Origin of the sequence: Bacteroides sp. PHL 2737, assembly GCF_004115325.2 — a bacterium.
GTDB classification, from domain to species: Bacteria; Bacteroidota; Bacteroidia; order Bacteroidales; family Bacteroidaceae; genus Bacteroides; species Bacteroides hominis.
The window spans coordinates 2,479,874-2,537,544 of record NZ_CP040630.1 but is presented as its reverse complement, the minus strand read 5'-3'; the positions used below and the strand labels follow the sequence as shown (position 1 = coordinate 2,537,544).

The window sequence follows — 57,671 nt, the reverse complement described above, 5'->3', positions numbered from 1 at the left end:
CGCGCTTACGCATATTTTGATATGCTTCAAAAGTGGAGAGATTTACCAATCTTGAAAGAAGCTATGCCGGATGATGAAACAATCCTGGTAGAGGCCAACAAACGTAGCCCACGCAATGAAGTGGCCCGTTTCATTCTTGCAGATTTAGACAGTGCACTAATTTATATGAGCGACAATTTTGATGACCGTCGCAATCGCCTGTCTCCGGATGTAGCTCTTTTATTAAAATCGCGTGTAGGATTGTTTGAGGGCTCATGGTTGCACTATTTTAAAGGAACTGCCTTTGTACCGAACGGTGAAGGTTGGCCCGGTAAAGATAAAGAGTATAATGCCAACTACGAATATCCTTCGGGTAATATCGATAATGAAATAACCTACTTCTTTACAGTTGCAGCAAAAAGTGCAGAAACTGTTGCTGATAAGTACAAAGGACAATTAACTCAAAATACAGGAATGGTGCCTCAATCGGAAACGGATCCTGACAATCCTTATTTCAGCATGTTTGGCAATATCGACATGTCCGGATACCCTGACGTTTTGCTTTGGCGTGAATACAGCAAAGGACTGAGTATTGTGAATAACATCGAGGTTTCGGTTCAACATGGCAACTATGGTACCGGTTTAACCCGCAGTATGGTAGAAGGCTTTGTCATGAAGGACGGCAAGCCTGTTTATGCATCCCATGATGATTTTTCTTATGATGACAAAACCTTGGCATCAGTCAGAGAAAATACAGATCCCCGTTTACACATATTCCTGAAAGAACCGAACCAGAAAAATTTATTTAAGAATATGGATGCTGAAGAGGAAATGGGAATGGAGTATGAACCCTATCCGGTCATATTATCGACAAACGAAGAAAAAGGCTATAGTACAGGATATGCAATTCGCAAAGGTGGTACATTCGATAAAAAGCTGTGTGGTAACGGAACCGGCTATACCGGATCAATAGTATTTCGTGCAACAGAAGCTTTTTTGAACTATATGGAAGCTGAGTATCAGTTGACGAAGAATATAGCTTCAGGAAAGATATTGGAGTATTGGAAAACCGTTCGTACAGCAGCCGGCTTCAATGGAACCGCTATTGACCCTCAAGTGACTATCGCATCCACCAATATGGAAAAAGAGAAGTTAGATTGGGGCGCATACTCTGCCGGATCATTATTGACTGACCCTGTTTTGTATAACATGCGTCGGGAGCGTCGCAGTGAATTAATGGCTGAAGGATTACGCTGGATGGATCTAATACGGTGGAGAGCATTGGAGCAGATGATGGTGGAACCGTATCATGTGGAGGGAATCCATCTTTGGAACACTCCGATGGAACAATGGTATGATGCCGGTCAGTTGGTTGCTGACGGTAGTTCATCGGCAAATGTATCAAACGCCAGTTTAAGTGAGTATCTCCGGCCTTATCAGAAAAATATGGGATCCGGGAACTTATATAAGGATGGTTATATCTGGCATATGGCCCATTATTTACAACCATTGCCAATTAAACAATTCCTGTTGACAGCTTCTGACCATACATCCGTCCATTTATCTCCGCTGTACCAAAATCCATATTGGCCCACAACACCGGCAATGCCTGCAGAAAAATAAAAGGATAGTGATCAGTCTGACTGACTTTTCCTGAAATCAAGCTCCATCCCAAGCGTATAGATTATACTTTGGATGGGGCTTTTTTATAATAACAAAACCGGAACATATTTTCAAGAACAGAAATAACGATAAGTTATGGGGTATAAATTTTTTAATTGCTTGCGTCCCGATTTAAAGTGCTTACTTTGTGGTGTACTAATAAAAACACTATAAATAAATTCATTTATGTTAAGCGAAAAAAGAAACAGTATGCTTCACGGGGTCTTGTTAATAGCCCTGTTTTCATGTGCAGCCTTTTACATAGGCGACATGGAGTTCATAAAAAGACTCTCTTTCAGTCCGATGATCGTAGGTATTATTTTAGGTATGCTATATGCCAATAGCCTCAGAAACAATCTTCCGGAAACATGGGTACCGGGTATTCAGTTCTGCTCAAAACGTATCTTACGGATAGGCATTATTCTTTATGGTTTTAAATTGACTTTTCAGGATGTGCTGGCAGTGGGGCTACCTGCCATATTTATCGATGCCATTGTAGTAGCTACAACTATTCTCGGAGGTATCTTAATTGGACGTATGCTTAAGATGGACCGTGGGGTCGCACTACTGACTTCCATTGGTAGCGGCATTTGTGGTGCAGCCGCTATTTTAGGAGCTGAATCGACCATCCAGACCAAGCCATACAAAACTGCGGTAGCTGTGTCCACCGTAGTTATTTTTGGTACTCTGTCAATGTTTATCTATCCTATATTATATAGAAACGGAACTTTTATGTTGTCGCCCAACGAAATGGGAATCTTTACCGGTGTTACGTTACACGAAGTTGCACATACGGTAGGTGCGGGAAATGCGATGGGAAAAGAAATTTCCGATGTTGCCATTATCGTGAAAATGATCCGCGTAATGATGCTGGTTCCGGTACTGTTGATCACCAGTTTCATGGTATCCAGGGCAGCAGTGAAAACAGGCGGACAAGGCGGCCGCATGAAAGACATATCCATTCCATGGTTTGCCATCGGTTTTCTAGCAGTTATCGGTTTTAATTCTTTTGATTTACTGCCACAAGGGTTGATCACTTTCATCAATAATCTGGATACTTTTTTGCTTACCATGGCGATGACTGCATTGGGAGCCGAAACCAGCATTGACAAATTCAAAAAAGCTGGTGCCAAACCATTTATACTTGCTTCCCTGTTGTATCTATGGCTAATTGCCGGGGGATATTTTCTGGTTAAATTCCTTGCACCTGTTTTGATGTAAAAAGTACCTTCCCGGATTCCGAAATGCCTTCGAAACTTTTTCGGTTGAGTTTTTGCAACTTTGTTGCACCTGCAATCCGCTACCTTTGCATCATAAACCTAATAATAAACATGATTATGGGACAATGCAAATGTGAAACGAATGCAAATATGCGGGTCAGAAATTGCCAGGAAGCAAATGGCTTCATAGGCGAATATTGGAAAGTAATGCTTTCATTGGTGATGTTGGTAGCAGGCGGTATAATGAATCAACTGGATATTGCTTTTTTCAAGGAAAATACAGTTTCTTTGGTTTGGTATGTATTGGCCTATCTGCCTGTCGGCTTACCTGTGATAAAGGAAGCATGGGAAAGTATTCTCCAGAAAGATTACTTCAGTGAGTTTACGTTGATGTCAGTCGCAACATTAGGCGCTTTTTATATCGGGGAATATCCGGAAGGAGTTGCTGTCATGCTGTTCTATTCAGTTGGTGAATTATTTCAGGATCGAGCAATAGACAAGGCTAAACGTAATATCAGTGCCTTGTTGGATGTCAGACCCGAAAAGGCAATGGTAGTGAGAGGGAACGAGATCGTTACAGTCAATCCGAAGTCAGTCTTTATAAACGAAATTATCGAAATAAAAGCCGGTGAACGTGTACCGTTGGATGGAATTATGCTTAACGAAATAGCAGCATTCAACACAGCGGCCCTTACCGGAGAGAGTGTTCCACGAGATATTCGCAAGGGTGAGGAGGTACTTGCCGGTATGATTGTTACAGACAAAGTGATCCGGATGAAGGTGACAAAGCCTTTTGATAAAAGCGCATTGGCTCGTATTCTGGAACTTGTAGAGGACGCTTCTGAACGTAAAGCACCGGCCGAATTGTTTATTAGAAAATTCGCCCGTATATATACCCCTATTGTTATCGGCCTTGCCTTTTTGATTGTGCTGATCCCATATATCTATTCATTCATAAACCCGTTATTCGGATTTGTTTTTAATGATTGGCTGTATAAGGCATTGGTTTTTCTGGTGATTTCATGTCCGTGTGCATTGGTTATCAGTATTCCATTAGGATATTTCGGAGGAATCGGAGCAGCCTCCCGTTTAGGTATTTTGTTCAAAGGTGGAAATTATCTGGATGCCATAACCCGTGTCAATACAGTCGTATTTGATAAAACAGGTACTCTGACTAAAGGAGTTTTTGAAGTGGAATCCTGTGAAGTTATTCCAGGCGTTTCAAAAGAAGAACTGATATGTATAATAGCTTCCGTTGAGAAAAATAGTACTCATCCGATAGCCAAAGCTATTGTTAGTTATGCCGAAAAGAAAAAGATTGGCCTTACTGCTGCTGAGAATATAGAAGAGGTTGCAGGTTATGGGTTAATGACTGAGGTTGACGGAGAAAAAGTGTTGGTCGGTAACGCCAGATTGTTGTCGAAATATTCCATTGAGTTTCCGGCGTATATTCTTTCGATAACGGAAACAACAGTCGTATGTGCTGTCGGAAATAAATATATAGGTTACATTACATTGTCCGATGTGTTAAAGGACGATGCAGCAGATACTGTCAGATCACTTAAAGAGTTAAATATTAAGAATATTCAGATCTTGTCAGGTGATAAACAGAGTATTGTTAGCATTTTTGCAAACAAACTGGGACTTACCCGGGCGTATGGTGATCTGCTACCGGAAGGAAAGGTAGAGCATATGGAAAAGCTGAAGGAAAACAAAGATAACCGGATTGCTTTTGTCGGTGACGGAATGAATGATGCTCCGGTACTTGCCTTAAGTGATGTAGGTATTGCGATGGGAGGGTTAGGAAGTGATGCCGCTATTGAAACCGCAGACGTGGTTATCCAGACAGATCAACCTTCGAAAGTGGCGACTGCCATAAAGGTCGGACGTTGTACGCGCCGCATCATCTGGCAGAATGTATCGCTGGCATTTGGAGTAAAATTGCTGGTAATGGTATTGGGAGCAAGTGGTATTGCGACTTTATGGGAAGCAGTTTTCGCAGACGTAGGTGTGACATTGATCGCCATAGTGAATGCTATTCGTATACAGAAAATGATTAAATGAGAATGGAAAATTTGTGTTTGAAGATATTAGAACAGAGAGGAATAAAACCTACTGCCATAAGGATGCTGGTTTTAAAAGCTATGATAGATGCGGAACAAGCTGTTTCACTTCTTGATTTGGAGAACAAACTGGATACTGTGGATAAGTCGAGCATATTCCGAACGATTACCCTGTTTGTTTCCCAACATCTGGCACATAGCGTAGATGATGGTACAGGATCTTTAAAATATGCGGTTTGTGACAGTGAATGTACTTGTGCCGTGAAAGATTTGCATACGCACTTTTACTGTGAATATTGCCATAAGACTTTCTGCCTTGAAAACATTCATGTCCCCGTAGTAGATTTGCCTGAAGGATTTGCCGTACGAAGCATAAATTATGTATTAAAAGGATGTTGCGCGGAATGTGCGGCAGAGCTGAAAAAAGGCCATTAAAAATAAAAGAGGGTGTCCGAAAAGGGTACCCTCTAACTTTTTTCTTTTTTTGTGATTTATCCAACAACTTATAAAAATGCCCCTCATGAAACTCAATTTTCTCCCTTTATCAGTCTTATAATCCTTTCCATCCCTCCCTTTCTTAGCCTTTTTCTGCTTGCAGATCATTTTTCCGATGTTAAATGCAATAGCCAATATTCCAAAGTCCATGACAATCTTCTCCAAGCCTTTATGCCTGAACCTCTTGTACTCTTTATTCCATTTTATTTGCCCGAAGACCGCTTCCACCTCCACCGGTCTTTTGCTCCTATGTTCAAGCCCTTTTGATGAAGTGAGTTTCTCACGTGCCAGTTGCTTGTACCGCCTTAATTTATGATTCACCTTGATCTCCCTGTTTCCTCTCCCTTTGTGACATTTATTTTGTAGGGGACATCCCTGACAGTTCTTAGCACGGTAAACACTTATTTCACTTTCATATCCATTATCATTGACAGCCTTTATCGTGTAGGCAAATTTCATATACTGTCCCATCGGACATACAAAGTAATCTTCCGGTTCGTTATAATACAAATTATCTTGTTTGGAGATGTCACATTTCCATTTTTTTGTTTGTTCCATATGAAAATAATTATATTTCACATAAGCGCTTATACCGAAGCGTTCCATAAACTCATAATTTTCCTCACTTCCATATCCGGCATCCGCACAAACCTCTTTCATGAACCGGCAGTATCTCATCCGGCCATACAATAGAAATGAAATCAACGTCAACGTATCACCCGGATTGTGATAGAAAGCATAGTTTGTTATGAACTGGTTTTCCGTGGATATCTGTAGATTATATCCCGGTTTAAGCTGACCGTTCCTCATGTGGTCTTCTTTCATGCGCATAAAAGTCGCATCAGGATCTGTTTTGGAATAGCTGTTTCTTTCCCCCATTATTTCCAAGTGTTTCTCATATTCCTGCAGCTTAGGTAAGTACTCCTCATTAAGCTTTTTAATCTGACGAAGTTCACGTTTATTGCGGTTCTCCAGATTAATGGCATCTATTTTTTCTTTCAGAGCATGGCTGTCAATAGGAAGAGTTGATTCTCCAGGAGCGGTGTTGTCACCGAGAATACCCTCATCAATTTGAGAAAGTATACATTGAATCTTATTTTCCAGACGATCCTTATACTTTTCCACACTTTTGCGCCAGACGAAAGTATAACGGTTGGCTGCCGACTCCATCTTGGTCCCGTCGATATATTGTTTTTCCAGGCTGATATATCCCAACTCAACAAGCATGAGCACAATCTGAGTGAACAAACTGTGGATACAACTCTTCAAACGCTTGCTGCGGAAATCATTGATGGTACGGAAGTCGGGAGTGGACTTGCCCGAAAGCCACATGTAAAGGATGTTCTCCTGAAGTAGACGTGCTATCTTACGACAAGAGTACACATTGTTCAGGTAGGCGAAGAACAACACTTTCAAAAGCATGCGGGGATAATAAGCAGGACAACCACCACCCTTATAAGTAGATAACAACGGACTGATGTCAAGCTTATCAACAATCTGGTTGACAAGCCGGACCGGAGCATCCGAAGAAATATTTTCATCAAGACGGCAAGGAAATAAGGAATCCATACCTTGAGAATACTCCTTAAATTGTATATTTGCACTATCGATTAACATGCTCTAAGATAAACATTTTAGAGCAAATTAAAAAGTCCGAGCTTGGGAAAGTTCGGACTTTTACATAAAAAAAGAGGGTACCCTTTTCGGACACCCTCCTTCTTAAAAAAGGTAGTATAATTGTTATTACTTAATCAATTCCACAACTACTGCACGGTTCCAGTCATCATTTTCAAATTTAGTGCTGGTACCTTTGAATTCTGTAGTGATACGATCTTTAGCAATTCCGTACTTATTGACAAATACCTCTGTCACTGCATTGGCACGTCTTTCAGAAACAATTCTGTTAGCTTGTTCCGAACCACGTTTGTCGGCGTAACCAGTCAGACGAACACGGATTTCAGGATTTGCTTTTAAGAATTCAGCAATATTGAAGATACTTACTTCCTGTGAGAGTTCAATTTTACTGCTGTTGAACGGGAAAGTGATAGTACTTGGGAGAGCCTTGATTTCTGAATTATCGATTACGGTTTCTTCTTTGATAACCTCCGGCTTACGTGCTTTCAACTCAGCAATTTCGGCTTGTTGTGCAGCATTTTCTTTTTTCAAAGAAGTATAGTTTGCCTCTAAGTCAGAATAGTTGCTCTTAATTGCATTGTACTGACGTGAAGAGTAACCTTTCTTGAAACCGGTTTTTCCGAAACGGAAAGTAACGCCGGCTGTCAGCCCACTGATTCCATCGTTCGGGAAACCGCCGCGAACTACCATATCGTCGTCTAAAATAGCTCCCTGGTATTCAACATTGATATCGAAACGCTTTGAAATACGGTAGCGTGCCTGAATACCTGCATTGATTGTAAATGACTGGTCACCTTTGCGGATGAATGCTCCACCGATACCTGCAAAAGGAACGATGTCAAAACGACGATTTTCTTTATAAGGAGCGAAGAAATTGATCAGTCCAAACATAAAGTCTGCATGAACGGCACCATATTGATAATGTAACATTGAATTAGCTCCAGATGTAAATCCATGCAATGAGCCACCTGTACCCTGCAAACGAACTCCCCAATAAGGGTTGAACCATTTACCTACCGAAAGAGTCGGCATAAAAGTTATAGTGTTTCTGAATTTTGCATCTTTAGAGTTTTCAGCGAAGAGAGACTGCGCACCAAAGTTTAAAGACATATACCAATTATTCCAAAATCCATTACCTTCGAAAGTTGTTTTGTACCCCGGAAGGCGTTCTGCATCATTGTTTTGAGCGAAAACGCTTGTGCTCATCAATGCTGCTAATGCAAACATAATAATACTTTTCTTCATTTTTTCTAAATTTTAAATTGGTTTGGTTAAACATTAATAGTTAATTATTCGCCAATAATTGTTTTATCGATCCGATTCATGTAAATCGGTTTTGCAAAAACAGCCGCAAAAATATAATTTATTTTTGTAGCTTGCAAATTTCCGCAAGCCTATTTCTGGGAAGTAAATTTTGAATTAAATGCAAACCTTTGTAAAATAGGTATTTATAATTGGAATAGAAAAAGAGCGTTTAGATCGCTTTGCAGAGCTATTCACATAAAATTGTTTCTCAGCAGATTATAATAATTAAATAGGTATAATACCAATATGAAGCTCTACAAACAAAATGAATGGTTTGTTAATTCCTTATGTTCCGATTTTCATCTTTCATAACTTCTCTTATCAATCTCCACTTGAAGAACGATGCACTTACAATGTTTATATTTTAAAACTCACATTTTCTTAAGGTATTATGATTTGTCCTTTCTTCCATAAACTTTTTCTATTTCTATTAAGTTATTATAATCAAAAGATCATTGATATGAATCAGATAAGAATTAAACGTGTATATGAAGATCCTTCGGAACAGGATGGCTATCGTGTACTGATTGACCGGCTTTGGCCTCGTGGAATGAAAAAAGAATATTTAAAGTATGATTATTGGGCGAAGGAACTGACTCCCTCTTCCGATTTGAGAAAATGGTTTCACGGAGATATCCCAGGACATTGGGAAGAATTTGCGGCAATGTACCGGAAAGAGCTTGAAACCTCCGATAAAGTAGCTGATTTTTTAGTCCGGATACATCCTTATAAAACAGTCACTCTTTTATATGCTTCTAAGGAACCGGTTTATAATCATGCCCGTATTTTACAGGCGTTTCTGGAGGATCGCCTGAAAAACTGATTTCTTATAGAAACCTATGCCAACACGAATCTTTTTTGTACTTTTGCGCCATCTTTTTAAAAACAACATCAAAAAAGAATCATATGGGAGGTTTTTTCGGAACAGTCTCGAAAACGAGCTGTGTGACCGATTTATTCTACGGCACAGACTATAACTCACACCTGGGAACAAAACGGGGAGGACTGGCGACATATAGTGAAGAACAAGGATTTATCCGTTCGATCCACAATTTACAAAGTTCATATTTCCGGACTAAGTTTGAGGAGGAACTTGATAAATTTAAAGGAAATGCCGGTATAGGCATTATCAGTGATACAGACGCACAACCCATTATTATCAATTCACATCTTGGCAGATTCGCCATTGTTACAGTCGCAAAGATCACCAACCTCAAAGAACTTGAAGAGGAACTACTCTCACAAAACATGCATTTTGCCGAACTTAGTTCGGGTAACACCAATCAGACTGAACTTATTGCTTTATTGATTATTCAAGGAAGAAACTTCGTTGAAGGGATTGAAAACGTATATAACCATATCAAGGGATCGTGTTCCATGCTTCTGTTAACAGAAGATGGAGTGATTGCCGCACGTGACAAATGGGGACGTACTCCTATAATTATCGGTAAAAAAGAGGGGGCTTATGCTGCTACCAGTGAATCCAACAGTTTTCCGAATCTTGATTTTGAAATAGAACGTTATTTGGGTCCCGGTGAGATTGTCCGTATGCACGCGGACCGTTTAGAACAACTCCGTAAGCCCAACGATAAAATGCAGATTTGTTCATTCCTTTGGGTATATTACGGCTTTCCCAATTCATGCTATGAAGGCCGTAATGTAGAGGAAGTGCGTTTCACGAGCGGAATGAAAATGGGAGAACAGGATAATTTTGACGCCGATTGCGTTTGTGGAATCCCGGATTCGGGTATTGGACAGGCGTTAGGTTATGCAGAAGGGAAAGGGATTCCTTATCATAGAGCCATTACTAAATATACTCCCACCTGGCCTCGTAGTTTTACTCCGAGTAAGCAGGAATTACGTTCTCTGGTGGCAAAGATGAAATTAATACCTAACCGTGCAATGCTTCAGGACAAGCGTATCATCTTTTGTGACGACTCCATTGTACGCGGTACGCAGTTGCGCGATAATGTGAAAATACTTTTTGATTATGGTGCAAAAGAAGTACATATGCGTATTGGATGTCCACCGCTGATTTATGGCTGTCCCTTTATTGGGTTTACTGCTTCAAAATCAGATATGGAACTGATCACCAGACAAATAATAAAAGACTTGGAAGGAGATGAAAACAAAAACCTGGATAAATATGCTACTACCGGTTCACCGGAATATGAAAAAATGGTAAGTATTATTGCTGAGCGTTTTGGACTTTCTTCCCTCAAATTCAATACGATTGAAACACTAATTGAAGCTATCGGACTGCCAAAATGTAAGGTCTGCACCCATTGTTTCGATGGCTCCAGCTGTTTCTAAGTAGCTATTAGTGATTAAATATAGAATAATGTATTAAAAAAGAGCCGTGAATTGCTTGGCAATTCACGGCTCTTTTTTTACCTTTACAGGCGTGAAAAATAATAGATTAGCAAATTATTAATTCTTAATGATATGAATTTAGTAGAACGTTTTTTAAAGTATGTAAGCTTTGACACACAGTCGGACGAACTGACAAGACTTACTCCCAGTACTCCGGGACAGATGGTATTTGCCGAATATCTAAAGTCCGAATTAGAGTCTTTGGGGTTAGAAGATATAACATTGGATGAAAACGGTTATCTTTTTGCAACATTGCCGGCCAATACAGACAAGGAATTACCTGTTATCGGTTTCATAGCACATATGGATACGAGTCCCGACATGAGTGGAAAAAATGTAACTCCACGCATTGTAGAAAAATATGATGGTTCGGATATTGTACTCTGTACCGAAGAAAACATTGTGCTTTCATCGGCTCAATTTCCCGAATTGCTTGATCACAAAGGAGAAGATCTGATTGTCACCAATGGTAAAACCTTATTAGGAGCAGACGACAAAGCAGGTATTGCCGAGATTGTATCAGCCGTTGTCTATCTGCAAGAACATCCCGAAATTAAACATGGCAAAATCCGGATCGGTTTCAATCCGGATGAAGAAATAGGTGAAGGTGCCCATAAGTTTGATGTTCAGAAATTCGGATGTGAATGGGCTTATACGATGGATGGAGGAGAAGTCGGGGAATTGGAGTTTGAAAACTTTAATGCCGCTGCTGCCAAAATCATTTTTAAGGGACGTAATGTACATCCGGGATATGCGAAACATAAAATGATTAACTCTATCCGCATAGCCAATCAATTCATCACCATGCTTCCCCGGCATGAAACTCCGGAACATACTTCCGGATACGAAGGATTCTATCATCTTATCGGTATCCAGGGGGATGTAGAGCAGAGTACTGTATCCTATATCATTCGTGACCATGATCGCAATAAATTTGAAGATCGCAAGAAAGAAATAGAGCATCTGGTAAACAAGATCAACGCAGAGTTTGGTAAAGGTACCGCCACTCTTGAGTTGCGTGACCAATACTATAATATGCGAGAAAAGATTGAGCCTGTGATGCATATTATCGATACTGCTTTTGCCGCAATGGAGGCTGTAGGCGTGAAGCCGAATGTGAAACCAATTCGTGGAGGAACGGATGGAGCCCAATTGTCATTCAAAGGTTTACCCTGTCCTAACATCTTTGCAGGTGGGCTGAACTTCCATGGCCGCTATGAATTTGTTCCGATCCAGAACATGGAAAAGGCAATGAAAGTCATTGTGAAGATTGCTGAACTTGTAGCTTCTAAATAATCATTATTTATATAATTCTTAAATTCTCATTTCATGAAAACCACTCCATTTACCGAGAAACATATCGCACTTGGTGCTAAGATGCACGAGTTTGCAGGATATAACATGCCTATTGAATACACCGGTATCATTGACGAACACCTTACTGTCTGTAATAGTGTCGGTGTTTTCGATGTCTCCCACATGGGTGAATTTTGGGTGAAAGGGCCTCATGCATTGGCTTTTTTGCAGAAAGTGACCTCAAATAACGTGGCAGCTTTGGTGCCGGGCAAAATTCAATATACCTGTTTTCCGAATGAAGACGGCGGTATTGTTGATGACCTGCTGGTCTATCAATATGAACCGGAAAAGTATTTATTGGTTGTCAACGCTTCAAACATAGAGAAAGACTGGAATTGGTGCGTCTCTCACAATACAGAAGGAGCCGAACTGGAAAATTCTTCTGATAATATGGCGCAACTCGCCGTACAAGGTCCGAAAGCTATTCAAGCTCTGCAAAAGTTGACAGACATCAACCTTTCCGATATTCCTTATTATACATTTAAGGTTGGTGAGTTTGCCGGTGAGAAAAATGTGATTATTTCTAACACGGGATATACCGGAGCCGGTGGATTTGAACTTTATTTCTATCCTGATGCTGCCATAAAGATCTGGAATGCCGTTTTCGAAGCAGGAGCCGAGTTTGGCATTAAGCCGATAGGACTTGGCGCACGTGACACACTTCGACTTGAAATGGGATTTTGCCTGTATGGCAATGATCTGGATGACACTACCTCTCCTATTGAAGCTGGACTTGGTTGGATTACTAAATTCGTGGATGGCAAGAACTTTACAAATCGCCCAATGCTTGAAAAACAGAAGGCTGAGGGCACAGTCCGCAAACTGGTAGGTTTTGAAATGATCGACCGTGGTATTCCCCGACATGGTTACGAACTGGTAACAGCTGAAGGTGATAAGATCGGGATTGTGACTTCAGGCACAATGTCTCCAACCCGTAAAATCGGTATTGGCATGGGATATGTAAAGCCTGAATATAGCAAGGTCAGTACGGAGATATGCATCGATATGCGTGGCCGTAAGCTGAAAGCTGTGGTAGTAAAACCGCCTTTCCGTAAATAAACATTGAGAAAATAATAAGTTGAAATCCCTCTCTGCCTCAAAGGACAGAGGGGGATTTTTATGTAAGTACAGAGGGTACACTATCATGAAACCGACCCCGCTGAATCAGATCAAGCGGATCACCCGCCACGACACTTTATAAAAGCTCATCCAAATGATCCTTCCGTACATCCACCAATGATAAAATCACTGCAAAACAGCTGCCTTTCCCCTTCTCTGAATGCACTTCTATACGCCCTGACAATCGCTCGATAATAACTTTAGAAATAGCAAGTCCGAGACCGCTTCCCTGTTCAAATTCGTCTGTTTTATAAAAACGGTCAAAAATCATCATAAGTTCCTTTTCATCGATTCCCTTACCGGTATCTTTTACATATATACAAACTTCATGATGTTCTTCGTCCACTTTGCATCCCAATGTTATATGACCATTTTGAGTAAACTTATTTGCATTATTCAAAAAGTTGGAGATAACCTGAGTAAAACGGAAACGATCAATATGCACAAGTAAAGGAACCGGATTACCCAATTCAAGATGAAACTGCAAGGAAGGCTGAATTAACGGCTGATACGTCAGATAAATCTCTTTCATAATCTCTGTCATATCCCATTCCTTTATTTCGAAATCCAGACTTCCGGAGTCCAGACGGGATATTTCCAGCACATCATTAATAAGCTTCAAAAGCAATTCATTATTATGATTGATGATATCAAGCATACTTGCCTTTTCATCCGGATCTATCTCTTCGGAACCTTCGCCTATCAACACATTCGTAAATCCGACAATTGCATTGAGCGGGGTACGAATTTCATGACTCATATTATTAAGGAAAGATTGTTTCAATTCAGCTTTCTCAGCCATTTGTTTAGCCAGAATCAACTGATGCTCACGTTCTACCGCCTCCTGAATATTCTGCATGATACCTGCCAGCATCATCTCGCCTTCTACATCTTTCAGACTCCGGCAGCGCAATTCGTACCATTGATATTCTTCCGTTTCATCAAAACAAAAACGTGCCCGTTGTATTTGCATGCCCGGAGATTTGTAAAGTGCTCCGTAAAAAGAACTCAATAACTGAGAATCATCGGGATGTACATACTCTAAAAAGGTGCTTCTCTTAACCCTTCTTTTTCCCATACCTGTCAGACGCGTATAATTATCATCAAACTCAATGTCATCTCCCTGCATATTCCATAATGAAATCTGCCCTCCGTCGGCAGAAAGAGTCAACCGTTTGTGTGCTTCTTCCAATATTTGTAAGTTCTTACGTTCTATCAGAGAACGTCGGCGCGTACGCAACAGGCTGATTGATATGAAAATGAATGCAAGAATAAATAGCACACCCAATAAATAAACCTCCTTTCGGTAATGGTCATAGAACGGATAATTAATAATACGCACATCCTTTGCCACATTTCCAATATCATAACCATTATAGGACGAAAAGACACTCCAATCCAGCACATACTCTTTCTCCAGATCCCTTATCTTAGGCATACCTATTTTCTCTTTATTCATCAGCTGGACGGATAAACCGGTAACAGCTTGTGCAGAGATCTCTTCAGTAGCCATATAACCACCTACAATTTTACTCCCATCTCCAAATCCCTCGCGTACACAACTGAAAGAAGGTATATTCAGAGCATTTACTATCGGAAGCGATACCAGATCAAATTTATCAAGTAAGAATGCCTTCCTCTCTTGCTCAGATTTCGAATTTTCCATCATAACAAGCAAAGAAGCACCTTTTATGTACCGGAAAGGGCAGAGGCTCACAGTCAGTTCCTCCTTTTCTGATTTATGATTTGCGACAGCAGGCATCAGACTGTAATACTCTATCATTTCTCTCATTTCCTTGTATTCATACTCCATAGAAAACGCTGACTTATGCCCCCAAATCTGCACATTCTTTCTGTCGATAACCCGATTCAGCAAGTCAAAAGATTTATGCCCAAGAGCAGTTAAATCAATATTATAAACAATCTCCATATTTACATGGGGTTGCAAAGACTTTATAAAATCCATATTGCGTTTAAAGTCCGGAGCATCTCTCAACACATATACCTTTCTGGATTCATACTCTTTTATAAGATTTTCATCAGGGAAATGCACGTTGCAGGCTACCACAGGAATAGAATAGAGAAGGCGATGACGGGTCGATAACAAAGAAAAAGCAGCTTGGTCCCCTACCGCTAAAATAAGATCTATCGGCTTAGTTTTCAGAATTTCAAGATAATTACCTATATGTTCCATTTCGACTTTCTGGTCGAAACGGTCACAATCAAGGTAAAATTCATCAAACACAGGCTCTATACCCTGCGCTTTAAACTCTTGTTTTACAAGTTCTTCAAAGCGTCCATGCCCGATTTTATCTTTTGAACAAGAATAAATAAGAGAAATGTTTTTTTTAATCCGATGATTTGTGACATACCACTGTTTGGAATTATACCCACATAAGAAGACCCCCAATAAAAGAATGAAGGCAAAAATGTATTTGCATTTAGGGTCTGTGAGTCTCATAGCTTATTTTCTACCGGTCAAAATAATATAATTTCCATCAATACGGCAATGTCTGATTATAAAATGGTAGCATTATTATACCTTTTTATTCACTCAGGTGTTCTGGAAATAAAAAGTATAAATAGTAAAAAGCCTACAAGTTGTGAACTTGTAGGCTTTTTATCCACTTACCATCCGATAAGTTTGCGGAGAGACAGGGTTTTGAACCTATAACTCTAACCGCTTATATTTCAGCTACTTTGCTTTCAAAATTTCAAATAGGTAATAAAACAGTAACGATTTTCAACCGTTAAGCCTGTCCAACTTTGACCGCTGTTTGTCTGCCTAACTTTCGGGTTCAAAGATACAGCTTTCTTTTGAATTTTGCAAATGCCTGATAATAAATATTTCCGGATTAGTGCAAGGTGCAAGCTATATATAGATATACTTGCACCTTGCACTAATTTTGACTTGTAAAATCAACATCCAACACAAAATGAGTATATTTGCATAACAAATTAAGTATATGGGACATGGGACAGTTTAATGAATACATGGAACGATATAATTTTTCTTTTTTCATAAAAGCGTTTAGGGAAAAAGGAAAATTAAAAAAGTATAGAAAAGGCGATTTTTTTCTTCGTCAGGGTGATAGGCATACTTATATCGGTTGGATTTTGAATGGAGCTTTTCGTTATACATGCATTGATACTGACGGAAAAGAACATGTAGTTGCATATAATTTCAAAAATGAACCATTGGGAAACTATTCTGTATTCCAAAAGAAAGAAATAGTTCTCCTCAATATGCAAGCTGTAACCAATAGTGAGGTTTATTTATTATCATATTCAGAAGTAAATGAATATTATAATTCAAGCATTGAAGCACAGTTACAAGGACGGATTTTAGCGGAAGAATTACTTTATGTAGCATGGAACAATATTATTTCAGCATATAATGATACGCCCGAAGAAAGATACAGAAAATTACTGAAAAGATGCCCTGATTTACTCAATATGATAACATTGAAGGAATTAGCATCTTTTATTATGGTAACACCTGAAACACTTAGCCGTATTCGCAAGAAAATATTGTTAGATAAGTCTTGATTTCAATCAAGACTTATCTTTTGCTTTCCATGTAATTTTGCTTCATATTTTTATTAGACAAGTTAATATGGAGCATATAAAAGACATTCAAATTTCAGTAGCACATAAGTGCATTCGATGCGGTAGATGTATAGCTGTCTGTCCTTCTGATGTATTTGGGAAAGATAATGAAACGGGGCTTATTGAAGTAAAACAAAAGCAAAGATGTATTTCTTGCGGACAATGCGTTGCTATTTGTCCAACAAGTTCTATTCATCACTCCTATTTTCAACAAAAAGATATTCATCCATATAAAATAGAGGATTGTCCAAATTCAGAACAGTTCCTTTTATTATGTAAAAAAAGACGTTCAAATAGGGCGTTTTCATCAAATCCTATTCCTCTTGATGTTTTAAAAAAAATAATAGAAGCTGGATATTATGCTCCAACAGCGCATAATTCTCAAAATGTGAAGTTTACGCTAATTACATCGCAAACTGTATTACAACAACTTGTTGATTTTACAATTAAAAAATATAAAGGAATAGTAGAAAGACTTACACATCCAGCTATTATGCGTTTCATACGACTTCTAAAATCAAATTACATATCATACATACCTATGATGCAAAGAGTTATACAAGAATATGAAAATGGTAATGATTTGATATTAAGGAATGCAACTGCCGTAATATTAATACACGCAGATGAAAATGATTATTTTAGTTCAACCAATGCTAATTTAGCCTATCAGAATGCTTCTTTAATGGCAGAAACATTACATATAAGCCAATTCTATATGGGATTTCTCTGTTCTGCTATCAATTTGGATAAACGTAGAAAATTCACAAAAAAATTAGGAATACAAGATAAAATATATGCTGCAATGGCATTAGGAATACCGAAATTTGAATTTTCACATTACATTAATAAAAAAAACTGTGAATTTGATGCTTTATAAAAATGGTATATCCTATTAATGATAACTAACTTAAACCAAATATTATACGATATAGATTTAGAGATTGACGACATCGACCTCTACGGTTACGATATTATCGAAACTTCTCTTTCAATGGTACATCGTTTACAAAATGTACTAAACGATTTAAGAAATAAACTACAAACTTATGTATTTCCCTCAAAAGAGGAAGAAATATCATTTTTCAAAAATCAGAAGCCTGAACTTTTAGGACGTTTGTTGTATTTCTACAAGATATACCGTATTGAAACGCAATGCCCAACAGGAAGCAATGAGGTTATAAAGCTGTATATCAACCGGGAATTAGATAGTTTGACTTATTTCTTTAATAGGAACTTAGATTTTTACCAATACTACCGTTCAAATTCTACCATATATGATGAACATTATTTCTTGCGTGGAAAAATAGATATTCGTTTATGCACTGATAGCGCACAGTTTGATAAAGACCCCAATTTTTCAACTGGGTATGATTACAAAGTTGCTAAAATAATTAGCAATGAAATGTTGCGTATCTATCTCAATAAAAAATTACAAAAACTTGAAAGTGATAGTTATATAAAAGAACATCATGCAATCAGAACAAAAACACCTATAAACTTTACAGGGAAGAAAGCTGCCCTGATAGAAATAGGCTACGCATTGGCTTCTTCAGGCGATATAAATCATGGGAACATCGAAATCAAGGAGTTTATGAATTACCTTAGTTTCGTATTCAATATAGACTTAGGCGGTTACTATGATGCGTACATTGCTATGAAAGAGCGTAAAGACCGGACTTCCTATTTGAACAAGCTAATTGACAGCCTGACAAAAAGGATGAATGAGGATGATATAAGATAAATATTTATTAATCAGAAAAATAAAATACCGTGTTCATACCGACACGGTATTTTTTATTTTTATCAAAATCGACCAAGAAAAAAGCCTTTTTCCTCGCAAAATCTAATAAAATTTGTCCGAAAACAGCAAAAAAAATTTCTACCATGACGGTATGAACTATGACTTTTAATTCTTACCATATCCCGAATTTTGCGGCAAATCAATAAGTTAGCAATATGGAAATAATAACATTCGAATCCAACGCCTATAAGGAACTGGATAAAAAGATTACCGCCATTGCCGATTACATTTTCAATCATGTAGAAACGGCAAAGCAAAGTGAAGAAGATATGTGGGTAGATAGCTACGAGGTCTGCACGTTCCTGAAAATAAGCGAAAAGACCCTGCAACGCCTGCGGGTATCGGGGACTATCGCCTATTCCAACATCAGGGGACGCTACTTCTACAAGGTCAGCGAGATACGCCGGATGCTGGAAGAACGCCTGATTAGGAGCAACAAGGAAAATATCGACAACCTGATAACCAATCACCAACTGTATGCTAAAGAAAGAGGAAATCTTAGAAAGAACAAATAACGGGTTGTCCGTATTCAAACACTATCTGCCCGGCAACTGGCGCATAGGCAGAAACTTTCTTAACCCGCTGTACGAGGACAGCAAGGCTTCCTGCAACATCTATTTCGACCGCCGGGGCGGTATCTACAAGATGAAAGACTTCGGCAATGACAGTTACAGCGGCGACTGTTTCTTCCTCGTGGGGCAGTTAAAGGGGCTGGACTGTAACCGGGCGGCTGACTTCGTGGAGATATTGGAAATCATCGACCGAGATTTGGGCTTGGGGTTGGCTTCCGGCACTCCGGTTTCCATTCCCCCGACAACAGTCCGCCGGGCAGTGCCGGACAAATCCGAAGAAACACCCGAAAAGCCCGTCAAGCCCTACCAGTTCCGGGAACAGAAGTTTTCTTCTTCTGAAATGGAATATTGGTGGCAGTACGGCATCACCCCCGAAGTGCTGGAGCGTTACAAGGTCTGCTCGCTCCGGGAATACAACAGCGAAACGGCAGAGGGCAAACCGTACACCTACACTTCATCGGTGGCAGAACCCATGTACGGTTACAAGGGCAAACAGCACATCAAGCTGTACCGCCCGTTCTCCACGCCCCGCTTCCTCTACGGCGGCAGCTTCGGCGAGAACTACTGTTTCGGGCTGGAACAACTGCCAGCCAAAGGCGACACGCTATTCATCACGGGCGGCGAAAAAGACGTGCTTTCGCTGGCAGCGCACGGTTTTCACGCTATCTGCTTCAACAGTGAAACGGTGACTATACCGCCCACGCTGGTCTATCGGCTGACGTTCCGCTTCAAGCACATCGTCCTGCTCTTTGACATGGACAAGACGGGCAGGGAAAGTTCATGCAAGCAGGAAAAACTATTGGAAGAATTTGGCGTGAAACGCCTGCTGCTCCCGCTTCCGGGAACGAAAGAGGAAAAGGACATATCCGACTACTTTAAAGCCGGGAACACCCGTGAAGATTTCCTGAAACTGTTTATCGAATTTTTAGACAACCTGTATAGCGACACTTTGATTATGCTAAAATCGTGCGAGATAGATTTCAACAACCCGCCCGCCAAAGCGCAAGAGATTATTTCGGCGGGTGACGTTCCGTTAGGGACACAAGGCAACCTGTTCGGCATCACCGGGGGCGAGGGAACGGGCAAGAGCAATTATGTAGCCGCAATCGTGGCGGGCTGCATCTGCCCAGCTGGTGCGGACATAGATACGCTGGGCGTACAGATAACCGCCAACGGCAGACACAAGGCGGTATTGCTCTATGACACCGAACAGTCGGAAGTACAACTATTCAAGAATGTAAACAACCTGCTGACACGTGCCAAACAGCCGGACAAACCCGATGAACTGAAAGCGTTTTGTCTTACTGGCATGTCACGCAAAGAACGCCTGAACGCCATTGTACAGAGCATGGATAAGTTCTACTACCAGTACGGCGGCATCCAGTTGGTCGTCATTGACGGCATCGCCGACCTCGTTAAGAGTGCCAACGATGAAGCGGAAAGCGTGGCGGTGATAGATGAACTTTATCGGCTGGCAGGCATCTACAACACGTGTATTCTGTGCGTGCTGCACTTCGTCCCCAACGGATTGAAACTGCGGGGACATTTGGGCAGCGAGTTGCAGCGCAAGGCGGCTACTATCCTTTCGATAGAGAAAGACGAAGAACCTACCCAGTCGGTGGTGAAAGCCCTGAAAGTAAGGGACGGAAGCCCGCTGGACGTGCCGCTGATGCTCTTTGCTTGGGACAAAAAAGCCGGAATGCACACGTGCCGGGGCGAAAAGCCACGTAAAGAAAAGGAAAAACGCAAGGAAAGGGAACTGGTCTGTGTTGCCCGTGATGTTTTCGGACGGCAGAAACGCATCACCTACATAGACCTGTGCGAACAGCTACAACAGATTTTGGATATTAAGGAACGTACCGCAAAGAACTATATCCGATTCATGCGTGAACGGGATATAATCATTAAAGATACTGCCAACCAAAGTTATTTTGTTATCGGTTCAATATAACCGATATTTTTCATAGTCCAATTTAGTCGTGTCCTGCCCTGTTGTGATAACACGGCAGGATTTTTTATTGTATGCCATGATTTCTCAATGATTTTCACTACTTTTGCAAAAGTAACATAAGAGAATAACGGCGATTGAACAGCTTCGGCTGTGATTTCGTCTTTATATATAACATACATAAGCGTTCCGCCGAACGTCCCAAAGCGAAAACTGGCACTTTTCAAAATGAGGGGATATTCAGCGCAGGATATGCTATGCTTTGTCATAGCGTGGTCTTGCCTGTTTCCTCATTTGGGTATGCCAGTACCTCGCTTTGAAGCAGTGTAAGAGCCACGCTTCTTTTTTGGGTACTGGTGGACAGTTAAACACGAATATTAAACTGTTAAATACCTGATAGTATGAAACAAATTAAAGCACATATCGCCGTATCTCTTGACGGGTATACAGCCACGTTGGACAAGGAACTGGACTGGCTACCCGATGCAGTGAAAACAATCGTTGGCAAGCATTACCGGAAAGCGGATTACCTGCTCATGGGAGCAAACACCTACAACTACATCTTTGAACATTGGGGCGGGTGGCCGTACAAAGACAAACGGTCTTTTGTAGTGTCCCACCACGATACCAATATCACGCCGGACTGCGGAGTGGAGTTCCTGACGGATGAACCGTTACGCAAGGTCTATGAACTGAAACAGGACAACGATATGCTGGTGGTGGGCGGCGGCACGCTGCTTACCTCGCTGGTTAAAGCTGGACTGCTGGACAGCCTGACTATATACATTATCCCTGTGATGGTGGGCAAGGGCATCGGCTTTATCGGGGAAACGCTCGGCTCGCTGTGGAAGCTTTCGGAAAGCAGGGTGCTGGATAACGGGGTGGTCTGTTCGACCTACCTGTTTGGCGGGAACATATAAAAAATGCGCCCGGTTTCCCTCCGGGCGCAACCACTAAAATTCCAATTATCATAAGCCTGTAAACTTATCACAATGAAATTCCAGCGGCAAAGATAGGCTATTTCTTCGGTTTCGCTTTCTTTTCGGGGAATGAAAAACCGACATTGAACTGCCCGTCCAGCACCAGCGAGGCATCGAAAGCCTTGCCGTTCTTGCCCTTGAAGCCCTTGATTATCCCGGTCTTGCGTTTCGCCACCAGCTCGACAATCTGCTTGTCGGAAAGCTGCCTGTCGCACTTGTTGCGGAATATGGTAAGCGTGCAGTCCACGTTGGAACACTTCGCCACTTTCGGGTAGAACAGGATGCGCCCGCTGCCGCATTTCGGGCAGGGGCAGGTTTCACCAGTAGCGACAGATAGCTGCACCGATAGCAGTTCTGCGGTGATTTGCGTTGCGTACACCTCAATGCCCTTTCGGAACGTGTCGGCATCCATGCTGCCCGCTTCTATCTTGGCAAGGGCGGTTTCCCACATGCCCGTCATTTCGACATCGGCAATCTTCTTGTCCCTGACAATCCTGTAAACGGCAAGCCCCTTGTCGGTGGGTACAAGGTTCTTCTTCTCACGCACAATGTACTGGCGGGCGAACAGCGTTTCGATAATCGCCGCACGGGTGGCGGGCGTGCCTATCCCGGCATCTTTCAGGCTGGCTTTCAGTTCGGCATCTTCCAGTTCCCTGCCTGCGTTCTCCATTGCCGCCAACAGGCTGCTTTCCGTGTGCAGCGGTTTCGGCTTGGTCTGCTTTTCGAGCAGATCCACGCCGGAGAGTGGCAAACATTCTCCCTCTTGGAGTGGCGGTAGGCTACCGGCTTCTTCATCCCCGCCCGTTTCCGGCTCGCCGAACACGGCACGCCACCCGGCTTCTTTCATCACAGACCCTTTCACCGTGAAGTCGGTATCTCCCCCTGACAGCAAGGCGGTGGTAACGTCTTTCACGCACTTGCCCGAAAAGGCTTCCAGCATACGCCCGGCTACCAGCTCGTAAACCGCCCGCTCGTCTTTGGAAAGTTCACCGGGCAGGTTCTCGGTAATGATTAAGGCGTGGTGGTCGGTCACTTTGCTATCGTTCACGCTGCGGCGGTTCAGGGATATACCGTCCAGCCCGGCGGCATACCCGGCAAAGCGGGAGTATTGCCCCAGCAGGGCGACACGTTCCGGCATTTCATCGAAAACGTCCTCCGGAATATAGCGGCTTCCGGTTCTTGGGTAGGACATCACTTTCTTTTCATACAGGCTTTGCGCTATGGAAAGCGTCTTGTCAGCCGAGAAGTTCAGCTTCGTGTTCGCTTCCTTTTGCAGCGTGGTAAGGTCGTACAAAAGCGGCGGTTCTTGGCTGGCTTCTTTCCTCTCAACGGATTTAACCACAAGTTGCCCGGCATCCTTTACCCGTTGCAGGGCGGCTATGGCTTCGGGCTGCTGTTCCCACTTGGCGGTCGATTGGGCGGTAAAATTTATTCTCCCGCTGGCAGTCGCCGCTTTGAGTTGCCAAAACTTGGCAGGTACGAAATTCTTGTTCTCCAAATAGCGGCTGCATATCATCACGAGCGTGGGTGTCTGCACCCTGCCCAGCGAGAACACCCCCTGCCCGACGGCAACGCTCAACGCTTGGGTGGCGTTTATCCCTATCAGCCAGTCCGCTTCGCTGCGGGACTTGGCAGAGAGGTAAAGGTTATCGTAACGCTCTCCCGGCTGCAAGTTATCCAGCCCCTCACGGATTGCCTTGTCGGTAAGGCTGCTTATCCACAGGCGCACAAATGGTTTCCGACAGTTCAGGTAATGGAAGATATAGCGGAAGATTAACTCACCCTCACGTCCGGCATCGGTGGCGACAATAATCCGGTCGCACTGGTCGAACACTTCCTTTATCACTTTCAACTGTTTCAGCACGCCGGGGTCTGCCTTGTAGCCTTTCTCCGCTTTCACCTGACGGGGGATTAGCTGGAAATCGGGCGGCAGTATGGGCAGGCTCTCCCTGCGGAAGTTCGCCACGCCGTAGGCTTCCGGCATGGCAAGCTGGATTAAGTGGCCGAACGCCCATGTCACCATATACCCGTTGCCGGAAAGATAACCGTCATTACGCCCGGTCGCACCGATGATGCGGGCGATGTCCTTTGCCACGCTGGGCTTTTCTGCTATCAATGCAATCATAATTCTTTACTTTTTAATGGTGGATATTACATTTTCATTCCTCTGGACTTCTTGGGCTTGTCAGCTTTCAGGCTCTTGTCCTGCGCTTTCTCCTGCTTCTCTTTCTGCTTGGCGGTGGGCTTGTCCTGACCCTGTTTCAACGGCTCTTTGCCCAGCTTGGTGGCTTCGTTGGTCTTGCCCCCGGAATTGACCGCTACCTGCGTCCGGCTCTCGGCGGCGGGGGTAACGTCTTTCGGCTGCACCTTGTCGGGGGATTTGCCCTGTGCGCCGGGCTGTACATGACCGTTGAACTCAACGCCCTTGCCGTCCTTTAGCCCGGTGACCTGCTGCTCTGCGGGCTGCTGTCCCTGCTGCAAGAACTGGACGGCGGCACGGGGCAGGAACTCCAAGCCACGCTCCACCGCACTGACCTGCAAATAGGCACTGCGCTGCGTGCCGTCCCTGAATTGCAGGTTTTCCATTTTCACCGCTTGCCCGGCTTCAAAGGCGGCTTTCTGTTCCGGGCTGACTTGCACGTTACAGATTGTATCGGGGCATTTCCACTTGTCAGCCCGCATATACTCCAGTTCGTGCGTGTACCTGTCCCGGCTGACGAACACGGGGATTTGCTCGCCGCTTTTCGGGTCTTTGATTTCAGCGATGCCGCCCAAGTTACCAGTGCCTTGCAAGTTGCCCTGTTCCTGCTTGGTGAACTCGTGTTCATGGAACGGGCGTTGCAACAGTTTCTCGTCCTGCTGCACGCCGTGCAGCTTGGGTACTACCGTGCCGTCCTTTGCCTGATAGAAAGAGAGCTTGACATCGGTAGGTTTGAGGTAGAAGCCGCCCACCGTCCCCGAAACGGTGTAGGTGTTGCGGGACTTGTAGCCACGCATCACCCGGTCGAAGTCCCTCGTGTTTTTCAGGGTGTCGGCGGTGATGCCGACTTTTTTCAGGTTCTCCCAGTCGATTTTTGCAGGGTCGAAGCGGTAGCCCTGCTTGAACTCGTGGAAGTCGGGCTTCGGAACTCGAAGCATTTCAGCCCGCTTGTCACCCTCCGGTGTAGGGTTGCGGTGGTTGTCCTCGATTGCCTTTGCGTCCCGCTCCGCTTCGGAAGCCTTGACGCTGAACAGTTCCAGCCCGGAAGTGTCCTGATACTTGCGGTAGAAGTTGGAAATGAAGTTGCTGAACACATCGCTGTTCTTGTCCACCTGCATGAACTCGCCACCGTGTCCGGTAGTGGGTGGCACGGTCTGCAAATTGCCCTCCTTGTCGATACCCTTAACGGCACTCACCTTTCCCTGCTGTTTATCCAAGACCAGCAGCACGTCTTTTTCCTGCCCCTCTGCGGGCGGGGTCATTCTGTTTGCCATAAATAATCGGAATTTTAGTGGTTACGGGAATAGTCCCGCCCAAAGGTAGCGACTAAATATGCTATATTTGGACGGGCGGCAAGGACTGTCCGAATTTGTCCTGCGCTGTCTGAAATTGTCTGGGTGGGGTAAATCTCCAACTGACGGTTGGAGAATTGGAAACAGGCATAAAAAAGAGAGCGAAGTTAATCACTCTCTTGGGGTGAGCCATTTATGAGCCATTTAATCATAAACCTTATGCCTTATAATCAACGACTTATTAAAATTTACATTATGCTTGCGAGCCATTTGTGAAGCGTTTGGCAAGCCTTTGATTGTGTTTCCTTTATTCTCCTATTATCAGGTGACACGACAAAAAGAAAACATCTTCGGCAAAATATTTGTTATGTTTTTGCATGTAATTACATAATATACTATCTTTGCAGATAGAAACAAAGGACATAAATATGGCTTCATTCAGAAAAGAGATACTTGGGCAGATTGAACGGATAGATACCGGGCGTATATTCACGTTCCGTGATTTGTCGTTTGAAACGGAAAAGACCGCCAATGTTGCAGTGCTACTCTCCGAACAGAGCCGCAAAGGGGTACTGGTACGGGTTGAAAAGGGGGCATACTACCGTCCCAAGAAATCAGTGCTTGGGCTGGGAAAGCTGCCTGTCTATCAGGATGAACAGTTCCGCTACCTGACTGAAAAACTGAACGGCTATATCACGGGGGCTTACGTCTATAATAAAATGGGGCTGACCGAACAGGTTGCCACAACCATAACGATAGCCACTCCTAACCCGGTTCGCCGTTTCCGTTTCAAGAACTTGGATATAGAGTGCGTGAAAGCCTACTGCATGGACTACCCGGATGAAAGCCTTGTCCCGTACTTGCGGCTACTCGATGCGATAAAGGACATGAAGCGCATACCCGGAACAACCGGGCAGGACATCTACAACCGGGTCAAAAGCCAATATTTCAACGGGTACAGCCTGTCGGAACTGGAAAAAATCGTATCTTTGGCGAAAAGTTACCCGCCACGTGTCAGAAAGGTGGTGGCGGACATACTGGGCGACATTAGACAAACCGTGTTGCAAACGGAAATGGCAAAGACCATTCTTCCCACGACACGGTTCAACTTGGATTATAAAACGGCATAGGACAGAAATATGAATTTACATTCGGACAAGGAAGCGTTCAAGGAAATCATCGCACTGGCGGCTGAACATTTCGGCTACGAGCAGTCGCACGTGGAAAAGGATTACTGGGTATCGAAGATACTGCGGGATATTTCCATGTCCGAATATGCGGATAAGACCTACTTCAAAGGCGGGACTTCACTTTCCAAAGCCTACGGGCTGATAGAACGCTTCTCGGAAGATTTGGACTTGTTCGTGTTCACGGGTGATAAAGGTGCGTCCAAGCAGGCGGAAAAGACATTGAACAAGAAACTTTCCAAATACATAGTTGAACTTAACAATAGCATATACAAGGAAGATTTGTCGGAAACGGGCGGTAATTACCGCAAACTGTATTTTTCGTATGACAATGTATTTCAGAGTGTGGGGCTGAAAGAACATTTGGAAGTAGAAATAAAGTCTTGTGACCTGCCGGACAAAAAACAGATGTTCTACCCGGCGGACAAACGGGTTATCAAACCGATTGTGACCGCCTTTCTTGAAAGCATCGGACAAGAGGAACTGATCAGCACCTACGGGCTGGAAAGTTTTGAAACGCAGTGCATCAATCCCCGAAAGACTATCTGCGACAAGGTTTCAAGGCTGGTAAAGCTGTCTTACAATGAGGATGCAGCCGTACTGCTGGCAAAGCATATCCGTGACGTTTACGACTTGTCGGCACTCTACCACAATCAGGAATATAACGATTACCTACATTCGGAAGATTTCTTGGATGCCATGTACCGGGTGACGATAGAGGACGGACTAAATAAAAACTCCCGTTCGCACTTGTCGCTGGCTGATGCACCGATATTCAAGGATGCCGAATCGGTCATGGCATTGCCCGAAGTGGCTATGGCATACACTACCGATTTGAAGAAACTAACCTTTGACAAAAGCAAGATGCCACCGATTGGCAAGGCTGTGGAAGCATTGAAGAACCTACACAAAATACTGGTTAAATTTGAAATTTATCGGAACAGTATATAATTATGGCAAATGTGAAAAGAAGATGTTTTACCCAAGCTACGTTAGAAGGTATCGCCAAAATATTGGGAGATACAAGTAATGGCTTAACGGGAAGTGAAATACAATACCTTTTACAACAATCTCAAATTGATGATGTTGATTCACAAAATACCAAATGGAAAAGGTTATATAGTGCTTTTGCAAATTACCAAAACACACATCAGTGTTCTAACAAAATACTTTATTTTATTCAATTAGCTTTATCTCCTGCTAAATTTGTAAATAATGAGTACGAGTTTACAGAAAAAAGAAATGCAATAAATCAACAATTAGCGTTTATCGGCTATCAACTAAATGAAACAGGAAAATTTAGTGAAATAATTCAAGCTAAAACGATTTCAGAAGCGCAGCAAAAAGCAGAAAACCTAAAAACAAAATTAGAGAACCGCAACGCACATTTGGCTCTCTTTAAATATTGTAAGGCTGAGTTGCTAACAAACAACTATTTTCATGCTGTCTTTGAAGCAAACAAAGGTTTATTTGATAGAATTAGGGACTTGTCATTGTATAATGAAGACGGGAACAAGCTAATAGAGTATGTATTTAGTAATACACCTATATTAATTATAAATAATTTCCAGTCAAAATCTGAAATAGACGAGCATAAAGGATTTTGTAACCTTTTAAAAGGATTATGTGGAATGTTTAGAAATCCTGAAGCTCACGAACCTAAAATTAGCTGGAACATAACAGAACAAGATGCTTTGGAAATTTTAGCAATGATTTCGTATTGCCATAGAAGATTGGATAATGCACAAAAAATAAGATAGCAGAAAAATTCCGCTATCCTATTTCATTATTTATTCTTCCTCTTTAATCAAGTGGCATAGCTCCGGGTCGTTCTTAATCCGGGTTATCTCGTCCTCGACTATCTGCCGCACTTCCTGACGGATGCGGTCATGGTTGGCTTGGATTTCCTCCTGCATCCGGTCGTTGCCGTCCTTGTCGGTGAAGTCGATTATCTGCGGCAACTTCACGTAACGGGCGGTTTCCCGCTTCACCTTTTCATTGTCCACCACGATTTCACAGTGGAAAATCTTCTGCTCTATCCGTTCATCGAAATTGTCTGCCACTGCCCCCACGAACATACCTTGCGTGAGGTTGGATATTTTACTGGCGGGTATCAGGCTGTCCATTTGGGTGCTTATCGAGGTGGATTTTTCCCGCTGGTTGATTGTCATGCTCTGCCTTTTCTGCAAAACCTTACCGAAACGCTCGGAAAGGATTTTCGCCGTTTCACCGACTACCTGACCGCTGAACACGTTGCCCACAGTATTTTGTATCACCCGGCTTTCCTTGTCCCCGTAGTCACGGGTAAGCTGGCTGTAATCCTGAAAGCCCAGCAGAACCGCCACCTTGTTGCTTCGGGCAGTAGCAATCAGGTTGTCAAGCCCACGAAAATAAATCGTTGGCAACTCGTCTATTATCACCGAACTTTTAAGCTGACCTTTCTTGTTTATCAGCTTCACGATACGGGAATTATATAATCCCAGTGCTGCCGAGTAGATATTTTGGCGGTCGGGATTGTTGCCGACAACCAGTATTTTAGGCTCTTTCGGGTTGTTGATGTCGAGTGAAAAATCATCACCCGTCATTACCCAGTAAAGTGCTGGGCTTATCATCCTTGAAAGCGGGATTTTCGCACTGGCAATCTGCCCCTGCAACTGTTCAACTGCCGAACTTTCCCAAGCATCCACGAACGGGGAAAGATAGTTTTCCAGTTCGGGATAACTGCGCAAAATCGTGAAAACATCGGCGTATTTCTTGTTCAACAGTTCAATGGCATGGGGGAACGTGCAATACTTACCGCCTTGATAGATACGGAGATACCAAATTATAGCCGCCAAAAGAATAATCGGGCTTTCCACGAAGAAGTCGCCCTGCTTGCTTATCCAACTTCGATTGAGGTTAAGCATTATCGTGTAGCTTGCTTCGTAGGCATCCGCAATGTCCGACATGAAACTGGCGTTTATCGGGTTGCATCGGTGGCTCTTGCGTGGGTCGTCAAAATTGATAATGTAGAATTTGGGCTTTACCTTATACCCGTCCAAGTGATTAAGTAGGTGATTATAAGCGATTTCCGATAAATCGGGAAACTTATAATCATAGCAGTAGAGCGCAAAACCTTTCTCGATTTGCTGTTTTATGTAACTATTTACCACTGCATACGATTTGCCGCTGCCCGGCGTACCCAACACAAGGCTGGCACGGAACGGGTTCACAACATTTATCCAGCCGTTATTCCATTTCTTCTTATAGTAGAACCGGGTAGGCAGATTTACCGAATACTCGTTCTCGATAAGCCTTGTTTCCTGCTGGAAACTTTCATTTTCCATGTTAAAGACATCTTCCATTAGGTTGTTCTTCAACAACCGGGACATCCATGTACCCGCCATGAGCATACAGATATAGCCCGCCGATAGCGTGGCGATATAAAACACAGTGTCCGCCGTATGTGGCAGCGGAAGTTCCAGCAGCCACCAGTTCAGGAAAAACAACACGACACCCGCCACAAGGCTGCAATGTATCTTCGTCCACGTTATCTTTTCCTCTTTCACGCCCTTAGTGCCGATGCACGACAGGGCGAGGAACACCACCGCAAAAAGTTTCGTCCAAAGGACGGACGAGAACAGCCCGGTGGTGCGCTGGAAGTTCCACAGTATCTTGTCTATCACTTCAAACGTCACTCCCCATTCTTTCAGGGTGGAGTAACAGAACCAGTACACGTTTATTCCCACGAATAGAATACTGACAGCCCGCATAAAGTCCATGACCCTTGCAAGCCCTCTCAAATCATCCTCTTGCTGCATAATTGTATGTTTTTAAGTTAGTCGATGCGCCTTGTGCGCTTCTTTTTCTTCTTTCTCTTTTGGCGGGCGGTGTCCTGCGGCTCGTCACCGCCTGATGCACCGCCGCCCAGCAAACCGCCGAAAGCACCCAGCACGGAAGCCATGCCCGAAACGATGTCGGATTTCGGAGTGAAGCCCGGCTGTTCCTGATGCGTGGATTGGTCTTGCTGCGGTGCTGACAATTCGGGCTGGTGTATCTTTCCGGTTTCGCCCGAAAAGCGTTCGTTGAACACGTTCGCCGAATACTCCTTGCCCAAGCGTGAACCGTTCAGCACCACACGGCTGTCATGGTCGATGAACGTAACGCCATAGATGCGCCCGCTGTCGTTCTGACGGAATACCACGTCAATGCCCTGCTTCTTTAGCTGTTGTTCCAGTTCCTTGCGGCTGCGGGCGGTCTGCATGGCAGTGGCTACAATCTTCCGGGTGCGATCTTTCAGTTTCCTGTCCTTAATCACCTCACCCGATTTCTCCATTCTGCGCCGCACCGCTTCATCGCCCACCGACTTGCCGATGCGGGAAGCCTTTACCGGGTTGCCCGCCTTTTCACCCTTGTCGTTCATGGCGGAATAGACAATGCCCTGATAGGGCTTGCCGTTCACTTCACCCTTGACTTCCTCGGCGCACACGTTGTAAGCGGCAAGCAAAGCCTTGTACTCCCCGAACGACTGGAAGCGGTAGCCGTAGCAAGCCGCTTTCACGGTATTGCCGATTTGGTGCTTCACGTCCCCGGCGGCATAGTCCACCTTTTTAAGTTCCGGGCGTTCGGCACGCTCCTTTCGCTCTGCCGGGTGCAGCCCGTATTTCTTTTCCAGTTCACGGGTAATTTGCTTGCTGCGCCGATGCTCGAACTTGTCATTCAGCGGTCTGCCGTTCTCGTCCACCCGCAACCCCACGATGTGGATGTGGTGGCGGTCGATGTCGGTATGCTTGTACACCAAATAGGGCTGGTCGCCATAGCCCAACTTCCGCATATACTCCCGTGCGATGTCGGAAAGCTGCTGGTCGGTCAGCACGTCTTCCGGGTGCGGGTTTATGGAAATATGAAGTATCGGCTTCTTGGTGGATAGCTGGACGGGCATCTGCATTTCAAAGCTGCGCATACACTCGCCGATAGAGAAATTCCCGTCCTCGCTTAACAGCATCCGGTTGGAGAAAAGCACCTTTGCTTCCCCGCTGTCCACCTTGTTTTGGTTGTACGCCAATGCGCCGAACATATTGCCGCCCGTGCTCATTTTGGCAACCATAGTTCCTTGCATTCATTGGTTAATGCAATAACTTGGCGGTTCAGTGCCGCCAGTTCGGTGGTCGCTTTCTCCAATTTATAGAGAAAAGCCAGTGCCTTTTTCTCCGAAAAGTTGCTGTGCAACGCCTTTACCACTTGGTTGTAATTGACCGCTACGGCTCTGAATTGTGCATAAAATTCGGTCAGCCGGGCGCAATACTCGACCGCCGATTTGTCCACTTTCACCACCCGGAACGGCTCGCCGAACAGCCGGGCGGTGATGAAACGGGACTTGCTCGTGACGCCCGACTGCTCCCACTGCGAGAGGAAGCGGGCGTTCTCCCGGGCGTTCAGGTAAAGGACATGGCGATGCTTCGCCGGGTCTGCGAGGGCGGGGCGACCGCCCTTGTTAGGTTTTCTTGTTTCCATGCTTCTTTGGATTAAAAAAATTACGACTTCGGAGTGATTTTTACCCCCGCAAGGGGCAAGGCGTTTTCAGGCACGGAAAACGGTTTTGTAGCATACAAAACACACCTTGCTATTTTCTGACGAAAATCGAAATCCGTCACGGACGGATTGGGGTTAGCGTGAAGCGGTAAGCCCAGCCGTTCACCAGCCAGTTTTACACCTCTGCCCCTTGCGGTTCGTTACTCCGCTGCAAAGTAACGGTGATTTATAATGCTGTAAAATAGGCGGTTGGTGGACAAATTGGGACAGCGCAGGACAAATCGGGACAAGGTTTTCAGGGGATGTTTTTTCTCCTTTTTTTTGCATCGGATTTCAAGATTGAAAGCAAGATTGAAAGAAATATTCCAATCAGGAAAGAGTGATTGAAAGCATGATTTCAAGAAAACATGATTGCAGGATTTCAATTTTCAAGAAAGAATGAAAGCCGGAAAACAAGATTGAAATAAAACAATCTTTCAATATTTCAAGACGGCAATATTGAAAGAATGAAAGACAGAATGATTGAAAGCAATAAACAAATCTATCAACCAATAATGAAAGAAAGCGATATGGAAAACGAGAAAACACCCCTTTATGTCGCCTTTTCCACCCAAAAGGGCGGGGTCGGCAAAACCACCTTTACCGTGCTGGCGGCGAGTTACCTCTACTACCTCAAAGGCTACGATGTGGCGGTGGTGGATTGCGACTACCCCCAACACTCCATTGCCGGGATGCGAAAGCGGGATGCCGAGCAGGTCGGGGCGGATGAAGATTACAAGCGCATGGCGTATGAACAGTTCACCCGGCTGGGGAAGAAAGCCTACCCAGTGCTGTGCAGTTCACCCGAAAAGGCGATAGTCACGGCTGATGAATATATAGCCGCCGGACATGTGCCGGATATAGTGTTTTTCGACCTGCCCGGCACGGTGAACAGCGAGGGCGTGATAAACTCCCTTGCGGGCATGGACTACATTTTCACCCCGATTTCAGCCGACAAGGTGGTGCTGGAAAGCAGCCTGTCGTTCGCAATGGCTATCCAAAAGCTATTAGTGAAGAATGAAGCCTGCCGACTTGCCGGGCTGTACCTCTTTTGGAACATGGTGGACGGGCGGGAGAAAACAGACCTTTACACAGCCTACGACAAGACCATTAAGGAACTGGAACTGCCGCTGATGAAAACCTTTATCCCCGACACCAAACGCTACAAAAAGGAACTGGTAGCGGATAAGAAAGCGGTGTTCCGCTCCACGCTCTTTCCCGCCAGCCGCCCGCTGGTAAGGGGAAGCAACTTGGAAGAACTGATAAACGAAATAGTGTACTACATCAAATTAAAATGATATGGCAAAGCAAAGCGGCGGGATGCCGAAGATAGACGAGGATTTCATGAAAGAGCTTATCTCGCAGGGTGTTCCCAGTAAAGAAGATAATAAACCGAATGATGCACCACATACCAATCTTGCATCACAAGTTACCCAAGAGGAACAGCAGACGGAAACGGTGCGGGTGGAGAAAACGACAAACCGCAAGCGCAAGGGCGGTTCGGGCGACTACCGGGAAACCTACTTTCAGAAAGTGGAACTGGCAGACCGACAGCCCTTGTACGTGAGCCGCACCACGCACGAGAAGCTGATGCGTATCGTGACGGTGATAGGCGGGCGAAAGGTGACGGTAAGCAGCTACGTGGAGAACATTCTGCTGCGCCACTTCGAGCAGTACCAAGACGAGATAAACACCCTGTATGAAAGTCACTTCCAAAAGCCTGTCTGACTATGGTAATCTATTGCATACTTACCGGGCTTTTGGTGTACTATATCGCCCTATGGATTTGGTATCGCTACACGGACAGCCGGACATCACCGGGCAGAACGGATGATGCGCCGTTTCCACGAAACGGGGTTTCAGGCTACACGCTGATAGGTGAAAGCCGATACAAGGGCGGACAAATTCAGACAGCGCAGGACAAATCGGGACACCTCCCGCAAACGGCTGAAAATGATACTATTTTTGCGCCGCAGGCTGACGGACTGCCGGAAGAAACGCCCGGTTACGAGAATGACGAACCCGATTACGAGGACGAGGAAATAGCCGGGTACATGTACGGTGACGATGATACCGGGCGGGCTACGGGCGTGAGCTTTGACGAACTGGGCGATGCGGTACGCACGGCGAACGCCGACAACCCCACCGAAACGGAACAGCGGCAAGCCGCCGGGACACTGGCAAGGATTGAGGGAACGAACCTCTACGATGCGGTGGTGGAGAACATCAACGGCGGGCTGGAAAAGGTGGCGGAACTGCTGGGACGCAACGAAGCGGAACTGGCTGCGGCTGCTGTCCCTGCCGAAGCTGGCGATGCAAGCAAGGAACACGAAGCGTTCGACATGAACGATTTCCTATAATATAATAATGTATAAGCCTGACAGCATGAAACAGCGTGACTACGGTTGATTGGCAACCTGAAAACCAAACAGACAAACGGGAGTGTTCCCGACCACTAAAATTTCAAGTTATTCATCCGCCGGGTGGCAGCGGACTATCCACCCGCTACCCCGGCATTAAAAAACAAATCACAATGAGAAAGAAAATCTTCTTGTCGGCGGCTATCCTTGCCGCTGCGGTAAGTGCCTACGCACAAGGGAACGGGCAGGCGGGCATCACTGAAGCCACGAACCTAATCACCGGGTATTTCGACCCCGGAACAAAACTGGTGTACGCAATCGGGGCGGTCTGCGGCTTGATTGGCGGGGTAAAAGTATATAACAAGTTTTCGAGCGGCGACCCCGACACCTCAAAGACCGCCGCCAGTTGGTTCGGGGCGTGCATCTTCCTTATCGTAGCCGCCACTATCCTGCGTTCGTTCTTCCTCTAAAGCGGCGGCTATGTCTGAATATCCGGTAAACAGGGGTATCGGGAAGCCCGTGGAGTTCAAGGGGTTAAAAAGCCAGTACCTATTTATCTTTTGCGGCGGCTTGCTCGCCGTCTTCGTGGTGTTCATCGTCCTGTTCATGGCAGGCGTGAACCAGTGGCTATGTATCGGTTTCATCGTGTCGGCTTCGCTGCTGCTCGTGTGGCAGACGTTCCGGCTCAACGCACGGTACGGCACGCACGGGCTGATGAAAGCTGCCGCACGCAAAAGACACCCACGCTTCATTATCAGCCGAAAGGCGTTACCCCGATTATTCACCTACAAAAGAAGAAAGGAAGAAAGAACATGAGGAATACATTAAAGGCTACCACGCTGGAAAGGAAATTTCCACTTTTGGCGGTGGAGAACGGCTGCATCATTTCAAAGGATGCCGATATAACGGTGGCTTTCAGGGTGGAACTGCCCGAACTGTTCACCGTCACCAGTGCCGAGTACGAAGCCATACATTCGGCATGGTACAAGGCAATCAAGGTGCTGCCCGACTACTCCATAGTACACAAGCAGGACTTCTTCATCAAGGAGAACTACCAGCCCGACACGGAAAGGGACGAACTTAGTTTTTTAAGCCGCTCCTTTGAACGGCACTTCAATGAACGACCGTTCCTGAACCATTACTGCTACCTGTTCCTGACAAAGACGACAAGGGAGAGAAGCCGCCGACAGAGCGACTTCTCCACCCTCTGCCGGGGCAGGATTGTACCGCAGGAGATAGCCGACAAGGAAGCAGCGGCAAAGTTCATCGAGGCGGTCGGTCAGTTTGAAAGGATTATGAACGACAGCGGTTTTGTCACCCTTACCCGGCTGACCGCCCCGGAAATCACCGGGCAGGACGGAAAGGCGGGCATCATCGAGAAATACTTCTCGCTCTCGCAAACCGACACCACCTGCCTGAAAGACATCGGGCTGTACCCGGAAGAAATGCGTGTCGGGGACGACATACTGTGCCTGCACACGCTTTCGGACGTGGAAGATTTGCCGGGCAAGGTCGGGACGGACTGCCGATTTGAGAAGCTGTCCACTGACCGGAGCGACTGCCGACTGTCATTCGCCGCCCCGGTGGGCGTGCTGTTGTCGTGTAACCACGTCTATAACCAGTTCATCTTCATAGACGACCACGCCGAAAATCTGAAGAACTTCGAGCAGACCGCCCGGAATATGCAATCGCTCTCCCGTTATTCCCGTGCCAACCAAGTGAACAAGGAATGGATAGACGAGTACCTGAACGAAGCGCACAGCAAGGGGCTTATCTCGGTACGCTGCCACTGCAACGTCATGGCATGGAGTGACGACCGGGAAGAACTCAAACGCATACGCAACGATGTAGGAAGCCAGCTTGCGCTAATGGAGTGCAAGCCACGCCACAACACGGTCGATACGCCCACGCTCTTTTGGGCGGGCATACCCGGAAATGAAGCGGACTTCCCCGCAGAGGAAAGTTTCTACACGTTCTTGGGGCAGGCTCTCTGCCTGTTCGTGGAAGAAACGAACTACAAGAGTTCGCTTTCCCCGTTCGGCATCAAAATGGTGGACAGGGTGAGCGGTCGCCCGCTGCATATCGACATATCGGATTTGCCCATGAAGAAAGGCATCACGACCAACAGAAACAAGTTCATACTTGGGCCGAGCGGGTCGGGTAAGTCTTTCTTTACCAACCACATGGTGCGTCAGTATTACGAGCAGGGTGCGCACGTGCTGCTGGTAGATACGGGTAACAGCTACTTGGGGCTGTCCCAGCTTATCCACAACCGCACGCACGGCGAGGACGGGATTTATTTCACCTACACCAACGAGAACCCGATAGCGTTCAACCCGTTCTATGTCGAGGACGGGGTATTCGACATAGAGAAGAAAGAGAGTATCAAGACCCTTATACTCACCCTGTGGAAGCGGGATGATGAAGCCCCCAAGCGGTCGGAAGAAGTGGCGTTGTCCAATGCGGTAAGTGCCTATATCGAGTTGATAGGCAAAGACCGTTCGGTAACGCCCTGCTTCAATACATTTTACGAATTTATCCGTAATAATTACCGCCGACAGCTTGAACAGAAGAACGTCAGGGAAAAGGATTTTGACATCGACAACTTCCTGAACGTGCTTGAACCCTATTACAAGGGTGGCGAGTATGACTATTTGCTGAACTCCGACAAGGAGCTGGATTTGCTGTATAAACGCTTCATTGTCTTCGAGTTGGATAATATCAAAGAACACAAGATTTTATTCCCGATAACGACTATCATCATCATGGAAGCGTTCATCAACAAGATGCGTAAGTTAAAGGGAATAAGGAAGTTAATACTAATTGAAGAAGCGTGGAAAGCGATTGCATCGGCGAACATGGCGGACTATATAAAATATTTGTACAAAACCGTCCGAAAGTATTTCGGGGAAGCGATTGTGGTAACGCAGGAAGTGGAAGATATTATTTCCTCACCCATAGTGAAAGAGAGTATCATCAATAACTCGGACTGCAAAATACTGTTAGACCAAAGAAAATATCTCAACAAGTTCGACAGCATACAGAACCTCTTGGGACTGACCGACAAGGAGCGTTCGCAAATATTGTCTATCAACATGGCAAACCACCCCGGACGGAAGTACAAGGAAGTTTTCTTCTCGCTGGGCGGCACGCAGTCGGCGGTATATGCCACAGAAGTTTCATTGGAAGAATATTACACCTTCACGACAGAGGAAAGCGAGAAAATGGAACTGTTCGCACTTGCCGACAAGCTGGGCGGCAACCTTGAACTGGCTATCAAACGGCTTGCAGAAAGCAAACGTAATCCCCAATCATCAACAACTTAAAAATCAGGAACATGAAAAGAACAATTCTCCTTATGGCGGTATGCCTTTGCTTCATCGGCAAGGCATCCGCCCAGTGGGTGGTGTCAGACCCCGGTAACTTGGCACAGGGTATCATCAACACCACCAAGCAGATAGTGCAGACCTCCACCACAGCCAAGAACACGCTGGACGGCTTCATGGAAGCGCAGAAGATTTTCCAGCAGGGAAAAGTCTATTACGATGCGCTCAAAGCGGTACACGATGTTGTCAAAGGCGGCATCAAGGTGAAGAAGTCCATTGAACTGGTGGCGGAAATATCCGAAATCTACGTGCGCAACTACCAGAACATGCTGGCAGACCCGAACTACACGCCGGATGAACTCACCGCCATTTCAGCCGGGTACGCCAAGCTGCTCTCCGAAAGTGCGGACGTGTTGCAGGACTTGAAGAATGTAGTGAACGTGACGGGCATGTCGCTGACGGATGCCGAAAGGCTGGCGGTAATCAACAACGCCTATAAAAGCCTGCTCAACTACCGCAACCTCGTGAACTACTACACCCGAAAGAACATATCCGTGTCCTACCTGCGGGCGAAGAAGAAGAACGACACCGACCGGGTGCTGGCTCTCTACGGCTCGGCGGATGAACGCTACTGGTAACATATAAATCGGTATGCCTATGTTATTAGCAGCGGTGGATTTTGACAACCTGCACCAAGTGTTGCGGGTGCTGTACGATGAAATGATGCCCTTGTGCAGCAACATGACGAGGGTAGCCAAAGGGATAGCCGGGCTGGGAGCTTTGTTCTATGTAGCCGCCAAAGTGTGGCAGTCGCTCGCACGTGCCGAACCCATAGACGTGTACCCGCTCCTGCGTCCCTTTGCGCTGGGGCTGTGCATCATGTTTTTCCCAACTTTCGTGCTGGGCACTATCAACACGGTGCTGTCGCCAGTGGTGAAAGGGTGCAACCAGCTTATGGAAACGCAGACTTTCGACATGAACGAATACCGGGCGCAGAAAGACCGACTGGAATATGAAGCCCTGATGCGAAGCCCCGAAACGGCTTACCTCGCATCGGACGAGGAATTTGACCGACAACTGGAAGAACTGGGCTGGTCGCCCTCCGACATGGTGACTATGACCGGAATGTACATGGACAGGGCGGCTTACAATATCAAGAAGTCTGTTCGGGACTGGTTCAGGGAATTGCTGGAAATGCTCTTTCAGGCGGCGGGGCTGATTATCGACACGCTGCGCACGTTCTTCCTAATCGTGTTAAGCATACTGGGTCCGCTGGCGTTTGCGATTTCCGTCTATGACGGTTTCCAAAGCACGCTGACCCAGTGGATTGCACGCTATATCTCCATTTACCTGTGGTTGCCCGTGTCCGACTTGTTCAGCAGCGTGCTGGCACGCATACAAACGCTGATGCTCCAAAAGGACATTCAGGAACTTTCAGACCCGAATTTCATTCCTGACGGGAGCAGCACCGTGTATGTAATCTTTATGATAATCGGCATCGTGGGTTACTTCACCATTCCAACGGTGGCAAGCTGGATAGTGTCGGCTGGCGGCACGTCTGCCTATAACCGCAACGTGGCACGGGCCGGGTCAATCGCCGGGGCTGCGGTCGGTGCGGCAAGCGGGAAAGTAACCGGGAAACTACTCAAATAACCAACATCAAAATTTAGTATATGGAATTTAAGTCATTAACGAACATAGAAACGAGTTTCCGGCAAATCAGGCTCTTTGCGCTGATATTCATCTGCCTGTGCGCATTGGTGACGGGCTTTGCCGTGTGGAACTCGTACAGCTTCGCCGAAAAGCAGCGGCAGAAGATATACGTCCTCGACAACGGCAAAAGCCTGATGCTGGCACTCTCGCAGGACATGGCACAGAACAGACCCGTGGAAGCAAAATCGCACGTGCGGCGTTTTCATGAGCTTTTCTTCACGCTCTCACCCGAAAAGGGGGCTATCGAAAGCAACATCAAACGCTCGCTGTTCCTTGCCGACAAGACCGCTTTCAACTATTACAAGGACTTGGCGGAAAAGGGGTATTATAACCGGGTGATTTCCGGAAACGTCACGCAGACGGTGGAGATTGACAGCGTGAAGTGCGACTTCGACCAGTACCCCTACAAGGTGAACACGTATGCCCGCCAGTTGATTGTCCGGGAAAGCAGCCTGACGGTGCGAAGCCTTGTGACTTCGTGCCGCCTACTCAACGCCACACGGAGCGACAACAACCCGCACGGCTTCATCATCGAAGCGTTCACCATTACCGAGAACAAGGATTTACAGACCATTAAGAGATAGCCTTATGGAGAGAAAACGAAACTACATCGAAAAGGTGCGGGACTGGGCGGACGACCGCCTGCGCCGGATGTGCGGACGGATTACGCCGGGCAAAAGGCTGGCGGTTATCCTCGTGATGTTCTTCTTTTTCGGCGGCTTGTCTATCTACATCACCGTTTCATCAATCTACAACATCGGGAAACGGGACGGCAGGCGGCTGCAAATAGAACATATCAAACAACTGCCATTGCAAGGCAATGACACAATCAACAGTATCACCCCCTTAAACAGACCGGAATATGGAAGAAGTACAGAAGAATGAGAACGGAACTACCGTACCGCAGACGGACGGGAAGCCGAAAAAGGAAGATAAACCCAAACGGGAACTTACCCCGCAGCAGGTGCAGCAGCGCAGGAAAATGATAGTCTTCCCGCTGATGTTCCTTGCCTTTGCCGGGTGCATGTACCTGATATTCGCCCCCTCCGGCAAAGAGGACGTGAATGTGGAGAGCGTGGGCGGCTTCAACGCCGACATACCCCTGCCCGCAGAGGACGGGATTATAGCCGACAAGCAAAAGGCATACGAGCAGGCGATGCTGAACCGCAAACAGCAGGACAAGATACAATCCTTGCAGGACTTCGGTTTCACGCTGGACGATGAAACGGAAGAACCGCAAGCGGAAATCGACTTGATGCCGGAAGAAGATGCGAAGCCCCAAAGGGGCGGCGGTGCTTCTTCACGGGCGGCTTACCGGGACATCAACCGCCAGTTAAGCACGTTCTACGAAACCCCGGCGGTGGACGAGGAAAAAGAGGACTTGAAGCGGCAGGTGGCGGAACTGACAGACCGACTGCAACAACAGCAGAACGCCACGCCTACGGCTGACGACCAAATGGCACTCTTGGAAAAGTCCTACGAACTGGCGGCAAAGTACATGAATGACGGCGGGCAGAACGGGCAAACGGCACAAGTGCCTGTTGCCGGGACTGTCACCCAAATGCCGCAAGCCCAGCCCGTGCAGGCAATCCGGGAAACGACCGTATCGGGATTGCAGCAGCCCGTGAGCGATGCCGACTTCATCCGGGCTTACAGCCAGCCACGAAACTACGGCTTCAACACGGCGGTAAGCACGGGGTACGCTATGGGAAAGAACACGGTAGCCGCCTGCATCCACCAAGACCAAACGCTGGTGGACGGGCAGGCGGTGAAACTACGGCTGCTTGAACCCATGCAGGCGGGAAACATTATTGTGCCGAAGAATACCCTTGTGGCGGGGACGGCAAAGGTGCAGGGCGAACGGCTCGACATACTGGTGTCCTCGATTGAGTACGCTGGCAACATCATCCCGGTGGAACTCGCCGTGTTCGACACGGACGGGCAAAAGGGGCTGTCCGTACCGTCCTCTATGGAGCAGGAAGCGTTCAACGAAGCTATGGCGAATATCGGAAGCGGACTGGGTACAAGCATTTCCTTTGCACGGAGTGCCGGGCAGCAGGTGGCTATGGACGTGACAAGGGGCTTGCTGCAAGGAACGTCCGGTTATCTTGCCAAGAAGTTCCGAACCGTGAAAGTGAAGCTAAAAGCCGGGTACAGGGTGATGCTTTACGCCAAACAACAATAATTATTTAACCACTAAAATTTCAATTAACGATGAAACAGATTTTTGTAATGTTCGCCCTCTTGCTGGGCGTGTGTGCGGCAAACGCACAAACTGCTGACACCGTGAAGTATGCGGCTGGCAACGACTTGTACCGGGGGATTACCCGGAAACTCCCGTATCGCCAAATGGTTACGCCCTACGGCGTGGAAGTGACCTTTGCCAAGACGGTACACATCATCTTCCCCGCCGCCGTCCGCTACGTGGATTTGGGAAGCAACCACATCATAGCGGGAAAGGCAGACGGTGCGGAAAATGTTATCAGGGTGAAAGCCACGACAGAGGGCTTTCCGGGAGAAACGAACTTCTCCGTTATCTGCGAGGACGGCAGTTTCTTTTCGTTCAACGCCAAGTACGCCCATGAGCCGGAAATGCTCAATATCGAAATGAAAGACTTCTTGGAGAACGAGGACACCAGCGACTTTTCGCATACCCGCATGAACATCTATTTCCGGGAATTAGGTAATGAAAGCCCGCTATTAGTGAAACTGATAATGCAGAGCATCTACAAGAACAATGACCGGAAAGTGCGCCACTTGGGTAGCAAGCGTTTCGGCATACAGTTCTTAATCAAGGGCATTTATACCTATAACGGGATGCTCTACGTGCACACGCAGACGAAGAACAGTTCCAACGTGCCTTTCGATACCGATTTCATCAAGTTTAAGATAGTAGATAAGAAAGTGCCGAAGCGCACGGCTATTCAGGAAACGGTGCTGGATGCGGTACGCAGCTACAACGAGGTGATAGAAATTGCCGGGAAATCAACCGTGCGCACGGTGTACGCCCTGCCGAAGTTCACCATTCCTGACGATAAGCTGCTACTGGTGGAACTCTACGAGAAGAACGGCGGGCGGCATCAGACCATACGGGTGGAGAACGCCGACATCGTGAACGCAGAAGTGATTGACGAACTAAAAATCAAATAGGGAATGAAAAGACACATCTTTATAATGATGCTCTTTGCGCTGTGCCTGCATTTCAATCAGGCACACGCACAAAGATACCTGCCGGGCATGAAAGGCTTGCAGGTCACGGCGGGCATGGCGGACGGGGTGCATTGGAACGCCAATACGGATTTCGCCTACCATATCGGGGCGGCGTACAGCGTTTACACCAAGAACGCCAACCGCTGGGTGATTGGCGGGGAATACTTGCACAAGAAGTATGACTACGAGGATATGCAGATACCCGTAGAACAGTTCACCGCAGAGGGCGGCTACTACCTGAAATTCCTATCGGACAGGCGAAAGATCTTTTTCCTGTCGCTGGGACTGTCGGCACTCGCCGGGTATGAAACAAGCAGCCGAAGCGAAAAGCTCTTGCCGGACGGCTCCACGCTGCTGGATAAGGACTGCTTCATTTACGGCGGTGCGCTGACGCTGGAACTGGAAGCCTACCTGACCGACCGGGTGGCTCTGCTACTGAACGCAAGGGAACGGGCGTTGTTCGGCTCGGACATCGGCAAGTTCCACACGCAAGTATCTTTGGGACTGAAATTCATTATCAACTGACCGCTATATAACAATGTATATGAAGAATGTAATGTATAAAATCATCATGGGCTGCTACATCGTGGCCGCCCTCGTGCTTGTCACCGCCTGTAATGACAACTTGGATATTCAGCAGGCGTACCCGTTCAGCATCGAAACGCTGCCAGTACCCAAAAGACTGAAAGTCGGGGAAACCGCCGAGATACGCTGCCGACTGGTGCGTGAGGGCTACTATCAGCCGACTGCCTATCAGATAAGGTATTTCCAGCCGGACGGCAAAGGAAAGCTGGAAATGGATAACGGCACGGTGTTCTTGCCCAATGACCTTTACCCGCTGGAGAAAGAAACGTTCAGGCTCTATTACACCTCGGCATCGACAGACCAGCAGACGATTGACATTTATATCATCGACAGCTTCGGGCAGATGCAGCAACTTTCGCTATCGTTCAATAATGACAACAGCAAGGAAGAAACGGAAACGATAACTCCTAAACAATAAAATGACATGGTAAAAATAGAATTGGATATAGAAGGTATCTCGTGGTACATAGAAACCACGTTGGAAACAGATACAGTTCCGGCAGTAGGTGACATCATCATAGTGGATAAGGACTGCATTTCCGAACGTGACAGTGCTGAATTGTGGAAAATACCGTCCAATCAGGTTTTCAAATGGGCGGACGAAGAAGATGATGCGCCCGTAATGGTATGGTTCGATTGCGACACGGAAATGCTTGTCACTAAGCGGACATGGAAATATGACATCGAGGAAGAAGAAACCGTGTGCATACTTGGTGTAAAATTCTTCCAACATGAAGATTTATAGGTTTTATTTCCTTATCGGTTGCATATATACGTGAAAAGCAACGATAGACAGGGGACACCAAATAGGGAATGATACGCAATGCGTATGTTATGGCAGTCCACCCGCTGATAGTTCGGCGGGTGGACTTTTCATGTTAGGGAACAGGGCGGGTTTCTTTACCACTTTATTTTCCGGCACTCACGAAAGAAAGTGGCGGCGGCAACTTGCCGCCGTTCTCTATCAACTGGTTTTAAGGCTCTTTATGGGCGTGTATCTCTCTAACCACACCTTTACCTGCTCCATGTTATATTCGCCCGTGATGATTGCCGTATGGTCGTCTATGGCTACAAACCGGACACTTTCATAGCTGTTTACCCAGCCTTGCAGGGAACAGACGCCCCACGTTTCCACATCTTCAAAAACACTGCGGTCTATCCGGCTGATTGGCTCGCCGAAAACTACCGTCATTATCTGAAAGTCCGGCTTATCTGCCAGCAGTTGCAAATGATGCAGCGTGCCGAACTCGTCAGTTTTGCACCCCCACACCCACACATCATTATACAAATCATCGCCCCACTGGTGCGGGTGGTCGAAACGGACTTTGACCGCTATGGAATGCTGGTCGTCTTGGATGCCCTCGATAACGCCCGTTACCATTAAGCCCTTAAAAATGCACTCGCAACGCCTGCCGATAAACTCCTTGTTTACTTCTGTTGTTTTCATGTCCCTAAAATTTACTTGTTTATTACTCCGTTCTTCTTCGCTACCCATTCGTCACGCCTGCGGCGGCACTCGTCCAGCGTTTTGGCTACCGTGCTGAAAAGTTCGCCGTCCGTGTGGCGGTAGTCATATTGATAATAAATTTGTCCCCTGAAAGCCCCTAAACAGCATTTCACGAACTTTTCTTCTCCCGGTGTTTGGGTGATGCTTACCCCGTTTTTGTTAAGTGACTGCATGATGTTCTATTTTTTTTAATGGTCGTTATAATATCAGTAAAGAAAGCAACAGCAGGAAAAGCAGAGCCATGCCCAGCGCATAAAGAGCTGAAAGGCAGACCCGGAGCAGGAAACGGGCGGCACAAAACACGATATACGCCGTTATCACCGTGCTTGCTCCGGCTACGCTGGTAAACCGCCATGCAAGGCAGAGCAGCAACACCCGCCAAAGGATTTTATAAATGCTTTTCCGTTTCATCGCTTGGTTGTTTTTAACGGGCAGGGCTTTGACACCCCGCCCGGATTAGTATTTGGTTATGCCGCACGGAACACAAAACCGTCATCAAACCAGTAATCGCACATAAAAAGGTCACGGGCGAACTGTTTGTAATCGAAATAGGTCTTTGCGAACTCCGGCAGGTCGTAGCATTCCTCGATAATTTCATAGGCGAAATCTTCTTCATCGTCATATTGACCCAGATACTCGTCCCGGAAATCACGTACAAGGTCGTCCGCATCTTCCTCGCCCAAATCATGGCTTTTATAGTTGCACCACACGAAAAAGGCTTCCTGCTCGGTGTCGCTCAAATCCTCCACCGCATCACGCAGGGAAAAGAAATTTTCAGAAATCCAGCTTTCGCCGATTAAGCCCTCCGGCACGTTCTCCCAGTCCTGAAACATGTATTCCGCATCTTCCTCGTCCTTGTGAAGTTCCCGGCAGGCTTCGTAAAACTCTTCCTTGTCCGAATAGTCCGAAAGGTCGAGCCATGCCCCGAACAATGAACCGTTGTTATACTTGGCGTAAGTGCCTACATAAACGCTTGCTGCTGATAATGTCGTTGCTTCCATATTCCTGTAATTTTTTAAGTTTTTAATTTTATGCGGATTTGAGAGGTGAGGGAGTTGAAGTTTCACTGAACTTTTTTCCTGTTTCCCGTAAATCCGACTTTTTTTTATGCGTCTTCCGGTCGGGTCGGTCGTTTTCGTTTCACATAGGCGTAAAAGGGTAGTGTTTAGAGTTTGCAAGTTTTTGGGCAAAAAATACCTCGCAGAGCAGGGAAGATTTTTTCGCCAAACCGGAACGGCTCGACCTTGCAAAATCGTGAAGAACACGTAACTACCTTTGCCTATTGAAATGATTAAAACGACTGTCCTGGCTGGGGGACTGCGTAAGAGGAAGATTTACAGATAGGGAAACTGGGGAAAAGGCCTGTTCTCTTTCATCCTTTAGGGAACACTCCATGCGGGCGGGAAAGGCAAGGGTATGGCAAGTTTACCTTGCGGTACGCTTGTGCGGGTTTCCAACGGCTCTTTCACGGAATACAGTCAGCCATGCCACGCACGGCTGGCGTTTCGGGGAATGTGCCAGTTGGAAAAAGATATAAAAAATGCGGGTAGTCGGTGGACTGCCCGCAAGGTGAAAGAATGTACTTTATTGGGATATAGTTTGTTAGGTGGAATTTCGTTACCGAAATCGTTACCTGTTCTGTTACCAACGGTATATAGGTAACTAAAAACTCACATGGCGACTTCCTTGTAAATCTTTTCGATGCCGATAAATTTCTTGTCAAGCCCTTGCATATCGCTGCCTATCTTGCTGTTGGTGATGCGGGCGTAAATTTGGGTCGTTTCGATATTGGTGTGTCCCAGCATCTTGGACACCGTTTCAATGGGTACACCTTTTGACAGCGTGGTGGTCGTTGCGAACGTGTGTCGGGCGAGGTGAAATGTCAGGTTCTTTTTAATACCGCAAATATCGGCAATCTCTTTCAAGTAGGCGTTTAGCTTCTGATTGCTGATTACGGGAAGTATCTTGCCGTCCGGCAACTTGCCCTTGTACTTCTTCAAAATCATCTTGGGAATATCCAGCAGGGGGACATTCACGTCCGTATTCGTCTTTTGCCGCTTGGTGATTATCCAAAGGTTGCCGTCAAAGGACTTTTGGATATTCTCCTGCCGCAAGTTGGCGACATCGCTGTAAGCCAGACCGCAGAAACAGGAAAAGACGAACAAGTCCCTGACGTGTTCCAGCCGTTCGGAAACCATTTTCTTTTTAAGGATGATTTTTATCTCGTCCTCTGTCAGATAACCCCTGTCCACTTTTTCCAGCCGGATTTTGTAGCTGGCGAAAGGGTCACCCACCAGTATGCCGTTGTTACGGGCGATGATGATGATACGCTTGAAGAACTGCATGAACTTGGCGGTGGTGTTGTAGCCGCACTTGCAGGCGGTACGCAAATACAACTCAAAATCGGTAATGAACATCGGGGTAATCTCCTTTATGGATATGTCCGATACGTTGTACTTGCTGCGGATAAATTCAGCAAGGTGGCGGCGGGTCACTTCATACTTGCGGTAGGTCGCTATCGTCTTGGATATGCCCACAAGCTGCTTCACATCGTCATTGTGCTTTTGGAACAGGGTAAGGATTGTTTCGTGGCTCTCGCTGTGTCCCAAGAACTCGTTCTTCACTTTCTCGGCGGTCACGTAGTTGTCACGCCGCTGCATTTCGTGGTAAATGGTATTCAGGGAAGAACGTATGTCGTCCAAAAGGGCGTTTATCCTCCCGGCATCCCTGCCTTTGGCTTTGCCCGCAGCCGTGTTCCAGTTGTCAGGCTGAATGCTCTGTTTCGTACTGAACTGGCAAAGTTTGCCGTCTATGGTGATGCGTGCCATAATCATAACCTCGCCGTTTTTCTTTTCAGAACCTTTCTTCAAATAAAAAAGAACCTTGAATGTCGATTTCATAACTCACTTTTTTTAGTTGCAAAATTAATTTTTACCTCTCGTTTTCGAGTTATGCAGACTATGGACTAATCAAGTCATTATCAGGTCATTTAAGGACAAATCGTTACCGTTTTTGTCCGGCAGGGAATAGGTAACGATTTAGTAACGAAACTTTGTCTTTTACCGTACTTTTGAAGTCTTGGAAGCAGGACTTTCGGGCAATAAAAAAAGCCACAAATCATTGATTTGTAGCTTTTTGTCCGTTTGCTGACCATTTCTGTCCAGCACGTTCAGCGGAGAGACAGGCTCTCGAACCTATGCTTTCAAGAAATATCATAAAATTGCAAATCACTGATAATCATATACTATCTAAAGCGCAGAGTAAATCTAAATCTTTCTGAATATCTTTTGCTATTCCAAATATTGGGTGTATATTTGGGTGTAGAATTTCAAACGCACCCAATTATGAATATCAAACGTAACATCATTTTTGCATTGGAAAGCCGGAAAAAGAACGGTGTGCCAATCGTAGAGAACGTACCCATCCGTATGCGTGTCATATACGCAAGCCAACGCATCGAGTTTACAACAGGCTACCGGATTGACGTAGCCAAATGGGATGCCGACAAACAACGGGTAAAGAACGGATGCACCAACAAACTAAAACAAAGCGCATCCGAAATCAATGCGGACTTGCTGAAATATTATGCCGAGATTCAAAACGTGTTCAAGGAGTTTGAGGTACAGGAAACCATACCGACCACCCAACAGCTAAAGGATGCGTTCAACCTGCGGATGAAAGACACCAGCGAAGAGCAGCAGGAAGAAACACAAATAAGTTTTTGGGAAGTATTCGATGAGTTTGTAAAGGAGTGTGGCAATCAGAATAACTGGACGGCATCCACCTACGAGAAATTCTCAGCAGTGAAAAACCACCTCAAAGAGTTCAAGGAAGATGTAACCTTTGAATACTTCAACGAGTTCGGCTTGAACGAGTATGTAAATTTCCTGCGTGACAAAAAGGATATGAGGAACAGCACCATCGGCAAACAGATGGGATTCCTCAAATGGTTTCTGCGCTGGAGCTTCAAGAAAGGGCATCATCAGAATATTGCATACGACACTTTCAAGCCCAAATTGAAAACCACCTCTAAAAAGGTGATATTCCTGACTTGGGACGAATTGAACAGGCTGAAAGATTATCGGATACCGAAAGACAAACAATATCTGGAACGTGTCAGGGATGTTTTTCTGTTCTGTTGCTTCACAAGCCTGCGATATTCAGATGTTCGTAATCTGAAAAGAAGCGATGTGAAACCCGACCACATCGAAGTTACCACAGTCAAAACGGCAGACAGCCTGATAATTGAACTGAACGACCACAGTAAAACCATACTCGAAAAATACAAGGAAGTCCATTTTGAAAACCACATGGCACTGCCTGTTATCAGCAATCAGAAGATGAATGATTATCTGAAAGAACTGGGGGAACTGGCTGAAATCAACGAGCCTGTACGGGAAACATATTATAAAGGAAATGAACGTATAGATGAAGTCACCCCGAAATACGCATTATTAACCACCCATGCAGGAAGAAGAACATTCATCTGTAATGCGCTGGCTCTCGGTATTCCGGCACAAGTCGTGATGAAATGGACGGGGCACAGTGACTATAAAGCCATGAAACCCTATATTGACATAGCGGATGATATTAAGGCAAATGCCATGAACAAGTTTAACCAACTATAAAAGTATCAATCAGTTTCATAGATTATCAGCTATTTGAATTATATTTGCGACAACAATAAACATTAGAATGGAAAATAACAGAGAATATCATATAGGAAGAACGGACTTTGACGCATTTGTTCATGCCGTCGGTTCGGAAATAGAACAGGCGCAAGTCCGGCTGATTGCCGCAGCCAATGCGCAAATGCTGTTCCATTACTGGAAAATGGGCAACTATATCCTGTATCATCAGAACTTGCAAGGCTGGGGAAGCAAAATCATCAAGCAACTGGCAAAGGCTATCCGGTTCAATTACCCCGAAAAGAAAGGTTATTCGGAGCGTAACCTTACTTATATGTGCCAATTTGCACGGTCATATCCGTTGAACGTGCTACGAAGTTTCATTGATACAGACACAAGGCTGTCTGTTCCAAGCATACAGAATGTTACAGATGAAGTATTGAAACTGAACAACGGACAATTTACGCAGGAACTTACTGCGCAAATACAATCCGCTGATTGTCAATCTTTAGAAATTACGCAGGAAGTTCCTGCGCAAATTCAGGATGTGGAGAAAACAGTTTCTGCCATTTACAGGATGGAGATTAGGGAAATAGAAAAAGTTTTCCTGAAATCCCCTGTTGCCAAAATAAACTGGGCAAGCCAAATGGTCATACTTAACGGTTCGTTACCGTTAGGCATAGGATATTGGTATATGAAACAGGCTGTAGAAATGGGCTGGAGTAGCAATGTGCTGAAAATGCAAATTGAAAACAACCTATATAACAGACAAATCAACAACAACAAGGTAAACAATTTCACAGCCACACTTCCAGCACCACAAAGCGACCTTGCCAATTACCTATTGAAAGACCCGTACATCTTCGATTTGGCTGGAGCGAAAGAAAAGGCAGACGAAAGGGACATAGAAGAGCAGCTGGTAAAGCACGTTACCCGTTATTTGTTGGAAATGGGCAATGGTTTTGCCTTTGTCGCCCGGCAGAAGCATTTTCAAATAGGTAACAGTGATTTCTTTGCCGACTTGATTCTATATTCTATTCCGCTACACGCATACATTGTTGTAGAACTGAAAGCTACTCCATTCAAACCGGAGTATGCAGGGCAACTGAATTTCTACATCAATGTGGTGGATGACAAACTGAGGGGAAAAAATGACAACAAGACTATCGGGCTGTTGCTGTGCAAAGGAAAAGATGAGGTGGTAGCACAATACGCATTGACAGGCTACGACCAACCGATAGGCATCAGCGATTATCAACTGAGCAAGGCTATACCCGAAAACTTGAAATCAGCTTTGCCAAGTGTGGAAGAGGTGGAAGAAGAACTGGCATCTTTCCTTGACAAGGACAATAATCCCCAAAATTGAAGTCTATGGCAGGAGAAATAAACAAACTGATTCCCCAATATGGAGAACTCAATAGAATATATAATGATTGGGTAACCAATTATGCTTTTTCTTTTGACAAGCAGAAATTCATCACCGACTTTTACAGGCAGCACAATGATACAAAGGCTTTTGAAGCCGCTATCCTTGAACTGGTACTTGACAAGCAGAAAGAACAATACACATTGATTCTCAATAGTCTGAAAATCGAAATAGAAAAAAATATACGGGCTTATGAAACAAAACCGCTGAATGATGACGTCATAAAGCGTGTGTGTTTTCACTACGCAGACAGGCATAATTCTGCAATTAAAGACCAGTTGGAGATTACCACCAAGTTGCACGAGCCTTTGAATGACGCATACCACAGATATGATTTCATTGGTTTTCGGGAGCATACGGACGAAGAAGAAATACAGGCAGAAAAGGAATATGAACGCTGCAAGGCTGAATACGACAAGGAAAAGAAAGAATTGGATAAACTTTATGAACTGCAAAAGCAAGACAGGAAAGAGGCTTTTCAATATATAGAAAACCTTTCCGGCAATGTTTACCGCCTAAGTCTTCTTTTTATGGAAGTCCTAAAAAAGTACCTTCCTAATGATAGGGAAGAAAAACAGCAGGATGAACCAGTCAAGCAAAACGAACAAGAAGAAGTACAGAATAGCCCGGAGGGACAACATGAATATTTTGACATGAAGCAGCTTTCGCCCATTCATGAAACCTGTGTCGGGGAACAGTTCGAAGCCATTACCATAGCGGATTTCTATGCCAATATAAACCTGTACCCCTGCAAGAATAAACTAAAAATCAAGGCAAGGGAAAAGATACGGGTGTGTTACCTGATATTCCTGATGAGCGAGAAACTATCCAAGCAATACAGGGATGAATGGAGAAGCCAAATATTAAAATTGTTGGATATTGACGAGAGCTATTACAGGTCGAAATACAAAGAACCTGTTTCCGATTTTCCGAGTGACAGCAACCAGAAATTCGCAAAGGAAATGGAAAGCATATTCGGATAATTCGTGATATAACCTGACATTCTACGAAATTACCACTTTTACCACTCAAATTAATTTTTGAGTGGTATTTTTATTGTCTGATATTTAATGAGATAGCGCAGTATCCCATTTGTATTATCCACATCCTTACCACTTACAGCCATACCTAATTTTGCATCGTTCGAGAACAGAAATAACAGCCAGTGCGCAGGGCTGATTGTTTAACGACTAAATAGATTGGACGATGACAAATCTTCAAGAGTTATTATTAAAACCCGTCTGGCAGATGACAGGCGAAGAGTTCATATTTCTAAGCAAGTACGCTTCCAACCAAACGGAAGCGCAGCCACAGCCCGTTACGGACACAGAAAGAAAGTATGTGTACGGAATACTTGGCATTGCCAAATTGTTCGGGTGCAGTCTGCCTACCGCCAACCGTATAAAGAAAAGCGGAAAGATAGACAAAGCCATTACGCAAATAGGGCGCAAGATTATCGTGGATGCGGAACTTGCCCTTGAACTGGCTGGAAAGAAAACCGGAGGACGAAAATAACGGGAGGTGTACTTATGGATTATATGAAAGATATAAAAGAAATATCGGCGGAAGAAGCCGTAATCCTTTGGCAAGCCTCACGCCTGAGCCTGTCGAAAATCTATGAGAAAGCACCTGAGATTCTAAAAGTGCAAGGTTCGGTCATTGGTACACTGGGTAATTTCAGTGCATCAATCGGCAAAGCCAAAAGCAAAAAGACTTTCAATGTGTCGGCTATCGTGGCGGCAGCATTGAAGAATGGTACAGTGCTAAGATATGTGGCGGAACTACCCGAAGAGAAACGGAAAATCCTGTATGTGGACACGGAACAAAGTCCTTATCATTGTCTGAAAGTCATGAAACGTATTTTACGGATGGCTGGGCTTCCAGATGACAGGGACAATGAGCATCTGGAATTTCTTGCTTTGAGGAAATACACGCCCGAACAGCGTATCAGGATTGTAGAGCAGGCTATTTACAATACGCCTGACATAGGGCTTGTAATCATAGACGGCATCCGTGACATGGTATATGACATCAACAGCCCCGGTGAATCGACACGCATCATATCAAAGCTGATGCAGTGGACGGACGACAGGCAGATACATATCCACACGATACTCCACCAAAACAAGGGCGATGAGAACGCAAGGGGGCATATCGGTACGGAACTGAACAACAAGGCTGAAACTGTCCTTCTTGTGGAAAAGGACAAGAGCAATGGAGATATAAGCAATGTTTCAGCCATGCACATACGGGCAATGGACTTCGAGCCTTTTTCATTTCGCATCAATGACAATGCCATACCTGAACTGTTGGAGGGTTACAAGCCCGAAACCAAGAAACCGGGAAGACCGGAAGAGGAAAAGTTCGACCCTTACAGGCATATCACCGAACAGCAGCACCGCATCGCATTGGAAGCAGTTTTCGGGCTGAAAGAGGAATATGGCTACAAGGAACTGGAGGACACCTTAATTAAGACTTATGTGTCTGTGGGGGTAAAGTTGAACCACAAAAAGGCGGTATCGCTCATCACCATGCTTCGGAACAAACGAATGATAGTGCAGGAGAACGGCAGAAAGTACACGTTCATGCCCGACTTCCACTATTAGCCCACACCTTGCAATCGCTTCACTTTATTCCGGGGGTCTATATATTAGGGATAAAGCGAAGTGGTTGCGAAATGTGGCAAAACCGCTTCACTTTATTACCGTACTCTATATATACGAAAATAAAGTGAAGTGATTATACAGACCGTACTTCATAAAGAGGTACGGGCGAAAAGAGAAAATAAACCAATTCAACTATCATTAAACCTATCGTCTTATGGATATACAGACAGCGAAACAAATCAAAATAGCGGATTATCTGCACAGTTTAGGATTTTCACCCGTCAAACAACAGGGCATAAACCTGTGGTATAAGTCACCACTAAGGGAAGAAACGGAAGCATCGTTCAAGGTAAATACAGAACGTAACCAATGGTATGATTTTGCACTCGGCAAAGGTGGGAATATCATCGCACTGGCACAGGAACTTTATTGTTCCGACCATGTGCCTTACCTCTTGCAAAAAATCGAAGAACAGACACCCCGTATTCGCCCCGTGTCTTTTTCTTTTGGCAAGCAATCATCTTCCGAGCCAAGTTTTCAACAACTGGAGATTGTACCGCTTTCTTCTCCTGCCCTGCTTGCTTATTTGCAGGAAAGGGGAATAAACATTGCAATGGCGAAAAGAGAATGCAGTGAAGCGCACTTCACCCATAATGGCAAACGGTATTTCGCCATCGCCTTTCCCAATGTGTCGGGTGGGTATGAAATCCGCAACCAGTATTTCAAGGGATGCATCGCACCGAAAGAGATTTCTCATATCAAACAGCCGGGAACAGCGAGGGAAACATGTTATGTGTTTGAGGGATTTATGGACTATCTTTCATTTCTTACTTTGAGATTGGAGAATTGCCCGAAATATCCCGAACTGGACAGGCAAGATTATATGGTGTTGAACTCAGTAGCCAATGTTTCCAAAGCAATCTATCCGTTGGGAAGCTATGAGCGCATCCACTGTTTCTTTGACAATGACCGTGCAGGAATGGAAGCCATGCAGCAAATCTATAAGGAATACGGCAGGGACTTATACATCCGTGACGCTTCGCAGACATACAGCGGATGCAAGGACTTGAACGAATACTTACAGAAACAGACTGAAAGAAACAGGCAAGTTCAATCTGCAAAAGGGGTGCGCAGCCAACCACCGAAAAAGAAAAACGGCTTTCGGTTATAGCCCACTATAACTACACGCTTCGCTTTCGTAGTTGTGGGCTCTCCCGAGGGGATTAGGGCTTTGCCCTAATGACCCACTCAGGGCGTTTCTCCCCTAAGAACCCCGAGCAAAGAGTGCCCCTCTCTTTGCAATCTCCGCTTATGGGTTGCACCCCTAAGAACCCTGTGCGGTTATGAGCGGACAACAGAAGATTTCATCAACAATCCAAATCAAATTTTAAGAATATGGCAACAAAATCAAGCATACATATCAAACCCTGCAGAGTGACATCAAGCGGGGCTCATAACCGGAGAACTGCCGAGTACATGCGCAATATCGGCGAGTCCAGAATCTACATTGTACCCGAACTGACTTCCAATAACGAGCAGTGGATAAACCCGGGCTTCGGCAGTCCTGACCTGCAGGCGCACTATGACAGCATCAAACGGATGGTCAAGGAAAAGACCGGACGAGCGATGCAGGAAAAGGAGCGTGAGCGCAAGGGAAAGAATGGAAAGATTATAAAAGTGGCTGGATGTTCTCCAATCCGTGAGGGAGTATTGCTCATCAGACCAGATACAACACTGGCAGATGTACGAAAGTTTGGTGAGGAGTGCCAGAGACGCTGGGGTATTACACCGCTCCAAATCTTCCTGCATAAGGACGAGGGACACTGGCTTAGTGGACAACCCAAAACCGGGGATAGGGAGAGTTTCCAAGTCGGTGAAAAGTGGTTTAAGCCGAATTATCATGCCCATATCGTATTCGACTGGATGAACCACGACACGGGCAAGAGCCAAAAGCTCAATGATGACGATATGATGGAAATGCAGACTTTGGCATCTGACATCCTCTCCATGCAACGTGGGCAATCTAAATCCGAGACCGGAAAGGAACATTTGGAACGAAATGATTTCATCATTGAAAAGCAGAGAGCCGAACTGCAACGCATGGATGCTGCAAAACGGCACAAAGAAGAACAGATAGGTCTTGCTGAACAGGAACTGAAACAGGTGAAATCAGAAATACGCACTGACAAGCTAAAGAAAACAGCCACCAATGCAGCCACCGCCATAGCAAGCGGAGTTGGTTCTCTTTTCGGAAGTGGAAAGATGAAAGAGCTGGAGCGAACTAATGAAGATTTGCACCAAGAGATTGCCAAACGAGACAAAGGTATTGACACCCTCAAAATCCAAATGCAGGAAATGCAAGAGCGACATGGCAAACAGATACGCAATCTTCAGAGCATACACAACCAAGAACTTGAAGCCAAAGACAGGGAAATATCACGATTGAACACTCTGCTTGAAAAGGCATTCAAGTGGTTTCCGATGCTTAGAGAAATGTTGAGAATGGAAAAACTCTGCGCTGTCATTGGATTTACCAAAGATATGATAGATTGTCTTTTGACAAGGAAAGAAGCTATCCAATGTAATGGCAAGATTTATTCCGAGGAACATAGAAGAAAGTTTGAAATCAAAAACAACATCTTCAAGGTGGAGAAGAATCCGACCGATGATAGCAAACTTGTACTGACCATAAACAGGCAACCGATAAGCGAATGGTTCAAAGAGCAATGGGAGAAACTTCGGCAAGGTTTGCGACAACCAACGGAAGAACCAAGAAAAAGTAGAGGATTCAAGTTATAATAGAAAAAAAAGACAATATAAAAGCACTCTGATAGTTACGAAGTGCTTTTATATTGTATAAATTATATAATGTTTACCATTGAAGCTTCAAAGTAAACGCAACTTAAGGAATTGCCGAATTTTGTATTAATAAAGAATATACGACCTCTGATATATGCGCAACATATTGTGATGCTTGTGATTCATTACCCTTGAAATCCTTAACAAATATCGCTAAAGTATAGCAGACATTATTAGGCAGGCATATATAGGCAACATCATTGTGAGCTGCAAGAATACCATTTTCATTGACATCACCAGAACCCGTCTTATGTGCAATAGAAACCCTTTCTTTATCAAGAAGCGGAGCGACTATTCTATCTGTACCTGTCACACATTCTTTTAATGTATTCTTAATGAAACTTTGCTTCTCACCACTGACAATACTTTCGGTAAACAAACGGTTCATCAACATTGCGGCACCAAGAGGAGATGTATAATTAAAGTAAGCCCTATCGTGGTCAGCCGACATTTCCTCTTCTGTATAAGCTATCTGAAAACTTGAACGAGGAATAAGTGTGGCTATAAAACTGTCAGTTTGAGCAACATTGACCATATCTTTAAACATCAGATTGCTTGCATTATTATCACTTTGAGCAATAGTATAACGAAGTAAATCTCTCACGGTTAATGATATAACCAACTCGGAATAATCTTTCATCATAGGACTCCAAGTCTTTGAATCAAGTCTATTCCTATCTATCTTTACTAAGGTATCAAGTGAAATCCCTTTGTTATCAAAATCATTGCAAAGAGCTAATGCCTGATGAACCTTAAATACACTCATCATAGGATATACACTCTTATCATTAACTTTAACTGTATCTGTGTTATTAATAATAATTGCCACTCCAATTTCACCAGGACAAGCTGATACTATCCGAGAAATGCTATCAGTCAAAACATCTGTCAAAGGTGGATTTGTACTATTATTAGAAGTTGATTTAGAGAACAATAAAAAAACTAAAACTATGATACAAACTAAAGCTATACACAAAATTACAAGGCGTTTTCTTCTACTTTTTTTCATACTTGGGTGTAAAATTGGGTGTTTGTTTTATAATTTGCTGATTTTCAGCGTTTATTGCGGAGAGACAGGGATTCGAACCCCGGGTACCTCGCA

54 protein-coding genes and 1 tRNA gene (2 of these 55 running past the window's edge) are annotated in these 57,671 nt (G+C 45.2%); 40 read left to right on the top strand and 15 right to left on the bottom strand.

What is annotated here, in order from left to right:
- From DBK98_RS10310 to DBK98_RS10295, 4 genes are all read left to right on the top strand, one after another.
- Positions 1-1,602, top strand: partial view of a RagB/SusD family nutrient uptake outer membrane protein gene (locus tag DBK98_RS10310; RefSeq protein ID WP_032535428.1) — the 3' portion only. 420 nt of this gene lie to the left of the window's left edge; only the last 1,602 of its 2,022 coding nucleotides appear in the window; its start codon lies off the left edge, out of view; the stop codon is at positions 1,600-1,602.
- A 225-nt stretch (positions 1,603-1,827) separates the two neighbouring features.
- Positions 1,828-2,862: a YeiH family protein gene (locus DBK98_RS10305; RefSeq protein ID WP_032535429.1), complete on the top strand. Its 1,035-nt coding sequence runs from the start codon at positions 1,828-1,830 to the stop codon at positions 2,860-2,862.
- A 116-nt stretch (positions 2,863-2,978) separates the two neighbouring features.
- Positions 2,979-4,925, top strand: coding sequence for a heavy metal translocating P-type ATPase (locus DBK98_RS10300; RefSeq protein ID WP_005809710.1), 1,947 nt, complete (start codon positions 2,979-2,981; stop codon positions 4,923-4,925).
- Between the two features lie 2 nt (positions 4,926-4,927).
- Complete coding sequence (locus DBK98_RS10295; protein ID WP_005809711.1) at positions 4,928-5,359, top strand: Fur family transcriptional regulator; 432 nt, start codon at positions 4,928-4,930, stop codon at positions 5,357-5,359.
- Here the strand turns inward: DBK98_RS10295 and DBK98_RS10290 are convergent.
- Both DBK98_RS10290 and DBK98_RS10285 read right to left on the bottom strand, forming a co-directional pair.
- Positions 5,309-7,036: an IS1182 family transposase gene (locus DBK98_RS10290; protein WP_033572616.1), complete on the bottom strand. Its 1,728-nt coding sequence runs from the start codon at positions 7,034-7,036 to the stop codon at positions 5,309-5,311. The two genes, DBK98_RS10295 and DBK98_RS10290, sit on opposite strands and share 51 nt — an antisense overlap.
- Before the next feature lie 126 nt (positions 7,037-7,162).
- On the bottom strand, positions 7,163-8,299 hold the full coding sequence (locus tag DBK98_RS10285; RefSeq protein WP_005775986.1) for an OmpA family protein: 1,137 nt from the start codon (positions 8,297-8,299) through the stop codon (positions 7,163-7,165).
- A 520-nt stretch (positions 8,300-8,819) separates the two neighbouring features.
- Here DBK98_RS10285 and DBK98_RS10280 point away from each other — a divergent pair.
- The 4 genes from DBK98_RS10280 (at position 8,820) to gcvT (ending at position 13,147) form a co-directional block, all read left to right on the top strand.
- Positions 8,820-9,182, top strand: coding sequence for a DUF488 domain-containing protein (locus DBK98_RS10280; protein ID WP_032535942.1), 363 nt, complete (start codon positions 8,820-8,822; stop codon positions 9,180-9,182).
- Positions 9,183-9,265: 83 nt separating this feature from the next.
- Positions 9,266-10,672 (top strand): amidophosphoribosyltransferase, encoded by a 1,407-nt coding sequence (locus DBK98_RS10275; RefSeq protein WP_005809713.1) that lies wholly within the window; start codon positions 9,266-9,268, stop codon positions 10,670-10,672.
- A gap of 132 nt (positions 10,673-10,804) precedes the next feature.
- Positions 10,805-12,028, top strand: a complete 1,224-nt coding sequence (gene pepT / locus DBK98_RS10270) for a peptidase T (protein WP_005809714.1) — start codon at positions 10,805-10,807, stop codon at positions 12,026-12,028.
- Positions 12,029-12,061: 33 nt separating this feature from the next.
- Positions 12,062-13,147, top strand: coding sequence for a glycine cleavage system aminomethyltransferase GcvT (gene gcvT / locus DBK98_RS10265; protein ID WP_005809715.1), 1,086 nt, complete (start codon positions 12,062-12,064; stop codon positions 13,145-13,147).
- 136 nt (positions 13,148-13,283) lie between these two features.
- Here gcvT and DBK98_RS10260 read toward each other — a convergent pair whose 3' ends face one another.
- A complete protein-coding gene (locus tag DBK98_RS10260) occupies positions 13,284-15,668 on the bottom strand; it encodes a HAMP domain-containing sensor histidine kinase (protein WP_005809717.1) in 2,385 nt (794 codons plus the stop codon).
- Between the two features lie 512 nt (positions 15,669-16,180).
- Between DBK98_RS10260 and DBK98_RS10255 the strand changes: the two genes are divergently transcribed.
- The 6 genes from DBK98_RS10255 to DBK98_RS10230 all read left to right on the top strand — a co-directional run bounded on the left by DBK98_RS10255 (position 16,181) and on the right by DBK98_RS10230 (position 22,060).
- Positions 16,181-16,756: a Crp/Fnr family transcriptional regulator gene (locus DBK98_RS10255; RefSeq protein ID WP_032543291.1), complete on the top strand. Its 576-nt coding sequence runs from the start codon at positions 16,181-16,183 to the stop codon at positions 16,754-16,756.
- A 67-nt stretch (positions 16,757-16,823) separates the two neighbouring features.
- On the top strand, positions 16,824-17,696 hold the full coding sequence (locus tag DBK98_RS10250; RefSeq protein ID WP_080720284.1) for a nitroreductase family protein: 873 nt from the start codon (positions 16,824-16,826) through the stop codon (positions 17,694-17,696).
- Positions 17,697-17,714: 18 nt separating this feature from the next.
- Entirely contained in the window at positions 17,715-18,560 is an 846-nt protein-coding gene (locus tag DBK98_RS10245; RefSeq protein WP_032543292.1) for an RteC domain-containing protein, read from the top strand.
- Positions 18,561-18,775: 215 nt separating this feature from the next.
- A complete protein-coding gene (locus tag DBK98_RS10240; RefSeq protein WP_032543293.1) occupies positions 18,776-19,135 on the top strand; it encodes a helix-turn-helix domain-containing protein in 360 nt (119 codons plus the stop codon).
- On the top strand, positions 19,098-21,143 hold the full coding sequence (locus DBK98_RS10235) for a bifunctional DNA primase/helicase (RefSeq protein WP_032543294.1): 2,046 nt from the start codon (positions 19,098-19,100) through the stop codon (positions 21,141-21,143). The genes DBK98_RS10240 and DBK98_RS10235 overlap by 38 nt, the downstream gene beginning before the upstream one ends.
- 398 nt (positions 21,144-21,541) lie before the next feature.
- Complete coding sequence (locus tag DBK98_RS10230; protein WP_032543296.1) at positions 21,542-22,060, top strand: dihydrofolate reductase family protein; 519 nt, start codon at positions 21,542-21,544, stop codon at positions 22,058-22,060.
- Between the two features lie 97 nt (positions 22,061-22,157).
- Here the strand turns inward: DBK98_RS10230 and topB are convergent, their stop codons facing one another.
- Complete coding sequence (gene topB, locus DBK98_RS10225) at positions 22,158-24,245, bottom strand: type IA DNA topoisomerase (protein WP_032543297.1); 2,088 nt, start codon at positions 24,243-24,245, stop codon at positions 22,158-22,160.
- Between the two features lie 26 nt (positions 24,246-24,271).
- A complete protein-coding gene (locus DBK98_RS10220) occupies positions 24,272-25,594 on the bottom strand; it encodes a DUF4099 domain-containing protein (protein WP_032543298.1) in 1,323 nt (440 codons plus the stop codon).
- A gap of 446 nt (positions 25,595-26,040) precedes the next feature.
- Between DBK98_RS10220 and DBK98_RS10215 the strand changes: the two genes are divergently transcribed.
- Genes DBK98_RS10215 through DBK98_RS10205 form a run of 3 tightly spaced genes read left to right on the top strand, consistent with a single transcriptional unit; the run spans position 26,041 to position 28,559 of the window.
- Positions 26,041-26,742, top strand: a complete 702-nt coding sequence (locus DBK98_RS10215; protein WP_032543299.1) for a DUF6088 family protein — start codon at positions 26,041-26,043, stop codon at positions 26,740-26,742.
- Positions 26,743-26,751: 9 nt separating this feature from the next.
- Positions 26,752-27,750, top strand: coding sequence for a nucleotidyl transferase AbiEii/AbiGii toxin family protein (locus DBK98_RS10210; RefSeq protein ID WP_032543300.1), 999 nt, complete (start codon positions 26,752-26,754; stop codon positions 27,748-27,750).
- 2 nt (positions 27,751-27,752) lie between these two features.
- A complete protein-coding gene (locus DBK98_RS10205) occupies positions 27,753-28,559 on the top strand; it encodes a TIGR02391 family protein (protein WP_032543301.1) in 807 nt (268 codons plus the stop codon).
- Between the two features lie 30 nt (positions 28,560-28,589).
- Here the strand turns inward: DBK98_RS10205 and mobC are convergent, their stop codons facing one another.
- Genes mobC through mobA form a run of 3 tightly spaced genes read right to left on the bottom strand, consistent with a single transcriptional unit; the run spans position 28,590 to position 32,292 of the window.
- On the bottom strand, positions 28,590-30,599 hold the full coding sequence (mobC, locus tag DBK98_RS10200; protein WP_032543302.1) for a conjugal transfer protein MobC: 2,010 nt from the start codon (positions 30,597-30,599) through the stop codon (positions 28,590-28,592).
- Between the two features lie 17 nt (positions 30,600-30,616).
- Positions 30,617-31,885 carry a conjugal transfer protein MobB gene (mobB, locus tag DBK98_RS10195; protein WP_032543303.1) on the bottom strand — a complete coding sequence of 423 codons (1,269 nt, stop codon included), beginning with the start codon at positions 31,883-31,885 and terminating at the stop codon, positions 30,617-30,619.
- Positions 31,870-32,292, bottom strand: a complete 423-nt coding sequence (gene mobA / locus DBK98_RS10190) for a conjugal transfer protein MobA (RefSeq protein ID WP_032543304.1) — start codon at positions 32,290-32,292, stop codon at positions 31,870-31,872. The genes mobB and mobA overlap by 16 nt, the downstream gene beginning before the upstream one ends.
- 572 nt (positions 32,293-32,864) lie before the next feature.
- Between mobA and DBK98_RS10185 the strand changes: the two genes are divergently transcribed.
- From DBK98_RS10185 to DBK98_RS10115, 15 genes are all read left to right on the top strand, one after another.
- Complete coding sequence (locus tag DBK98_RS10185) at positions 32,865-33,647, top strand: ParA family protein (RefSeq protein ID WP_032543341.1); 783 nt, start codon at positions 32,865-32,867, stop codon at positions 33,645-33,647.
- Position 33,648: 1 nt separating this feature from the next.
- A complete protein-coding gene (locus tag DBK98_RS10180; RefSeq protein ID WP_032543305.1) occupies positions 33,649-34,077 on the top strand; it encodes a DUF3408 domain-containing protein in 429 nt (142 codons plus the stop codon).
- Positions 34,078-34,079: 2 nt separating this feature from the next.
- The gene (locus DBK98_RS10175) at positions 34,080-34,709 is read left to right on the top strand and encodes a hypothetical protein (RefSeq protein ID WP_032543306.1); all 630 of its coding nucleotides are present in this window, start codon (positions 34,080-34,082) and stop codon (positions 34,707-34,709) included.
- Positions 34,710-34,882: 173 nt separating this feature from the next.
- Positions 34,883-35,179: a DUF4134 domain-containing protein gene (locus DBK98_RS10170; RefSeq protein WP_004309970.1), complete on the top strand. Its 297-nt coding sequence runs from the start codon at positions 34,883-34,885 to the stop codon at positions 35,177-35,179.
- A gap of 10 nt (positions 35,180-35,189) precedes the next feature.
- Positions 35,190-35,525: a DUF4133 domain-containing protein gene (locus DBK98_RS10165; protein WP_009291848.1), complete on the top strand. Its 336-nt coding sequence runs from the start codon at positions 35,190-35,192 to the stop codon at positions 35,523-35,525.
- Positions 35,522-38,035, top strand: a complete 2,514-nt coding sequence (locus DBK98_RS10160) for a TraG family conjugative transposon ATPase (protein WP_032543307.1) — start codon at positions 35,522-35,524, stop codon at positions 38,033-38,035. Before DBK98_RS10165 ends, DBK98_RS10160 begins: the two co-directional genes overlap by 4 nt.
- Before the next feature lie 11 nt (positions 38,036-38,046).
- Positions 38,047-38,673 carry a DUF4141 domain-containing protein gene (locus DBK98_RS10155; RefSeq protein ID WP_032543308.1) on the top strand — a complete coding sequence of 209 codons (627 nt, stop codon included), beginning with the start codon at positions 38,047-38,049 and terminating at the stop codon, positions 38,671-38,673.
- A gap of 19 nt (positions 38,674-38,692) precedes the next feature.
- A complete protein-coding gene (gene traJ, locus DBK98_RS10150; protein WP_080720286.1) occupies positions 38,693-39,688 on the top strand; it encodes a conjugative transposon protein TraJ in 996 nt (331 codons plus the stop codon).
- A gap of 20 nt (positions 39,689-39,708) precedes the next feature.
- The gene (gene traK / locus DBK98_RS10145; protein ID WP_032543310.1) at positions 39,709-40,332 is read left to right on the top strand and encodes a conjugative transposon protein TraK; all 624 of its coding nucleotides are present in this window, start codon (positions 39,709-39,711) and stop codon (positions 40,330-40,332) included.
- Between the two features lie 4 nt (positions 40,333-40,336).
- Positions 40,337-40,633: a TraL conjugative transposon family protein gene (locus DBK98_RS10140; RefSeq protein WP_032543311.1), complete on the top strand. Its 297-nt coding sequence runs from the start codon at positions 40,337-40,339 to the stop codon at positions 40,631-40,633.
- Positions 40,611-41,933, top strand: a complete 1,323-nt coding sequence (gene traM, locus DBK98_RS10135; RefSeq protein ID WP_032543312.1) for a conjugative transposon protein TraM — start codon at positions 40,611-40,613, stop codon at positions 41,931-41,933. The genes DBK98_RS10140 and traM overlap by 23 nt, the downstream gene beginning before the upstream one ends.
- Before the next feature lie 29 nt (positions 41,934-41,962).
- Positions 41,963-42,898 carry a conjugative transposon protein TraN gene (traN, locus tag DBK98_RS10130; protein WP_032543313.1) on the top strand — a complete coding sequence of 312 codons (936 nt, stop codon included), beginning with the start codon at positions 41,963-41,965 and terminating at the stop codon, positions 42,896-42,898.
- A gap of 3 nt (positions 42,899-42,901) precedes the next feature.
- Positions 42,902-43,483: a conjugal transfer protein TraO gene (locus DBK98_RS10125; protein WP_032543314.1), complete on the top strand. Its 582-nt coding sequence runs from the start codon at positions 42,902-42,904 to the stop codon at positions 43,481-43,483.
- A 13-nt stretch (positions 43,484-43,496) separates the two neighbouring features.
- Positions 43,497-43,961 (top strand): DUF3872 domain-containing protein, encoded by a 465-nt coding sequence (locus DBK98_RS10120; RefSeq protein ID WP_032543315.1) that lies wholly within the window; start codon positions 43,497-43,499, stop codon positions 43,959-43,961.
- 6 nt (positions 43,962-43,967) lie between these two features.
- A complete protein-coding gene (locus tag DBK98_RS10115) occupies positions 43,968-44,288 on the top strand; it encodes a hypothetical protein (protein ID WP_032543316.1) in 321 nt (106 codons plus the stop codon).
- Between the two features lie 219 nt (positions 44,289-44,507).
- Here DBK98_RS10115 and DBK98_RS10110 read toward each other — a convergent pair whose 3' ends face one another.
- From DBK98_RS10110 to DBK98_RS10095, 4 genes are read right to left on the bottom strand one after another with little or no spacing between them, the layout of a single operon-like run.
- Positions 44,508-44,990, bottom strand: coding sequence for a hypothetical protein (locus DBK98_RS10110; RefSeq protein WP_032543317.1), 483 nt, complete (start codon positions 44,988-44,990; stop codon positions 44,508-44,510).
- A gap of 11 nt (positions 44,991-45,001) precedes the next feature.
- A complete protein-coding gene (locus DBK98_RS10105; protein WP_004329651.1) occupies positions 45,002-45,223 on the bottom strand; it encodes a DUF3873 domain-containing protein in 222 nt (73 codons plus the stop codon).
- A gap of 25 nt (positions 45,224-45,248) precedes the next feature.
- A complete protein-coding gene (locus DBK98_RS10100) occupies positions 45,249-45,461 on the bottom strand; it encodes a hypothetical protein (RefSeq protein ID WP_032543318.1) in 213 nt (70 codons plus the stop codon).
- A gap of 56 nt (positions 45,462-45,517) precedes the next feature.
- Entirely contained in the window at positions 45,518-46,051 is a 534-nt protein-coding gene (locus DBK98_RS10095; RefSeq protein WP_032543319.1) for an antirestriction protein ArdA, read from the bottom strand.
- A 415-nt stretch (positions 46,052-46,466) separates the two neighbouring features.
- Between DBK98_RS10095 and DBK98_RS10090 the strand changes: the two genes are divergently transcribed.
- The gene (locus DBK98_RS10090) at positions 46,467-46,712 is read left to right on the top strand and encodes a hypothetical protein (protein WP_156127625.1); all 246 of its coding nucleotides are present in this window, start codon (positions 46,467-46,469) and stop codon (positions 46,710-46,712) included.
- Between the two features lie 8 nt (positions 46,713-46,720).
- Here DBK98_RS10090 and DBK98_RS10085 read toward each other — a convergent pair whose 3' ends face one another.
- Positions 46,721-47,950 carry a site-specific integrase gene (locus DBK98_RS10085; RefSeq protein WP_032543320.1) on the bottom strand — a complete coding sequence of 410 codons (1,230 nt, stop codon included), beginning with the start codon at positions 47,948-47,950 and terminating at the stop codon, positions 46,721-46,723.
- A gap of 444 nt (positions 47,951-48,394) precedes the next feature.
- On the opposite strand from DBK98_RS10085, the gene DBK98_RS10080 reads away from it, so the two are divergent.
- The 7 genes from DBK98_RS10080 to DBK98_RS10050 all read left to right on the top strand — a co-directional run bounded on the left by DBK98_RS10080 (position 48,395) and on the right by DBK98_RS10050 (position 56,509).
- Positions 48,395-49,678, top strand: a complete 1,284-nt coding sequence (locus DBK98_RS10080; protein WP_004292952.1) for a site-specific integrase — start codon at positions 48,395-48,397, stop codon at positions 49,676-49,678.
- Positions 49,679-49,745: 67 nt separating this feature from the next.
- Entirely contained in the window at positions 49,746-51,044 is a 1,299-nt protein-coding gene (locus tag DBK98_RS10075; RefSeq protein WP_004292951.1) for a YhcG family protein, read from the top strand.
- Positions 51,045-51,049: 5 nt separating this feature from the next.
- Positions 51,050-52,087 (top strand): hypothetical protein, encoded by a 1,038-nt coding sequence (locus tag DBK98_RS10070; protein WP_004292950.1) that lies wholly within the window; start codon positions 51,050-51,052, stop codon positions 52,085-52,087.
- Between the two features lie 223 nt (positions 52,088-52,310).
- Positions 52,311-52,619, top strand: coding sequence for a DUF3853 family protein (locus DBK98_RS10065; RefSeq protein ID WP_004292949.1), 309 nt, complete (start codon positions 52,311-52,313; stop codon positions 52,617-52,619).
- Positions 52,620-52,633: 14 nt separating this feature from the next.
- Positions 52,634-53,710, top strand: coding sequence for an AAA family ATPase (locus DBK98_RS10060; RefSeq protein ID WP_004292948.1), 1,077 nt, complete (start codon positions 52,634-52,636; stop codon positions 53,708-53,710).
- A gap of 214 nt (positions 53,711-53,924) precedes the next feature.
- The gene (locus tag DBK98_RS10055) at positions 53,925-54,881 is read left to right on the top strand and encodes a toprim domain-containing protein (RefSeq protein ID WP_004319668.1); all 957 of its coding nucleotides are present in this window, start codon (positions 53,925-53,927) and stop codon (positions 54,879-54,881) included.
- Positions 54,882-55,105: 224 nt separating this feature from the next.
- A complete protein-coding gene (locus DBK98_RS10050) occupies positions 55,106-56,509 on the top strand; it encodes a hypothetical protein (RefSeq protein WP_004292946.1) in 1,404 nt (467 codons plus the stop codon).
- Positions 56,510-56,612: 103 nt separating this feature from the next.
- Here DBK98_RS10050 and DBK98_RS10045 read toward each other — a convergent pair whose 3' ends face one another.
- Together DBK98_RS10045 and DBK98_RS10040 are read right to left on the bottom strand one after the other, a co-directional pair.
- Positions 56,613-57,578 (bottom strand): CfxA family broad-spectrum class A beta-lactamase, encoded by a 966-nt coding sequence (locus DBK98_RS10045; protein WP_008770854.1) that lies wholly within the window; start codon positions 57,576-57,578, stop codon positions 56,613-56,615.
- Between the two features lie 57 nt (positions 57,579-57,635).
- A tRNA-Ser gene (locus tag DBK98_RS10040) sits at positions 57,636-57,671 on the bottom strand (it continues 49 nt past the right edge of the window).

Coding starts and splice junctions, on each gene's coding strand:
- pepT (WP_005809714.1), top strand. CDS start 10,805: ATGAATTTAGTAGAACGTTTTTTAAAGTATGTAAGCTTTGACACACAG.
- DBK98_RS10050 (WP_004292946.1), top strand. CDS start 55,106: ATGGCAACAAAATCAAGCATACATATCAAACCCTGCAGAGTGACATCA.
- DBK98_RS10240 (WP_032543293.1), top strand. CDS start 18,776: ATGGAAATAATAACATTCGAATCCAACGCCTATAAGGAACTGGATAAA.
- DBK98_RS10070 (WP_004292950.1), top strand. CDS start 51,050: ATGGCAGGAGAAATAAACAAACTGATTCCCCAATATGGAGAACTCAAT.
- DBK98_RS10285 (WP_005775986.1), bottom strand. CDS start 8,299: ATGAAGAAAAGTATTATTATGTTTGCATTAGCAGCATTGATGAGCACA.
- DBK98_RS10085 (WP_032543320.1), bottom strand. CDS start 47,950: ATGAAATCGACATTCAAGGTTCTTTTTTATTTGAAGAAAGGTTCTGAA.
- DBK98_RS10065 (WP_004292949.1), top strand. CDS start 52,311: ATGACAAATCTTCAAGAGTTATTATTAAAACCCGTCTGGCAGATGACA.
- DBK98_RS10155 (WP_032543308.1), top strand. CDS start 38,047: ATGAAAAGAACAATTCTCCTTATGGCGGTATGCCTTTGCTTCATCGGC.
- DBK98_RS10275 (WP_005809713.1), top strand. CDS start 9,266: ATGGGAGGTTTTTTCGGAACAGTCTCGAAAACGAGCTGTGTGACCGAT.
- gcvT (WP_005809715.1), top strand. CDS start 12,062: ATGAAAACCACTCCATTTACCGAGAAACATATCGCACTTGGTGCTAAG.
- traN (WP_032543313.1), top strand. CDS start 41,963: ATGAAACAGATTTTTGTAATGTTCGCCCTCTTGCTGGGCGTGTGTGCG.
- topB (WP_032543297.1), bottom strand. CDS start 24,245: ATGATTGCATTGATAGCAGAAAAGCCCAGCGTGGCAAAGGACATCGCC.
- DBK98_RS10280 (WP_032535942.1), top strand. CDS start 8,820: ATGAATCAGATAAGAATTAAACGTGTATATGAAGATCCTTCGGAACAG.
- DBK98_RS10235 (WP_032543294.1), top strand. CDS start 19,098: ATGCTAAAGAAAGAGGAAATCTTAGAAAGAACAAATAACGGGTTGTCC.
- traK (WP_032543310.1), top strand. CDS start 39,709: ATGGAATTTAAGTCATTAACGAACATAGAAACGAGTTTCCGGCAAATC.
- DBK98_RS10305 (WP_032535429.1), top strand. CDS start 1,828: ATGTTAAGCGAAAAAAGAAACAGTATGCTTCACGGGGTCTTGTTAATA.
- DBK98_RS10095 (WP_032543319.1), bottom strand. CDS start 46,051: ATGGAAGCAACGACATTATCAGCAGCAAGCGTTTATGTAGGCACTTAC.
- DBK98_RS10110 (WP_032543317.1), bottom strand. CDS start 44,990: ATGAAAACAACAGAAGTAAACAAGGAGTTTATCGGCAGGCGTTGCGAG.
- DBK98_RS10140 (WP_032543311.1), top strand. CDS start 40,337: ATGGAGAGAAAACGAAACTACATCGAAAAGGTGCGGGACTGGGCGGAC.
- DBK98_RS10045 (WP_008770854.1), bottom strand. CDS start 57,578: ATGAAAAAAAGTAGAAGAAAACGCCTTGTAATTTTGTGTATAGCTTTA.
- DBK98_RS10175 (WP_032543306.1), top strand. CDS start 34,080: ATGGTAATCTATTGCATACTTACCGGGCTTTTGGTGTACTATATCGCC.
- DBK98_RS10300 (WP_005809710.1), top strand. CDS start 2,979: ATGGGACAATGCAAATGTGAAACGAATGCAAATATGCGGGTCAGAAAT.
- traM (WP_032543312.1), top strand. CDS start 40,611: ATGGAAGAAGTACAGAAGAATGAGAACGGAACTACCGTACCGCAGACG.
- DBK98_RS10180 (WP_032543305.1), top strand. CDS start 33,649: ATGGCAAAGCAAAGCGGCGGGATGCCGAAGATAGACGAGGATTTCATG.
- DBK98_RS10185 (WP_032543341.1), top strand. CDS start 32,865: ATGAAAGAAAGCGATATGGAAAACGAGAAAACACCCCTTTATGTCGCC.
- mobC (WP_032543302.1), bottom strand. CDS start 30,599: ATGCAGCAAGAGGATGATTTGAGAGGGCTTGCAAGGGTCATGGACTTT.
- DBK98_RS10100 (WP_032543318.1), bottom strand. CDS start 45,461: ATGAAACGGAAAAGCATTTATAAAATCCTTTGGCGGGTGTTGCTGCTC.
- DBK98_RS10105 (WP_004329651.1), bottom strand. CDS start 45,223: ATGCAGTCACTTAACAAAAACGGGGTAAGCATCACCCAAACACCGGGA.
- DBK98_RS10125 (WP_032543314.1), top strand. CDS start 42,902: ATGAAAAGACACATCTTTATAATGATGCTCTTTGCGCTGTGCCTGCAT.
- DBK98_RS10080 (WP_004292952.1), top strand. CDS start 48,395: ATGAATATCAAACGTAACATCATTTTTGCATTGGAAAGCCGGAAAAAG.
- DBK98_RS10205 (WP_032543301.1), top strand. CDS start 27,753: ATGGCAAATGTGAAAAGAAGATGTTTTACCCAAGCTACGTTAGAAGGT.
- DBK98_RS10220 (WP_032543298.1), bottom strand. CDS start 25,594: ATGGCAAACAGAATGACCCCGCCCGCAGAGGGGCAGGAAAAAGACGTG.
- DBK98_RS10215 (WP_032543299.1), top strand. CDS start 26,041: ATGGCTTCATTCAGAAAAGAGATACTTGGGCAGATTGAACGGATAGAT.
- DBK98_RS10260 (WP_005809717.1), bottom strand. CDS start 15,668: ATGAGACTCACAGACCCTAAATGCAAATACATTTTTGCCTTCATTCTT.
- DBK98_RS10210 (WP_032543300.1), top strand. CDS start 26,752: ATGAATTTACATTCGGACAAGGAAGCGTTCAAGGAAATCATCGCACTG.
- DBK98_RS10090 (WP_156127625.1), top strand. CDS start 46,467: ATGGCAAGTTTACCTTGCGGTACGCTTGTGCGGGTTTCCAACGGCTCT.
- DBK98_RS10290 (WP_033572616.1), bottom strand. CDS start 7,036: ATGTTAATCGATAGTGCAAATATACAATTTAAGGAGTATTCTCAAGGT.
- DBK98_RS10255 (WP_032543291.1), top strand. CDS start 16,181: ATGGGACAGTTTAATGAATACATGGAACGATATAATTTTTCTTTTTTC.
- DBK98_RS10245 (WP_032543292.1), top strand. CDS start 17,715: ATGATAACTAACTTAAACCAAATATTATACGATATAGATTTAGAGATT.
- DBK98_RS10250 (WP_080720284.1), top strand. CDS start 16,824: ATGGAGCATATAAAAGACATTCAAATTTCAGTAGCACATAAGTGCATT.
- DBK98_RS10170 (WP_004309970.1), top strand. CDS start 34,883: ATGAGAAAGAAAATCTTCTTGTCGGCGGCTATCCTTGCCGCTGCGGTA.
- DBK98_RS10055 (WP_004319668.1), top strand. CDS start 53,925: ATGGATATACAGACAGCGAAACAAATCAAAATAGCGGATTATCTGCAC.
- DBK98_RS10295 (WP_005809711.1), top strand. CDS start 4,928: ATGGAAAATTTGTGTTTGAAGATATTAGAACAGAGAGGAATAAAACCT.
- DBK98_RS10060 (WP_004292948.1), top strand. CDS start 52,634: ATGGATTATATGAAAGATATAAAAGAAATATCGGCGGAAGAAGCCGTA.
- DBK98_RS10115 (WP_032543316.1), top strand. CDS start 43,968: ATGGTAAAAATAGAATTGGATATAGAAGGTATCTCGTGGTACATAGAA.
- DBK98_RS10120 (WP_032543315.1), top strand. CDS start 43,497: ATGTATATGAAGAATGTAATGTATAAAATCATCATGGGCTGCTACATC.
- traJ (WP_080720286.1), top strand. CDS start 38,693: ATGTTATTAGCAGCGGTGGATTTTGACAACCTGCACCAAGTGTTGCGG.
- DBK98_RS10160 (WP_032543307.1), top strand. CDS start 35,522: ATGAGGAATACATTAAAGGCTACCACGCTGGAAAGGAAATTTCCACTT.
- mobA (WP_032543304.1), bottom strand. CDS start 32,292: ATGGAAACAAGAAAACCTAACAAGGGCGGTCGCCCCGCCCTCGCAGAC.
- DBK98_RS10165 (WP_009291848.1), top strand. CDS start 35,190: ATGTCTGAATATCCGGTAAACAGGGGTATCGGGAAGCCCGTGGAGTTC.
- mobB (WP_032543303.1), bottom strand. CDS start 31,885: ATGGTTGCCAAAATGAGCACGGGCGGCAATATGTTCGGCGCATTGGCG.
- DBK98_RS10230 (WP_032543296.1), top strand. CDS start 21,542: ATGAAACAAATTAAAGCACATATCGCCGTATCTCTTGACGGGTATACA.
- DBK98_RS10075 (WP_004292951.1), top strand. CDS start 49,746: ATGGAAAATAACAGAGAATATCATATAGGAAGAACGGACTTTGACGCA.